This window comes from Arthrobacter cheniae, from assembly GCF_003602275.1.
GTDB lineage: Bacteria > Actinomycetota > Actinomycetes > Actinomycetales > Micrococcaceae > Arthrobacter_D > Arthrobacter_D cheniae.
On record NZ_QZVT01000001.1, the window covers coordinates 396,149 to 453,819 of the forward strand.

The following is a 57,671-nucleotide window of genomic DNA, read 5'->3' on the forward strand; positions in this document are numbered from 1 at the left end:
GGTCCTCATCCTCGACGAGGCGACGTCGTCCCTCGACATCCCGAGCGAGCGCCTCGTGCAGGAGGGCCTGCAGAAGCTCCTCGGCAACCGTACGGCGCTGATCATCGCGCATCGCCTGTCCACCGTCGCGATCGCCGACCGCGTCCTCGTGGTGCATGACGGGCGCATCGTCGAGGATGGCACCCCCTCCGAGCTCATCGGCGGCTCGGGGCGATTCGCGACGCTGCACGCGGCGTGGAAGGACTCACTCGTCTGACGACCTCCGGTGCCGGCGCGCCCGGTTTTCCTCGCCGCTGATCCTCGGCTATTCTGGGACAGTTGCTGTTCGGGAGGTTCGTCCTCCCGCGTGGGAGCACCGGGGTGTGGCGCAGCTTGGTAGCGCGCGTCGTTCGGGACGACGAGGTCGCAGGTTCAATTCCTGTCACCCCGACCGGATCAATACACAGGAAGCCCGCTGGGGACCAGCGGGCTTCCTGTGTATCCGGCTGGTTCAGCGGGCCGAGAGGGTCACGACCTCATAGCCGCGGGGATTCAGGGCGCCGAACTTCGCGTTGGCGAGGGCCAGCGTCTTGCCGAACAGGGCCACCGTCGTCGGGACGTCGAACCGCGGGCTCTTGATGACGTCCTCCACCTGACCGCTCGCAAGGTCGTTCGACAGGTCGATGCGGCTGACCTGGTTCTTCCTGTTCTGGACGGCGTACACGGTGTCGCCCTTGGCAAGGATGCCGTCGACGTTGGGCAGTGCGGCGGTTGCGATGACAGCGCTCACTCCGGAGTCCGGGTCAACGGTGTAGAGGGATTCCTTGACGGAGTGCGCCACGATCAGTGTCCTTCCGCCGTCGACCGACGTGATGCCGTTGAGGTTGAAACCGGTTTCCACCAGGGCCGCCGGGCCGGACAGCGGAATCGTCTGCACCTCACCGAGCTCCCCGTGCCGGCCGACCGGGATGAAGTAGAGCTCGGCGCGGCGGGAGTTGGTGAAGTATGCCCCGTCCTTCGTGAGTGTGACGTCGTTGATGAAGGCCTCTGCCGTCGTCAACCGGACGTCGGCGACGGGGGCGCCGGTGCGGGTGTCGTACACGTAGGCCTGACCCTTGGCACCGCCTGAGACGAACAGCAGATCGTTCTTCACATCGGCTTTCAACCCGACAACGACCCTGCCGTCCGGTGCGTCGATGAAGGGTTCCGCAGTGCCCTTCCGGATATCGCCACGGTAGATGTCGCCGTCGCCGAGGTCTCCCGCGTAGAACGTTGATCCCCTGCCTGCGGCGATACCCTCAGCTCCCGACGCACCGGGGAGCGGGATGGACGCTCCCGGGTGCTTCTGAGCTGCGGCCGACGCCGCCTGGACCGATGACGGCGGTGCTGCGACGGCTCCTGTGGCCGGCAGCAGGAGCCCGCCGGTCGCGACGATCGCAACCGCCGCGCGTGTCAGCGCCATACGGCGCGCAGACGTTGAATGGCTGGTGCTGCGGGAGGTGGTAGTCACTGTGCTCCTCGTTGGTTCGAGCGCGGCCCTGCCCGGGGCTCCGCACGGCGCTGTAGCGGATGGGTTGCTGAGAAGGCGATGGAACCGCTGATCATCGTGAACTGCGGCTGCAGCCGTGGTACCGACCGGCCTAGGCAGGTTTGTACGATAACGCTCCGGTCACGAGCTTTGTCCCCCGTAGCCGAGGGGCGGACGCACCGGTAGCTCGGGCCACCACGCCGCCGGCGGGTCAGGCGTCAGGCGAACGCGCGACCCGTCAGCCGCTCGTACGCCTCGACGTAGCGTGCGCGTGTGCGCTCGACGACGTCGTCGGGCAGCGCGGGAGGCTCCGACGAGCGGTCCCAGCCCGTGGCGTCGGACGTCAGCCAGTCGCGGACGAACTGCTTGTCGAACGACGACTGCGCCTGCCCGGGCGCGTAGAGGGCCGCATCCCAGAAACGCGAGGAATCCGGCGTCAGCACCTCGTCCCCGAGCGTGATGCGCCCCGTGGCAGGGTCGAGCCCGAACTCCACCTTCGTGTCCGCGAGGATGATGCCCCTCTCGCGCGCGATCGCCTCGGCCCTCGCGTAGATGTCGAGCGTGAGCGTGCGGAGCTCGGCCGCGGCGTCGTCACCCACGGTCATGACGACGGCGTCATAGGTGATGTTCTCGTCGTGCTCGCCCACCTCGGCCTTCGCGGAGGGAGTGAAGAGCGCGGGATGCAGGCGCGAGCCGTCCACGAGGCCCTCGGGCAACGGCAACGAGCACACGGTCCGCGACGCCCGGTACTCGATCAGCCCACTTCCCGTGAGGTAGCCGCGCGCGATGCACTCGATGGGATACATGATGAGCTTGCGGCAGATCATGGCCCGGCCCTCCACGGCGGCGGGGACACCGCCTGCCGCATCGGCGGCGATCACATGGTTCGGGATACCGCCGAGCTGCTCGAACCACCAGAGGCTGAGCTGCGTCAGCACGCGGCCCTTGTCGGGGATCTCGGTGGCGAGGACGTGGTCGTATGCGCTGATGCGGTCGCTGGCGACCACGAGGACGACGTCGTCGGGCCCGTCCTCAGGCTCGTACAGGTCGCGTACCTTGCCGGAGTAGACGTGCCGCCAGCCCGGGAGGTCGACGTGCGGGGGCACGAAGCCGCTCATGTCGTAGCCGCCGCGGGTCCGGAGACGGTGACTTCGGCGCGGGATGCCTTGAGCGCGATGTCCGTCCGGAACTGCCCGCCCTGGAGCTCGATCAGGGAGAGGCCCTCATAGGCGGTGGAGCGCGCGTCCTCCAGGGAGTCCCCGAGCCCGACGACGGCCAGCACGCGGCCGCCGGCGCTGACCACCTTGCCGTCGCGCAGCGCGGTTCCCGCATGCAGCACGGTGGCGCCGTCGACCTTGCCTGCCTTCTTCAGGCCCCGGATGCGTCGTCCGGTAACGGGAGTGTCGGGATAGTTCTCGGATGCGAGCACGACGGCGACGGCCGTCTGCGGCGACCAGTTCAGCTGATCGATCTGGTCGAGGGTGCCCTTGGCGGCCGCGAGCAGCACGCCGCCGAGGGGCGTCGCCAGCCGGGCGAGCACGGCCTGGGTCTCGGGGTCGCCGAAGCGGGCGTTGAACTCGATGACGCGCATGCCGCGGGAGGTGAGGGCGAGCCCCACGTAGAGGACGCCGGCGAACGGCGTGCCGCGGTGGGCCATCTCGTCGATCACGGGCTGGGCAACGCGTGAGATGACCTCCTCGACGAGGGTCGCCGGGACCCACTCGAGCGGTGAGTAGGCGCCCATGCCTCCGGTGTTCGGACCCTGGTCGCCGTCGTGGATGCGCTTGAAGTCCTGGGCCGGCGCGAGCGGGACGACGGTCCGCCCGTCGGAGAGGACGAAGAGGGACACCTCGGGTCCGTCGAGGTATTCCTCGATCACCACCGTGCCCCCCGCCGCGAAACAGGCGGACGCATGGGCTCGGGCTTCGTCGAGGTCGTCGGTGACCACGACTCCCTTGCCCGCGGCGAGGCCGTCGTCCTTCACCACATAGGGGGCGCCGAAGGTGCAGAGCGCCTCACCGGCCTCTTCGTCGGTCGCGGCGACGCGCGCCATCGCCGTCGGTACGCCGGCAGCAGCCATGACCTGTTTCGCGAAGGCCTTGGAGGCCTCGAGCTGCGCCGCTGCCCTGGTAGGGCCGAAGACGGGGATGCCCTCGTCAAGGAGCGCATCCGCGATCCCCGCGGCGAGCGGCGCCTCGGGACCGATGACCACGAGGCCGACGCCGAGGTGTCGGGCGAGGCCTGTCACTGCGGCCGGATCGCTGGCATCGATGTCGTGGGTCGGCACGTCCTCGGCGATACCGGCGTTGCCGGGTGCTGCGTGCACCTCCCGGACGAAGGGGTCGGCCAGCAACGCCCGGACGATGGCATGTTCGCGGCCTCCGGGGCCCAGCACTAGAACCTTCACAGTAGGACAGCGTACTGGAGGTGCCCGGGCCCACACAGTGTGCGGCGCCTGTTACGGAGGCCGGTACCCATACTGCCCCGCTGCCTCTCCGAATACTTCGCATGAGCAACTCCACCAAGCCCCGCCGCGGCCTCCCCCTCCTTGCCGCGCTCGCAGGCATCATCGCTGCGGGCATGGTGCTCGGTGTCGCCGAGCTCGTCGGCGCTTTCTTCCGTGCCAGCGCCACACCCGTCATCGCTATGGGATCCACCTTCATCGACTTCACCCCGCCCTGGATGAAGGACTTCGCGATCGCGACGTTCGGGACGAACGACAAGCTTGCCCTGCTGATCGGGATGGGTGTCACCATCACCCTCCTGGCTGCGATCCTCGGCCTCGTCGCCTTTCGGAGGTGGGTGCTGGGCGCCGCCGGAGTGCTCCTCATGGGTGCGATCATCGTGGCCTGCGTCCTGACGCGCGCCGGAGCCTCCCTCCCCGATGCCATCCCCACGGTCGTCGGCACGACTGCAGGCCTGCTCGCCCTCCGCTGGCTCGTCGCTCGCCTGCGCCACGCCGCCATCGCTCCCGCCACCTCCACACCCGCCACCGCAGCCAAGAACCCGGGCTCGGACCGCACTCGTCCCGGCGTGACCGTCGTCGAGTCGGGCGAGGGGACACTCGGGAACGACGACGACGTCGCGGGCCCGGTTGCCGCAACCACCTCGAGGACACCCGGCAGCACCTCGCGCCGCGGGTTCTTCGCCGCCGCCGGTGTCACCGCCGTCGTCGCCGCCGCGGCTGCCGGTGGTGGGCGCCTGCTGTCGGGAGCACGCAACAACATCGCCGCCGTGCGCGACAGCCTGGAGTTCCCCGCACCGTCGAGCCCGGCTCCCGCGCTCCCTGCCGGTGTGCAGTCCCCCGTTCCGGGCGTGACACCCTTCGTCACCCCGAACGGGGACTTCTACCGGATCGACACGGCGCTCAGCGTCCCCCAGCTCACGACCGACGACTGGGTGCTCCGCGTCCACGGGATGGTGGAGGAGGAGTTCGAACTTACCTTCCAGGACCTCCTCGACGCCGACCTGATCGAGCGCCACATCACCCTGACGTGCGTTTCGAATCCCGTGGGCGGTTACCTGGCCGGCAACGCCAAGTGGCTCGGATACCCCCTCCGCGAGGTCCTCGCCCGGGCGAAACCCCTCGAAGGCGCCGACATGGTCCTGTCGACGAGCTCGGACGGCTTCAGCGCCTCCACTCCCCTGCCCGTGCTGCAGGACGACCGCGACGCCATCCTGGCAGTCGCCATGAACGGCGAGCCCCTTCCCGTCGAGCACGGCTTCCCCGTCCGGATGGTGGTGCCGGGCCTGTTCGGCTACGTCTCGGCGACCAAGTGGGTCGTCGACCTGGAGGTGACGCGGTTCGCCGACAGGACGGCCTACTGGACCGATCGCGGCTGGTCCGAGATGGGCCCCATCAAGACGATGGCCCGCGTCGAGGTACCGCAGTCCTTCGCCTCGCTGGACGCCGGTGCGGTGATGATCGGTGGTGTCGCCTGGTCCCAGCAGCGGGGCATCACCAAGGTCGAGGTTTCCGTGGACAGCGGCGACTGGGAGCCCGTGACCCTCGCGGCCGAGGCCTCGGTGGACACCTGGCGGCAGTGGTCGCACGAGCTCACCCTGGACGCCGGTCTGCACACCGTACGGGCGCGGGCCACGGACGCGGTCGATGGCGTCCAGACCGACGAGCGTGCTGAGACCGTCCCCAACGGCGCGTCGGGCTGGCAGTCCGTGCAGTTCACGGTCAAGTAGCCGGCGGACCGACCCCTGAACCAGGAGCGGCGCGCTCCACACGACCTGCGCCCATCGGATGACCGTCCACTCCGGTGGGCGCAGCCGTGCAGGCCGGGCCCTGAACCCACAGCGATCACACGGAGAGGATAGGGAATACTGGAATCATGCCCTCCACCTTCACTACGGCTGACGCCGTGGACTTCGCCGTCCTCGAACGCAACGGCTTCATCGAGTCCCGCCACGTCGGTGCCGCCGTCGTCCTCGCAGCGGACGGCTCGGTCGTGACCGAGCTCGGGGACATCACGAGCCCGATCTTCCCCCGCTCCACCTTGAAGCCGTTCCAGGCGCTGGCCAGCATGAAGGCCGGCGTGCCGTTGCGCGGACCGCAGGTGGCCCTTGCGGCCGCCAGCCACGTCGCCAGCAAGGAGCACATGGACGTGGTGCGGACCATGCTCGATGCCGCCGGCGTCACCGAGGAGCACCTCCAGTGCCCCGAGGACTGGCCGCAGGACGAGGAAGCCCGCAACGACCTCGTCCGGGAGGGCAAAGGCAAGCAGCGCATCGCCTTCAACTGCTCGGGCAAGCATGCGGCCTTCCTGTGGGCCTGCACCGAGAACGGGTGGGACACCTCGACCTACCTCGAACCCTCCCATCCGCTCCAGCGCTCGGTGGCCTCGGTCATCGAGGAGTACACGGAGGAGCCGGTGTCGGCCTGGGGCATCGATGGCTGCGGTGCTCCCGTCGCCGCCGTCTCGCTGACGGGACTCGCACGGGGCATCGGCAAGGTGACCAGGGCGCCGTCGGACAAGCACGCCGATGCCCGCGCGGCGACCATCGCGACCGCGATGCTCGACTATCCATGGGCCGTGCACGGCAACGGGATGGAGAACTCGGTGGTCATGGAGGACCTCGGGGTCGTCGCCAAGAGCGGCGCGGAGGGCGTGCTCGTCCTGGGCGCCCGGACAGGGGCGTCGCTGGCCCTGAAGGTCCTCGACGGCAACTCCCGCGCGGCCACCCTCGTCGGCCTCACGCTCTTCGCCGCGTCCGGAGCGATCGACGCCGAGAAGGTGGGCGCCGTCCTCGAGAAGGTCGTCCAGCCGGTCTTCGGTGGAGGCCGTCCGGTCGGCAGCCTGCGCCTCGCCGCCCCGGTCATGGCCCTGCTCGACTAGGGACGGCAGGACCATGGCACGACGACGCATCACGCCGGAGGACGGCCGGCGGGCACTGACGTCGGTTGCCGCCGGGTCGGCCGGCCGGCCGGACCTCGCGATGGCGGTGCGCTTCACCCTCGAGGAACTCGCCGAGCTGGCGCCCGGCAACAGCGTCGAGGTGCGCGTGCCACCCTTCGGCGTGACGCAGTGCGTCGAGGGCCCGCGCCATACCCGCGGCACTCCCCCGAACGTCGTCGAAATGGATGCGTCCACGTGGCTGGCCCTCGTCGAGGGAAGGACGACGTGGCCGGATGCCGTCGCCGCAGGCAAGGTCGCTGCGTCCGGACAGCGGGCCGACCTGAGCGCCTGGCTGCCTCTCTTCGGACCTCGGGGATGAGTACCGACCGACCGTCCGCGGCGGGAACGACCGGAGCCGGCACTGCAGGGCGCGCCTCCACGGCAGCCGGCCACCGCTCGTCCGGCCATCGGGCGGACCGGCTCCGAACCCTCCGCGAGCGCTCCGTCGCAGCCCTGCACCGCCAGCCCCTCGGAGCCTGGCTCACCGGCCTCGCCGCGACGCTCATCTACTCGGTCTTCTCGGTGACCCAGTGGAACACCCTGGAGTCACCGTCGTGGGACCTCGGGATCTTCACGCAGCTCGCGAAGGCATACGCGGGCTTCGGCACACCGATCGTCCCGATCAAGGGGGAGGGCTTCAACCTCCTGGGGGACCACTTCCATCCCCTCCTCGTGCTGCTGGGACCTGCCTACGCGCTGGCGCCGTCGGGCCTCACCATCCTCATGGTGCAGAACCTCCTCTTCGGGCTGTCGGTGGTGGTGATCGCCCGAACCGGCATGCGCCTGGTCTCACCGGTGATGGGGATCGCCGTGGGGGTCGCGTATGCCCTGTCCTGGGGGCTGCAGTCCGCCGTCGCGGCGCAGTTCCACGAGATCGCCTTCGCCGTCCCGCTCCTCGCCCTGAGCCTGGAAGCCCTGCTGCGGCGGCGCATGCTGCCCGCCGTCGTCTGGGGCGGGCTGCTGGTCTTCGTGAAGGAGGACCTCGGGCTCACGGTCATGGCCCTCGGACTGGTCATCGCCTGGCGGCTCCGGACCGCGGCGGGGCTGTGGCTGTCCCTGTGGGGGGCACTCTGGCTGATCGCCTCGGTCCGCCTGATCCTGCCCGCCCTCAACGCCACCGGCCAGTACGACTACTCGGACCGGATCGACCTGGGCTCGATGATCGCCGACCCCGGAGGCGCCGTCGTCGACCTCGTCTCCGGCACCGCGAAGCACGAGACACTCCTGCTGCTCCTGGTCTCCGGCGGCTTCCTGTTCCTCCGGTCCTCGCTCACCCTCGTCCTCCTGCCGACGCTGCTCTGGCGGTTCGCCTCGGGCCAGGAGGGCTATTGGGGTCCCGAATGGCACTACAGTGCGGTCCTCATGCCCGTCCTGTTCCTCGCCCTGCTCGACGGCGTGCTCTCGCTCCGCAGGAGCCGCCGCAGCTGGGTCCGCGCCGTCGCCCTGATGGGGGTCCCGGCCGCCGTCGCAGCCTCCTTGGTGCTGCTGCCCAGCCAGAAGTTCGCCGTCCTCGCCGAGCCGGAAACCTACCGGCAGTCGGAGCGCTGGGACGCGGCGCACCGCATGATGAGCCTCATCCCCCAGGCGTCGACGGTCGAAACCGGCGTGGTGCTCATGGCGTACCTGGTCCCCGAGACCCGGGTCTACTGGCTGGGCAACCTCAACCCGCCGCCGGACTACCTCATCGTCGACGCCGATGACTGGAGCTGGGGGCCGGTCAGGCCGGGGAACGCCGAGGCCCACGCCGAGCAGCGCTACCCGGGGTCCGACTACACCCTGGTGTTCAGCGAAGCGGGCTACCAGCTCGTCCAGCGGGAACGCTGATGCCCGGTAGCCTTAAAGCATGACCTCCGAGCAGCCCACGCCGAGCAGCACCCCCGAGCAGCCCGATACGCGCGGCGCCGTGCCGGCGGACGGGCAGCCCGGGCCTGCCGACCGCGTGGCACCGCCGGTCGGACAGCCGTCGGAGCGCGCCGCCGCGGCCCGAGTCGATCCTTCCGCCTACCGTGAAGTGACCGTGCGCAGGGCTCCGAAGTTCGTGCCGTTCATGGCGGTCGGTGCGATCGTCGGCTTCCTGGCCGCGCTCGTCGTCGCCTACACCGGTCCGGTTGATCCCACCCTTACGCGTGAATCCGTACTGGGCTTCTTCACCGTCGCCTTCGCGCTGCCGGGGCTGCTTCTGGCAGCCCTGCTGGTCCTCGTCTTCGACCGCCGCAGCATCAAGAAGGCCGAGCGTGCCCGGGCGGAGCGCACGTTCGACGACGACGCCGCCTGACCCGGCAGGGCTCGGCAGCGCTCCGCAGGGCCGTACGCAACCGACTCTTCGCTCGGGTGGCGTTGCGTGCCGTGAGAGAATGGCCGAATGGTGCGCGGCGACGGACAACTTTCCCACGATCTTCTTCCCGGCGAAAAAGGACCACAGGATGCCTGCGGTGTTTTCGGCGTCTGGGCGCCCGGTGAGGAGGTGGCGAAGCTCGCCTACTACGGCCTGTACGCGCTGCAGCACCGCGGCCAGGAATCGGCGGGCATCGCGACCAGCGACGGCCGCCGGATCAACGTCTACAAGGACATGGGCCTCGTCTCCCAGGTCTTCGACGAGTCCACCCTCAATACCCTGACCGGGCACATCGCCGTCGGGCATTGCCGGTACTCGACCACCGGGTCCTCGCACTGGGCCAACGCGCAGCCCACCCTCGGCGCCACCGCCGCCGGCACCGTGGCCCTCGCCCACAACGGCAACCTCACGAACTCCGCCGAGCTCTACCAGATGGTCCTCGCGCGCCACGGCAAGCCTCGGGCCGGTGAACTCGCCCAGGGCAACACCACCGACACCGCACTGGTGACCGCACTCCTCGCCGGCAACGACGGCCGCTCGCTCGAGGACACGGCGATGGAACTCCTGCCGAGCATCCGCGGTGCCTTCTGCTTCGTCTTCATGGATGAAGGAACCCTGTACGCCGCCCGCGACGCCTACGGTGTCCGTCCTCTCGTCCTCGGTCGCCTCGAGCGCGGGTGGGTGGTCGCTTCCGAGCAGGCAGCCCTCGCGACCGTCGGTGCGAGCTACATCCGCGAGATCGAGCCCGGCGAGTTCATCGCCATCGACGAGGACGGCGTGCGCAGCAGCCGCTTCGCGACGCCGACCGCCGCCGGCTGCGTCTTCGAGTACGTGTACCTCGCCCGGCCCGACGCCGCGATCGCGGGCCGATCGGTCTACGAGTCCCGTGTCGAGATGGGACGCCAGCTGGCCCGGGAGAACTCGGCGGAGGCGGACATCGTGATCCCCGTCCCGGAGTCGGGTACACCCGCCGCCGTGGGGTTCGCCGAGGAATCGGGCATCCCCTTCGCTCACGGGTTCGTGAAGAACGCCTACGTGGGCCGGACCTTCATCCAGCCCAGCCAGACCCTGCGACAGCTCGGCATCCGGCTGAAGCTCAATGCCCTGGAATCCGTCATCCGCGGCAAGCGCATCATCGTCGTCGACGATTCGATCGTCCGCGGCAACACGCAGCGCGCCGTCGTCCGGATGCTCCGGGAGGCGGGGGCAGCTTCGGTGCACGTGAAGATCTCGTCGCCGCCCGTGCGCTGGCCCTGCTTCTACGGCATCGACTTCGCCTCCCGCGCCGAACTCATCGCCAACGGCGCCGCGATCCACGAGATCAGTGCGTCGATCGGAGCCGACAGCCTCGCGTACATTTCCGAGGACGGCATGATCGACGCCACGCAGCAGCCCCGCGAGCGCCTGTGCACGGCGTGCTTCACCGGCACCTACCCCATCGAACTGCCCGATGACGACCGTCTCGGCAAGAACCTGCTGGAACGCCTCGACCCGGCCGACAAGTCCGGTGCCACGGGATGCGATCCCGGGCCGGATGCCGAATTCGAAGCGGTCCTGACCGATGAAGACAAGAAAGAGCGGGTATGAGCGCGTCCAACCCCACCACGTATGCCAGCGCCGGAGTGGACGTCGAAGCGGGTGACCGGGCCGTCGAGCTGATGAAGGACGCCGTGCGCGCGACGCACGGCGAGCAGGTCGTCGGCGGGGTAGGCGGTTTCGCCGGTCTCTTCGACGTCTCCCGCCTCCTGACCTACACGCGGCCCCTCCTGGCCACGTCGACGGACGGCGTCGGCACGAAGGTCGCCATCGCGCAGGCCATGGACATCCACGACACCATCGGGTTCGACCTCGTGGGCATGGTGGTCGACGACATCGTGGTGGTGGGCGCGGAGCCGCTCTTCATGACCGACTACATCGCGTGCGGCAAGGTGGTCCCCGAGCGGATCGCCGATATCGTCCGCGGCATCGCGGCCGGTTGCTCCGCCGCCGGCACCGCCCTCGTGGGTGGGGAGACCGCAGAACATCCGGGACTGCTCGGCGAGCACGAGTACGACGTCGCGGGTGCGGCGACCGGCGTGGTCGAGGCCGACCGCGTGCTCGGCCCCGAGCGCGTGCGCGAGGGCGACGTCGTCATCGGCATGGCCTCCTCGGGGCTGCACTCCAATGGCTACTCCCTGGTGCGCCGGGTGATCAACCAGGCGGGCTGGGCGCTCGACCGGCAGGTCTCGGAACTCGGACGGACACTGGGCGAGGAACTCCTCGAGCCCACGCGCATCTATGCCGCGGACTGCCTCGCACTGACCCGCAACGACGCCGCACAGGTGCACGGCTTCAGTCACGTCACCGGTGGTGGGCTGGCGGCGAACCTCGCCCGCGTGCTGCCCCGCGGGCTCGAAGCCTCGGTGGACCGTTCCACCTGGGAGCTGCCGCCGATCTTCACGCTCGTCTCCCAGCTCGGCAACGTGCCGCTGCCGGACCTCGAGCGCACCCTCAACCTGGGCGTCGGCATGGTCGCGATCGTCGGGGCGTCGGGCGCGGATGCCGCGCTCGCCCAGCTGAACGCCGCCGGACTGCCGTCCTGGGTCATGGGGAGCGTGCGCGCCGCGAGCGGCGGGAGTGTCGACGGGCCCGATTACATCCAGGGCGCCAAGGGCGTCGACGGCGGGTCGGTAAGGCTGCTCGGCACCTACGCCTGACCTACCCCCCCCCGGTCTCCGCGGAGTCACCCGGACCTGGCTCGGCGCGCGGTTCTGCCCACTGATCGGGTCACTACAGTGGGCAGGAACAACTCCTGCCCACTGATCGGGTACCTACAGTGGGCAGGTTCGAACATTCCCACCGAACGACGTCGATCAGTGGGAGGAAGCGCACCGCCGACGAGCATCGGACGACACGACGAAGCCCCTGCCCTCCAGGAGGACAGGGGCTTCGTCGTGCAGCGGGACCCGTCAGGGCTTCCCGTGCAGTGTGCGTGTGACGACGACGTCGAACGAACTGGTCCGGACGTTGCCCGCCTCGTCCGCAGCCGTGCAGGTGACCGTCGTGACACCGATTCTGAAACGGGTGCCCGGAGCGGGCACGCAGTTCAGCGGGACGGCGCCGTCGAGGGTGTCGATGGCGGACGGCAGGGTGTACGCCACCTTGGCGCCGCTGGCACCGTTGGAGACGGCCTGGATGTCCGACTGGTCGGCGATCCGCGGCGGCAGCACGTCGGCCGGACGGGCCGGGAGCCGTGACGGATCGACGATGCCCCAGTAGGCCGGAGTGACCTGCAGGTCGTCGTCGAAGGGCAGCGGCTGCTCCCATGGGCGGGCCATCGGCCACGTCCGCAGCCAGGTGCGCGCGTTGCTGATGCCCCAGAACGTCACCGAATCGACGGACTCGTTGTGCTCGCGGAGCATCGAGAACAGGTCCCGGTAGTAGTAGCCCACCTCGGCTGCCGCATCCTCGTCGTTCTCGAAGGCGGGACTGTAGGGGTCCACCGGCGCGCCACTGACATCGGCACCCTGGTTCTCCGTCGAGGCGTTGACGTCGAGTTCCGTGATGGCCTGCAGGAGCTCGGGGTTCAGCGCCTCCACGGCCTTGATGGAGTCCTCGAGCCACTGCACGGGCCGGGCGACGTCGACGTGGGCCTGGTGCCCGACGCCGTCGATCGGTACGTTTCGGGCCTCGAGTCCGCGGATCAGGTCGAGGTAGTCCGCGCGCTTCTCGGGCATCTCGGTGTTGTAGTCGTTGATAAACAGCGCGGCGTCGGGGAAGTAGCGGTCCGCCAGGCGGAAGGCCTCGTCCACGAAGCCCTCACCCAGGACCTGGAACCAGCGGCTGTCCCGCATGTCGTGCGGGTTCGCCGTGTCTCCGTCCGCGATGACCTCGTTCACGACGTCCCAGGCCCAGATGGGGCTGTCGCCCTCGGGATAGCGCGCATCGATGTGATCCGCGATGCCCTTGATATGGGCTTCCATGCGGGCTTTCAGCAGCGCCTGGTCGGCAGGGCTGTTCGTCAGGTCCCGGGTGCCGTCCTTGAAGAACCAGGCAGGCGTCTGCGAGTGCCAGGCGAGGACGTGTCCGTACACCTCGACGCCGTTCGCGTCCGCGAAATCCAGGAGCTGGTCGAGCTGGGTGAAGGCGAACTGACCCTCGACCGGCTGCACGCTCTCGGGCTTGCCGGCGTTCTCCGGGGTGAAGGCGTTGAAATGCTTCCGGATGAGGTCCGCCGCTGTTCCCGTGGTTTCGCGTGCATCGATGGCGACACCGACGTGCTCGATGCCGTCGGCGCCGAGGACGTCCTTCAGCCCCGGGACGTCCGTCTGGATCGGCTTCTCCGCGAAGGGAGCGAGGCTGAAGTCGTCGAGGACGAAGTCGACGCCGACGGGGCCCTCCACGTAGACCTGAGCCTTGTCCGCCGCGCCGCCGAGCGTGTAGGTGCCCTTCAGCTGCGTCCAGCCGTCGGCGGTGACGGTCGCGCCTGCACCGGCCACGCCGTCGTAGGCGCTCCCTCCGCCGTTGTCACGCTGCACGGACACCTTGAGGGAGGCCGGCTGCTGTCCCGGTGCGAGCTTCGCCCAGACCGACACCTCCACCGCTACTCCCACGGGTAGTCCCGCGGTGACGTCGAGGGCCGCGCCGTGCCAGGGCTGGGTGCGGTTGGTGACGAGCAGGCTCCCGGTCCCGGTGCGTGCGTCGCTTCCGGCGGTGACCTGCACGCCGTCGCCCCGCGCCGTCCAGCCGTCCGTGCCCGACTCGAAGCTGCTCGTGATCCCGGTTGTCTCCCCGGCGCTCGCTCCACCACTCGGCAGCGCGAAGGTCCAGCCTTCGGCCAGCTTCTCACCGACGACGGTCGTCACGGCCCGAACCGTGTTCGACCGGTCACCGCCGCCGTCGTGTGCGAGCACCACGGCTCCGGGGGTGAAGGCTTTGCGGAGATTCTCCGTGAGCGTGGCCTCGCTGAGGTCGTTGCCGTCCCAGTCGAAGATGACGTTCCCGAGACCGAGCGGCTGCATTCCGAGCGCTGCGGCCACCTCGCCCGTGGCACCCCAGCTGCCGTTGGGTGCCCGGAAGTAGGGCACCGCCAGCGCAGGGTCGCCCCCGGCCGCGCGGATGATGCGGAGGTTCTCCTTCAGATCGGACTCGACCTGCGCCTGTGTCCATGAGCCCATGTCCGCGTAGGACGTCCCGTGGTTGCACAGGGTGTGCCCTTCGGCGACGATGCGCCGTAGCAGTTCGGCTCCGCCGTCGGCCTGCACGTTCTGGCCGATGATGCAGAAGGTCGCGGTGATGCCCTTGTCCCGCAGGAGGTCGAGGATCGCGGTGGTCTCGCCGGGGTTGGGGCCGTCGTCGAAGGTGAGGGCGACGACGTTCCCGGTGCCGCGGGCCGTCGCGACGGGTGTGGTGGTCGGGTTGACGGCACCGCCGGGCACGAAAGCCGGGTCCGGGGTGGGCTGCCAGGTTCCGCCATCGCCCGGTTCGGCGGTGCCGGTGATCACGACGTCATCCACGAGGTAGTCGTAGGGCGCCCCGAGATCCCCTGTTCCCAGGTAGGCGCGCAGGGTGGCGGGATCCGCACCGGCAGGAGCGTTGAAGGTCCCGCTCACCGTGGTCCATGCATCGGCGGACACCGTCGTGTTTCCCACCCAGCTGTACGCGGGTTCGACGACGAAGCGGGCCGACGTCGTCGTTCCGGCGGCGGCGGACAGCTTCACCTGCGCCGAGAAGGAGTACGTGCCACCGGCCTGCAGGAGGTTGGCCGGCGTCTTCACGCCGTCGTAGTCGTTCGCCCTGCCCTTGATCAGCAGTGCTTTGTCACCGTCGGCGTCGACCACGGACAGGGCAGCCCCGCCGTTCTGGGTCAGCGGACCGAAGTCACCGTCCTCGAAGTCCTCGCTCAGGAGCACTGCCGGCTCCTCGGCGTTCGCCGCCGGCAGCGCCAGGGCACCGGCTCCGGCCACCAGGCCGAAGGCCGTGGCGCCCGCAATCAGACAACGTCGTCTCATCATTCTCCTTGTTATGTCGCCCCGCTCCCAGTCAGGGGCGAGGCGGCGGCCGCGGGCATTCCGCGGCCGCCGGGGGGGTGCTGCTCTTCGTGTTTCATGACGTGCTTCGTCTCGAACAACCGATTCCGCTACGGTCCGGGCGGGCCCCCTGCCCGCCCGGACCAGCGGGCCGGCCGGCTAGCGGTTGCCGCGTCCCGAGGATGCCTGCTCGAGGGTGTCCTGCAGCGCGTAGTAGGCGGGCTTGCGCGTGAAGTCGTTCCACATGACCGTCGCCTCGCCCTCGCCGCTGAAGAAGACGGGCACCCAGGAGTACTTGTCGGTGAAGCCCCAGATGGTGAAGGAGTTGCACTCCTCGACCGAGACGCAGGCCTCGAGGGCCCGCTGGTAGTAGCTCGCCTGCGTCGCGAGCTGCGCGTCGGTGGGCGTTGTCCCCGCCGCGACATCCATGCGCACGTCGATCTCGGTGATCGCCGTCTCGAGGCCGAGGGCGTCGAAGCGCTGCAGGTTGGCCTGGAGATCGCCCGGGAACCCGTAGCGCGTGCTGAGGTGCCCCTGGATGGCGAAGCCGTCCACCGGGACGCCCTGTGCCTGCAGCTTCGGAATCAGGTCGAGGTAGGCATTGCTCTTCGCGTTTATGCCCTCCACGCCGTAGTCGTTGAAGAACAGCTTGGCCTTCGGATCCGCTTCGTGCGCCCAACGGAACGCGTCGGCGATGATCTCGGGGCCGAGTTCACGAATCCAGATGTTGTCCGTCGTCCGCAGCGTCCCGTCTTCGTTGAAGATCTCGTTGGCCACGTCCCACTGCTGGATCTTCCCCGCGTAGCGGCCGACCACGGTCTGGATGTGGTCCTTCAGGATGGCGCGCAGCTCGTCCTTCGAGAAGTTGCCCTCCTCGAGCCAGGCCGGATTCTGGCTGTGCCAGAACAGGGTGTGGCCGCGGACCACCTGCTTGTTCTCCTGGGCGAACTGCACGATGGCGTCCATCTCCGCGAAGCGGTAGGTGTTGTGCTCCGGGTGGACGAACTCCCACTTCGACTGGTTCTCGGGGGAGACGGAGCTGAACTCGGCCGCGAGGCGCTGCCGGTACTCCTGGTCGAAGGTGAACGGGGCCGGGTAGGGCTGCGTCTCGTGGTGGCCGCCTCCCGCGACGGCCGTACCGATCTTCAGGTCCTGCGGTGCCACCCAGCGGAGGGTGTCCTTCTTCTCGACCGCCTGCGAGCGGGACGGCTGATCGGGGGCTGCGAGTGCCGGGGCTGCCATGGGGAGGATCATGGCCGACGCGAGGACTGTTGCGGCGATGGATGAACGAACCTGCATGAGCTCTCCTTTGAGGTGCTGAGGTGCGGTGACCGATACTTCGGTCTCTGATTTCCGGAAGTTTCCGGAAATACCCTTGCTGTAGGTGAGGAACATTGCACCCGAGAGGTCAAGGGTGAAATGTATTTCGCTTCCGGGGGTGCGCAATTGCAGCGTCGGTGTTCCCGAGGAGGATGAGTGCAGGACAATGCCCAACCAGTGGTGACCATCTCCGCCATCGCCTCTGCGGCGGGCGTCTCCGTCCCCACCGTGTCCCGTGTCCTCAACGGCCGGTCCGACGTCGCCCCCGCCACGCGCGAGCGCGTCGAGACGTTGCTCCGCGAGTACGGCTACCGGCGCCGCGGCACCACCACCCCCACTCCGTCTGGCCTCGTCGACCTCGTGTTCAACGATCTCGACAGCCCCTGGGCTGTCGAGATCATCCGTGGCGTCGAGGAATCGCTCAACGGCGACGGCCTGTCCGTGGTCGTCTCGGCGATCCACCGGCGCGGAGGCGCCGATTCGACACGCAAGTGGCTCGACATCCTGGCGGCCCGGGCGAGTGACGGGGCCATCCTCGTCACCACCGACCTCGACTCGTTCCTGCATGCGGAACTCCAGCGCCTCAACCTCCCTGTCGTGGTGATCGACCCTGCAGGAGTGCCCGACCTCGAGGTACCCACCATCGGTGCCACCAACTGGACGGGTGCCGTGACGGCCACCGAGCACCTCCTCGGACAGAACCACCGTCGCATCGGCTTCGTCGCCGGACGGCCGGGACTGTGGTGCAGCAGGGCTCGGCTGGACGGCTACCGCGCAGGGCTCGATGCCGCCGGCGTGGCCTTCGACCCCGCCCTGGTCATCAGCGGCGACTTCGACTACCACTCGGGTTTCTCGGCCGGGACCGAGCTCCTCACCCTCACGGAACCCCCCACCGCCATCTTCGCCGCGAGCGACCAGATGGCCCTCGGGGTCTACGAGGCCGCGCGTCAGCAGGGGCTGCGCATCCCGGACGACCTCAGCGTGATCGGGTTCGACGACCTGCCCGAGGCCTCCTGGGCGTCGCCGCCCCTGACCACCGTCCGGCAGCCGCTGTCGGAGATGGGGACGCTTGCCGCCCGTACCCTCGTGCGACTGATCCGGGGCGAGCCGGTCGAGAGCCCACGCATCGAGTTGTCCACCCGGCTGATCCCCCGGGCCAGCGTCCGCCCACGGCCCGCCTGACCGGACAGCACCGGAACGACGCCACCGGACGCAAGCACATGGTTCCCCTTGACTCTCCCCGCGCGGAACGAATATGTTTGTAACGGCAACATATTAGTCACACACACTTCCTGGAGCACTCAATGGCGATCGAGCCCACTCGCGATGACAAATTTTCCTTCGGACTCTGGACGGTGGGCTGGGAAGCCCAGGACCAGTTCGGTTCCGCTACCCGCGCCCCCCTCGACGCAGTCGAGGCCGTCGAACGCCTGAGCGACCTCGGCGCGTACGGCATCACCTTCCACGACGACGATCTCTTCCCCTTCGGTTCCACCGCCGATGAGCGCCGGGCGCAGATCGACCGGCTGAAGGGCGCCCTCGACTCCACCGGCCTGATCGTGCCCATGGTGACGACGAACCTCTTCAGCCACCCCGTCTTCAAGGACGGCGGTTTCACGAGCAACGACCGCGGCGTCCGCCGCTTCGCCCTGCGCAAGGTCCTCGACAACATCGACCTCGCAGCCGAGCTCGGCGCCAAGACGTTCGTCATGTGGGGCGGGCGCGAAGGCAGCGAGTACGACGCCGCCAAGGACATCCGCGGAGCCCTCGAACGCTACCGCGAAGCCGTCAACCTGCTCGGCGACTACGTCACCGACAAGGGCTACGACATCCGCTTCGCGATCGAACCCAAGCCCAACGAACCGCGCGGCGACATCCTGCTGCCCACGCTCGGACACGCGATGGCGTTCATCGAGACGCTCGAGCGCCCTGAACTGGTTGGCATCAACCCGGAGACGGGCCACGAGCAGATGGCCGGCCTCAACTTCACACACGGAATTGCCCAGGCCCTCTACCAGGGCAAGCTGTTCCACATCGACCTCAACGGTCAGCGCAGCATCAAGTTCGACCAGGACCTCGTGTTCGGTCATGGCGACCTGCAGAACGCCTTCTCCCTCGTGGACCTGCTGGAGAACGGTGGCCCCACGGGTGGGCCGTCCTACGACGGACCGCGTCACTTCGACTACAAGCCGAGCCGCACCGAGGACATGGACGGAGTCTGGGATTCTGCCGCCGCGAACATGCAGACCTACCTGCTGCTCAAGGAACGCGCCGCAGCTTTCCGCGCCGATCCCGAGGTGCAGGCGGCACTCACCGCGTCCCGCGTGTCCGAGATCAACGAGCCCACGCTCAACGAGGGTGAGGGCTACGAGGTGCTGCGCGCCGACCGCTCCTCCTACGAGGACTTCGACACCGATGCCTACTTCAACGGCAAGGGCTTCGGCTTCGTGAAGTTGCAGCAGCTCTTCATCGAGCACCTGCTCGGGGCCCGCTGACCCATGGCGCTCGTCACGGGCGTCGACTCCTCGACGCAGAGCTGCAAGGTCGTCGTCGTCGACTCCCTGACCGGCGCCGACATCCGCAGCGGCCGTGCCCTCCACCCGGAGGGCACGGAGGTGGACCCGGAGTCGTGGTGGCAGGCCCTGCTCGCCGCGCTGGTGGCCGGGAACGGGCTCGGGAACGATGTCGATGCCCTCTCCATCGCGGGCCAGCAGCACGGCATGGTGCTGCTGGGTCGTGACGGCCGGGTCCTCCGCGACGCGCTGCTATGGAACGACACCCGTTCCGCAGGTGCTGCCCGGGACCTCATCGCTGAGCTGGGCGTCGATGAACTCGTCGCCCGCACAGGACTGGCGCCCGTCGCATCCTTCACCAGCACCAAGGTGCGGTGGGTGCGCGATGCCGAGCCCGACCTCGTTCCGCGGATCGCCGCTGTGGCGCTCCCCCATGACTTGCTGACGTGGCGCCTCCGCGGCTTCGGACCCGAGGGCGAGGCGCCCCTGGGTCCGGTCCTCGAGGAGCTCGTGACCGACCGCTCGGATGTGAGCGGCACCGGCTACTGGAACCCCGCCACGGGTGCGTACGATCTCGAGCTGTTCGAGCAGCTCCTCGGTCGGCCTGCCCGTGAAGGTGGAAGCCATGGTGGGAACGGCCCGGACGCGGTGGTGCTTCCCCGCGTCCTCGGAGCAGACGAATCCGCCGGCGTCGTGCACCCGTCGTACACGGCATCGGGCGGCCGCCGCGTCGTGCTTGGAGCGGGAGCCGGCGACAACGCCGGCGCCGCCCTCGGGCTGGGCGCGGTGGAGGGCGACGTCGTCGTGTCCCTCGGCACCAGCGGCACCGTCTTCGCGGTCACCGCGGACGCAGTGGCGGATGCGAGCGGGACGGTTGCGGGCTTCGCCGACGCCGGCGGACTGTTCCTCCCGCTCGTTGCGACCCTCAACGCGGCACGTGTGCTGTCCTCGGTGTCAGGGATCCTCGGCGTCGATCACGATGGCTTCGCCGCACTGGCGCTGGCTGCGGCTCCGGGCGCGGGCGGCGTGGTCCTGCTGCCGTACTTCGAGGGCGAGCGCACACCCAACCTCCCCACGGCGAAGGCGAGCTTCCACAACCTCAGCATCGCCTCGAGCACCCGGGAGAACATTGCCCGGGCCTCGATCGAGGGGATGCTGTGCGGACTGGCGGATGCACTGGACGCCGTGCGTGCAACGGGCGTGACACCGCGCCGGCTGCTCCTGATCGGCGGAGCCGCACAGAACGCTGCCGTGCAGCAGGTGGCGGCTCAGGTCTTCGATCTGCCCGTGAGCATCCCGGCTCCGGGAGAGTACGTGGCCCGCGGTGCCGCAGTGCAGGCCGCCTGGGTCCTGACGGGGTCGAGGCCTTCGTGGACGGTCGACACCGTGGAGGACCGCCCTTCCGATCACCGGCCGGTCATCCGGGAACAGTATCGGACAGCGGTGGCGTCCCTGACGTTCTAGCCGCTCTCCGGACATGCCGAGAGGCACCGCCCATCCGGGCGGTGCCTCTCGCGTTGTGCGGGGTCCGTGCTAGACCAGGCCGGCCTGGTGGTCGATGCCCACCTGGTCCACCTTGCGGTGGAAGCGCATCCCGGCCTTGCCTCCGAGGATGGCCCCGATCAGCGGGATCAGGATTGCGATGGCGAGCCCGATCAGGCCGCTGGTGGTCAGTGCACTGCCGTCCACGGGGATGCTCGGCGCACCGTTCAGGTTGGAGAGCACGTTGAACTGGTCGCCCGCAACAGCTGCGAGGATGGCCAGGACGATCGCGATGATGATGCCCCAGAGCCAGACCGCGAGGCCCTGCTTGACGCCGTCGAACCGTGCCATCCGGCCGGCGACGTAGCCGCCGCAGTAGTAGGCGACGAACAGGATGATCGCGAGCACGATCCCGCTGATGATCCCGATGGTCTGGGCGTTCTCCTGGGCCTGACTGGCAGCGTCATTCGCAGTGCTCGAGTTCGCTGCTCCGACTCCGACGCCGATTGCCGCGGCGAGCGCACTGAGGATGACCGTGAGGCCGATCGCGGTCAGCCAGCCGAAGAACGCCGAGCCGAACTTGATGCCGCCGAACTGCTCCTTCTCCGCAGCGACGACGTCGTTGCGCCTGCTCTTCGGGGTACTCGCGCCCGATGTGTTGTCTGCTGATGCCATGATGCTCGTGCTCCCTGGTAGGTGTGGATGATCCGGTTCCCGCAACAGTGCTGCTGGACAACATGATCAGTCTGCTTACTACCCTGAACGCTGCCTGCACGCGGATGCAAGCTGCTTAGGGCGCCCGCCATCCATGATGCGAGGTCCTGTTGGACAGGAACACCTTCGATTTCCGCGCGGTGGTGCGGATCCATGACCTCTGAGCAGGAATTCGAGAGGGGCGACACTGCGGCTGAAGAAGCCGACGACTTTCGTGACCTCTTTGTTCGTTGCCTCGAGGGCCTGCTGAGGGTATGGGGCGCGGAACCATCGTCCCGTCACCCGGCCCGGCGGTCGTCGTCGTGGCGTCGTCGTGGCCGACCGCAGGAGTACCTGTCCCTGCGCGCACAAAGGCCGCGACCCGCGACCGCCGAAGCGGAAGCGGGCCGTGGCCTTGACGAAACGTGCCGCCGCTGTCAGAGCGGTGTGACCTGCACATCGCAGTGCAGGCGCCGGGTGTGGTCGACGGGCCGGACAGCCCCGGTCAGCGTGAGCGGGACAACCGCGCGGATGTCACTGCTCGAGGCACCCAGCCGCAACTCGAGCGCACCGGGTTCGACGATCCGCACCCGGTCCCGGCCGGTGAAGGCCGTGACGTCGGCCGGGACCGTGAACGCGATCCTCGCCGAGGATCCCGCGGCGAGGGGGACCCGTGCGTAGCCGATCAGCCGCTGGACCGGTCGCACGACGGACGCCACCGGATCGTGCAGGTACAGCTGCACCACCTCGACCCCATCGCGCTCGCCCGTATTCGTGACCGTGACATGTACGCCGGCCTCACCGTCGGTCGGGGCGGAGTCCGCAGCCGATCCCGCATCATCCCAGCTGAAGCTGGTGTAGCTGAGGCCGTGACCGAAGGCGAACGCCGCCGTCGGATCGATGTTCGACACTCCACTGGACTGCGCGAGGGGCGCAGCGAGGTAGGTGGACGGCTGCGCGCCGGGCGACCGGGGAATGCTGACCGGAAGGCGCCCGGCCGGATTGATCCGTCCGCTGAGCACCCCGGCGACGGCGGCGGCCCCCTCCTCGCCCGGGAAGAAGCCCTGGACGATGGCGGCCGCGCGGGTCACGGCAGACCCGAGCGCGTACGGCCGCCCGGTCAGCAGCACGACGACGACGGGCTTCCCCGTCGCCAGCAGGGTGTCGAGGAGCTGCTGCTGCACCCCCGGCAGTTCCAGCGACTCCGCGTCGCACCCCTCGCCGCTCGTTCCACGGCCGAACAGCCCGGCCCGGTCACCGAGGACCGCGACGACGACGTCGGACCCGTTCGCGACGGCGAGAGCCTCGTCGAAGCCGGTGGTCGCGGTGCCGTCGATGGTGCAGCCCGTGGCGATCGTGATGTCGCTGTCGGGGAACTCCTGCTCGAGTGCTTCCGCGACCGTGGGAATTGCCAGGCCGAGCTCGACCTCGGGGTGCTGCTCGCCCACGTGCGCGGGGAACGAGTAGCAGCCGAGGAAAGCGCGGTGCGTGGCGGCGTTCGGTCCGATCAGGCCGATGCGGGGAGCGGCGGTGAGGGGAAGGATGCCGCTGTTGCCGACCAGGACGATCGACTGCTCGGCGAGCTCCGCGGCGATCGCCCGGTTGCCCGGCGTGTCGAGATCGACGATCGGAGCTCCCCCGCCCGCCAGGGCCGGCGGGACGGGCGACCAGTCCGGATCGAGCAGGCCGAGGTCCAGCTTCTGCCGCAGCACCCGGCGGAGCGCCTGGTCCACCACGTCCTCGGACAGCCGGCCGTCGTCGATCTCCGCGACGAGGTGCTCGCCGAACGTGTGGATGGTGGGCAGTTCGACGTCGACCCCTGCGGTGAGCGCCGCGGCAGCGGCCTCCCCGAGGGTCGCCGCGACCCGGTGGAGTTCCTTGAGGAAGGCGATGCCGAAGTAGTCGGCCACGACCGTGCCCTGGAAGCCCCAGGTGTCGCGGAGCAGCGTCGTGAGGAGGGATCCGTCGGCCGCCGTCGGGACGCCGTCGATGTCCGTGTAGGCGTGCATGACCGAACGGACGCCCGACTCGCGGACGGCCATCTCGAACGGCGGGAGAAGCACGTCGGCGCGCTCCCGCTCGCCGATCGACACGGGGGCGAGGTTACGGCCCGCCTTCGACGCCGAGTAGCCGACGAAGTGCTTGAGCGTCGCCACGATCCCGGCGCGCTCGAGCCCCTGCACGTAGGCCGTCGCGACGGTCCCGATGAGGTACGGGTCCTCGCCGATGGTCTCCTCGACCCTGCCCCAGCGGGCGTCGCGGACGACGTCGAGCACGGGGGCGAGCCCTTGGTGCACGCCCACGGAGCGGAGGTCCGCGCCGATGGCCGAGGACATGGTCCGCACCAGGTCCGGGTTGAAGGTGGCACCCCAGGCGAGGGGTACCGGATACGCCGTCGCCTTCCAGGCCGCGAAGCCTGCGAGGCACTCCTCGTGGACGAGCGCGGGGATGCCGAAACGGTTCGCCGCCGTGATGCGCTCCTGCGTGCGCTGCAGGGACAGGGCGCCGAGTCCGGGTTCCACCGGCGCCGTCCCGAAGGGGCGCGTCAACTGGCCCAGGCCGTGCGGCAGGAGTTCGTCGAGGTCCACCGCCTCGTTCATCTCGTGCTGGTGCGGGGCCACCTCGCCGCCCTCGGTGTTGGCGCCGACCCAGACGCCGACGAGCTGCGCGACCTTCTCGCGCAGGGTCATCATTCCGACCAGGGCGTCCACCCGGTCCTCGGGGGTGGCGGCGGGATCGCGCCAGCGGGCGTCATTCAGAGTTGTCTCAGTCATGGTCACTTTCCGCCAGCGCCCATGAGGCCCTGGACAAGCGCGCGGCGCGCGAACAGGTAGACGAGCAGGACGGGCACCATCGAGAGCGTCACCGCGGCCAGCAGCCCCGGGATGTTGATGCCGTACTGGGTCTGGAAGTTGAACAGGCCGAGGGTCACCACGCGGGTGCTCTCGGACTGGGTCAGGATCAGGGGGAACAGGAAGCCGTTCCAGGCCTGCAGCGCCGAGAAGACGGCGATCGTGGAGATGCCTCCCTTGGACAGCGGCAGCACCAGCCGGAAGAAGGCCCGCGCAGGACTCGCGCCGTCCATCGCCATCGCCTCGTACAGCTCGCCTGTGATGTCCCGCATGGTGCCACTGAGGATCAGCGTGCAGATGGGCAGCGCGAACGCCGCGGTGGGGAGGATGATTCCGAGCAGGTTGTCGTAGAGCCCTACCGCGTTGATCAGGTAGAACACCGGGACGATCACGGCCTGCGCGGGGATCGCGAGGCCCAGGAGGAAGAAGCGGAACACGAACGACGCCCCCCTGCTTCGGCTGCGCACGATCGCGTAGCTCAGCGGCGGGACGAGCAGGAGGACGATCGCGACGACGCCGACCGTCACCACGACGGTGTTGAGGAAGTACCGGCCGAAACCGCTCGTGATCGCGTCAGCGTAGTTCTGCAGCGTGAAGCTCGAGGGGAAGGACAGCGGACCGTTGTCGCCGAACTCCTCTCTCGTCTGGAACGTGCCCGAGATCATCACGTACAGCGGGATGGCGACGATCAGCAGCCAGACGAACGAGCCGATGCCGGCGGCGTAATTGGGACGGGTCTTCATCAGAGGCCTTCCAGCGAGCTGTTCATCTTGTCGTAGCCGGACACCTTGACCACCACGAGGGAGATCAGGGTCGCGACGACGACGAGCACCAGGGCGATCGCGCTGCCTACACCGAAGTCGAAGCTCTGGAACGCCTCCTGGTACATGTAGAAGGCGGTGATCGTGGTGTCGGTACCGGGTCCGCCGTTGGTCAGGATCAGTACCGTCTCGAAGGTCGTCAACCCGCCGACCACCATCAGGATGATCGAGGTGATGGCCGTGTTGCGCAGTTGCGGCAGGGTGATGGCGAAGAACTGGCGCATCGTCCCCGCTCCGTCGATCGCCGCCGCCTGGTACAGCACGGTCGGAATACCCTTCGCGGCACCCTGGTAGATCAGGGTGTGGAACGGCGTGAACTGCCACATCCCCACGAAGATGAGCACGCCGATCGCGCCGGACTGCGTGCCGAGCAGGTTGCCGTCGCCGAAGAGCCAGGAGAGCTGGCCCGGTATCCCGAAGTTGGGATCCAGCAGCGCCCGCCAGAGGACGGAGATCGCCGCCGAGGACAGCAACAGCGGGATGAAGTAGATGGCACTGAGGATTGCGCGGTTGCGCTGGTTGCCGGCGGCCCACACCCCGAGCAGGATGCTCAGCGGCGTCTGGGTCACGACGCCGAGGACGATGAACAGCAGGCTGAGCCAGAGGCTTTTCAGCATCACCGGATCGGCGATCAGCGTCTCCCAGTTCTCGAACCCGACGAATTCCGGGTCACCGAGCCCGCTCCACGAGGTGAAGGACAGGACGGCGACCGCGGCGAGCGGCACGAGGGCGAAGAGGGCGAAGAAGATGGTGGCGGGCAGGGCCCAGGCGAAACCGGGGCGTCCCACGGACGAGGCGCCCGAGCGGGCCGGGCGGCTCGTGGTGGAGCCGCCCGGCGCTGCCTGCCTGCGCGTAGCAAGCGTTGTCATGGTGATGTCCTAGAGGCTCTGCATGGCCTTGATGAAGCCGTCTTCATCGATCTGGCCGCTGAAGAACTGCGCCACGGCGGTATGGATGGTCACCGTCGCCTCGGGAGGGTAGGCCTGGTCCCAGGAGAGCTGGAAGTGGGGCGCTTCCTTCACGAGGTCGAACTGGTACTTGGCGTACTCCGGGTTGGAGGCCTCGCCGAGGAATTCCTCGGTGTTGGTGGTGGTGGGCAGGTTGCCGATGGCGATCTGCTCCTGCACGAACTCGTCGGAGTACATCAACTTCAGGAACTCGGCTGCCTCCTCGGGGTACCGGGTGTCCTTGTGGATCGAGTAGAAGTTGTTGGTGTTGCCCGCGAGGTTGTCGGGATCGCCCTCTCCGCCTTCGATCGCCGGGAACTCGCTGTAACCGAGCACGTTCTCGGCGAACTCGGGGTTGGCATCCAGATGCGTCGCGTACGCCCATGAGCCCATGAGCTCGAAGCCGGCCCGGCCGCTGGAGAGCAGGGTGGGAGACCCGCCGTCGGTGAACTTCACGGAGTCGAAGTTGGTGCCGAAGGCACCTGCGTCGATCAGTTCCCGCAGCTTGCCGAGCGCCTCGCGGCTCTCCTCGGAGTCCCACACCTCGGTGTCGCCGTCGAGCGCGGCCTGGAAGAGGCCCTCACCCGCGACGCGGTCGAAGACGTACTGGAACCACATCTGGGTGGGCCACTGGTCTGCGCCGCCGAGTGCGATGGGCGTGACGCCGGCCGCCTTCAGCTTCTCGACGTCCTCCAGCAGTTCGTCCCAGGTGGCGGGGGGTGCATCGATGCCGGCCTGCTGCAACACCTCGGAGTTGTTGAAGAGCATCACGGGCTGCGTGCCACGCATCGGGATACCGTAGCTCTTGTCGTCGACCACGGCCGTCTCGAAGACGGACGGCAGGAAGGCTTCCTTCAGCTGGGGGTCCTCCTCGATGAGGTCGTCTAGGGGCATCAGCAGATCCGCCTCGACGAAATTCGCGATGCTTCCTCCGCCCCAGTTGAAGAAGATGTCCGGAGCCGAGTCGGTGTCGATGATGGTCTGCAGCTTGGTCTGGTAGTCCGCGCCGGGGATCGTGTCGAGCACGATCTTGACGTCGGAGGTCTCATTGAACGTGTCGACCATGGCCTGCTCGACCTTGTTGCTGGCATCTCCGTAGACCGCCAGGTGAAGCTCGTTCTCGGGCCGACCGGACGCGTCGCCGCCTCCGCCGCCGCATCCCGCAAGGGTGAAGCCCAGCATCATGACCGCGGTGCCCGCAAGGCTGCGGGACATCCAGGTTCGGTTGTTCATCGTTGAACGCCTCTCGAAAGTTTCGACGATTCCGTCGAAAGTTATGTGATGCGCTGAGTCTACGTAGCAGTTGCCGGGATGCGCAAGGCCAGATGTGCAGCCGGTCACATTTCGCGGTCAATGGCTTCGCGGGCGCCGCGCGCCGCAGGGGTAGGCTGTGGGGCATGTCGATTCCGGCGGAAGAACCGCGCGTCACACTCGCCCAGCTCGCAACGGTGGCCGGCGTTTCCCTTTCCACGGTCTCCAAGGTGCTCAACGGGCGGACCGACGTGTCGCCGAAAACACGGGCGAAAGTTGAGGAGCTCCTCGAGGAGCACGGCTACAGGCGGCGGAAGGTCTCGGTAGCCAGGGCGGGACTCGTCGAACTCGTGTTCCACGAGCTCGAGAGCGCCTGGGCGCTCGAACTCATCCGCGGCGTGGAGAACGTGGCACGCGAGCACGGCCTGAGCGTGGTGCTGACCGAGACCGGTACGCGCCATGCCCCCGGCTCAGAATGGATCGAGGGCGTCATGGCGCGCCGCCCCGCCGGCGTCGTCCTCGTCTTCTCCGACCTGCCACAGGACTTCCGGAACAAACTCGACTCGCGGTCGATCCCCTTCGTCATCATCGATCCTGCAGGGGACCCGTCCCCCGACGTCCCCTCCGTGGGCTCCGCCAACTGGTCGGGCGGCATGATGGCCACGCGCCACCTCATCGACCTCGGCCATACACGCATCGCCGCGATCAGCGGTCCGGAGGACATGATGTGCTCCCTCGCCAGGATCGACGGCTACCGATCGGCCATGGGCATGGCGTCCCTGCCCATCCCTCCCGGCTTCATCCGGTACGGGAACTTCCATGTCGACGGCGGACGCGACCACGCCTTCTCGTTGCTCCGCAGTCCCCACCCCCCGACGGCGATCTTCGCCGGCAGCGACCTCCAGGCCCTGGGCGTGCTCGACGCCGCCCGGCAGATCGGACTCCGCGTACCCGATGAGCTCTCGATCGTCGGCTACGACGATCTGCAGTTGGCGCAATGGTCCAGCCCGGCCCTGACGACGGTCCACCAGCCGCTCATCCAGATGGCGGAGGAAGCAACGCGGATGGTCCTGCGCCTGCGCGACGGCGAGCGTCCCAACAATCTGCGGCTCGACCTCGCGACCAGCCTCGTGGTGCGCCAGAGCACGGCGGCTCCGTCCGGCGGCAGCGCTCGGACCACGAGCGCAGCGCAGCAGCGGGCCTGAGAGAAGCACCCTCCGCCGCTGGTTACGATGGGAGCCAGGCCAGGTGCGCAGAAGGCTCCTGCAGGACGAAGGAGAACCAGGGCTGTGCGGTCACTACCCGGCGTGGCGAACGGCACCGAGGGCCTTCGCGCACAGAACCTGTCCCAGATCCTGACGATGGTGCACCGGTACGGCCCGTTGTCCCGATCGGAACTGACACGGCGCACGGGCTTCAACCGTTCGACGGTCGGCGCCCTCGTCCTCACACTCACGGAGCGGAACCTGGTCCGTGAGACGGAGCCCGCCGCCGGTGGCCGGGTCGGTCGGCCGAGCCCGATCGTGCAGGTGAATCCCGGTGTGGCCGTGCTCGCCGTCAATCCAGACATCGATGCGCTGACGGTCGGCGTCGTCGGCCTGGGCGGCCGCGTGCACGCACGGGTGCGCCGCGAGACCCGGGGTATCCCGACGCTCGACGACGCCGTTCAGCTCACCCTCGACATCGTGTCCGACTTGCAGCCCCTCCTCGCCGGCCTCGACAGCCTGCTCGGCGTCGGCATCGCGCTTCCCGGGCTGGTCAATGCCGGTACCGGCCGCGTCCTGGTCGCACCCCACCTCGGGTGGCAGGACGCCGACCTCACGGGGCCTTTCGGCGCCGCGCTGGGACTCCCTGCCGTCGCCGCGAACGACGCCTCCCTCGGATCCCTTGCGGAGAGCATCTTCGGGGCCGCACTCGGGGTGGCCGACGCCCTCTACCTCAACGGCAGCGCGAGCGGCATCGGTGGAGGAATCGTGACCGGAGGCGCCCAGCTGGTGGGCAGCCGCGGGTACGGGGGCGAGCTGGGGCACACACTCGTTCGTCCCGGCGGATCACCGTGCCACTGTGGCCGATCAGGCTGTCTCGACGCGGAAGTCCGGCTGGAGCGGCTGCTGGGCGCAGCCGGGCTCGACGGCGGCGGTATCGAAGCGCTGGAGATCGTGCTGTCCGACGGGCCCGTGGAGGCCGTCCGCCTCGAGGCGGAGCGCCAGGTGGAACTCCTGGCCGTAGCTCTCGTGGACTTCGTGAACATCTTCGACCCGGAGCTGATCCTTCTCGGCGGCTTCCTGGGTTCTCTCGTCGGTTTCGCGGGCCAGAGCCTCGGGGATGCCGTGAACGAGGCATCCCTCGCCGGCAGGGTCCACGTGCGCCGGGCCGCGCTCGGACCCGAGCTGCTGCTGGTCGGTGCAGCCGAGCTGGCCTTCCGGCCCTTGCTCGCCTCGCCCGCCTGAGGGCACACCAAACGGCGCATCGCCCTGTCGGGCTGATGCGCCGTGTGTGTTCACAGGAGAACGGCAGACCCTGGGTCAGCCGATGCGGCGTGAGCCGCTCCCCCCACTGTCGTCGTCGATCTCGTCGGCGTACTTGTCCGCATACTCCGAGTAGTCAGGTTCAACTGGCTCGATAGCTTCGGTACGTCGGCTCGAAGCACGACTACCCGGGCCTGTGAGCTCTCGCTGCAGTGCCGAATAATCAGTGGCCGGGCTGAAGTACTTCATATCCCGGGCCTGCTTGGTAGCTTTTGCCTTTTGACGGCCGCGCCCCATGGCGTGACCCCCTTTGTGCGTCGATCCGGAGGTGGTCACTGGGGCACAAAGGCCCAAGGCTGCAGCGAGGCCCCGGATTATTCGGTCAATTTGTCGTAACTATAGGTTACATGCTTTCAGGGCCACCCGAATGCCGGTTGTCCCTGGCGCTCCGGAGCCGGACGCAGGGGGCCGGGGACGCACTGGCCCGAGACGCCGTGGAACCCGATGACGGTCGATCTTGGATAGAGTCAAAACCGCGTCGGAGCCTCCCGACTGCGAGTAAGAGGACTACAAGGAGACAGCGGCCCACAATGAGCGATGAGGAGCAGGCAGCGCGGCGTCCGGGCCACGAGCCAGGGCCCGGGCCGGAGCCGACGCAAGGCGCCGAGGAGCACCAGCCCGTCGGAGGCCCCTACGCCTTCGCGCCGCAGGGCGGCGAACCCGGTCTGGGGGATCCTGGGCTGTACCCGGGTACCGATCCAGGGTCCGTGGGACCGGCACGACCGACGGACCCTGCGGAATCGGGCAGCACCTCGCCGTCGGCGCTCGACCAGAGCGGTGGTGCGGCAGCCCGCGGCGGATGGATCCCGATACCTCCGGACCCGGGCGAGGAACCGGCAGAGCATCCCAAGCGTGACCGCGCCCGGTCCACGGGCACCCGCCTCCCGCTGCTGCTGATCATCGGCGGCGCGATCATCCTTCTCGGGCTCCTCATCTGGCTGCTCGTCTCCCTCTTCGGCGGAGCGGATGATGAAGCGCGCGTGGACCCGTCGTCGCTCGCGGCCGGTGAGTGCCTCGCTGACTTTGCGGGCATCACCGAGGATGCCGTCCTGGTGGACTGCACGGAGGCCCACAATGCGCAGCTCGTGGCGAGCGAGGACTATCCCGATGACGCCCAATTCCCTGGTCGCGACCAGCTGGGGATCCGCGCCGAGGCCGCCTGTGCCGCAGCCTCCGCGGACATCAACCCGGACGTCGTCACCCAGGAACTGCAGGTGACGCTGCTCCGCGCCACCCCCACCGCCGAGACCTGGGCAGATGGCGACCGGACGGTGGACTGCTTCGCCGTCGTCGAGAATGGCGACACGCTCACGCAGAGCCTGCTCAACCCCTGACGGGTCGGGCCCCGGATGCGCGAGAGGGAGGAAGCGCAAGGCCCCTCCCCCTCGTGCGTCAGGCTAGCGGGCCGCGTGCACCAGCAGGCCGCCCGTGTCCGGTCCGGCGTCGCCGAGCGCATCCGTGGCCACCTCCCGGCGGTCCACCACGACGGTGTCCCCGTCGACGATCTCACCGGCGAGGATGCCGCGCGCGAGCCGGTCGCCGATCTCCCGCTGGACGAGCCTGCGCAGCGGGCGGGCGCCGTACGCCGGGTCGAACCCGGTGAGGGCGAGCCACTCGCCGGCTGCCGCACTGACGTCGAGGGTCAGCCGGCGGTCGTGCAACCGGTCACCCAGCGCCCGGACCTGCAGGTCGACGATCCGCGAGAGCTCGTCGAGGCCCAGCGGATCGAAGATCACGACGTCGTCCAGCCGGTTGAGGAACTCCGGCCGGAAGTTCGCGTTCACCGCGGACATGACGGCCGAGCGCTTTGTGGCCTCGTCGAGCGACGGGTCCACGAGGAACTGGGAGCCGAGGTTCGAGGTCAGCACGAGGATGACGTTCCGGAAGTCGACCGTCCGGCCCTGGCCGTCCGTCAGGCGACCGTCGTCGAGCACCTGCAGGAGCAGGTCGAAGACCTCGGGATGCGCCTTCTCCACCTCGTCGAGCAGCACCACGCTGTAGGGCCTGCGCCGCACGGCCTCCGTGAGCTGGCCGCCCTCCTCGTAGCCCACGTAGCCCGGAGGAGCACCGACGAGGCGCGCCACGGAGTGCTTCTCGGAGTACTCGGACATGTCGATCCGGATCATCGCGCGCTCGTCGTCGAACAGGAAGTCAGCGAGCGCCTTCGCCAGTTCCGTCTTGCCCACACCCGTGGGGCCTAGGAACAGGAACGAGCCGGTGGGCCGGTTGGGATCGGACACCCCTGCCCGGGCGCGGCGGACGGCGTCGGACACTGCGGCCACCGCCTTCTGCTGACCGATGAGCCGGGCACCGATGGCTTGTTCCATGGCGAGGAGTTTCTCGCTCTCGCCCTGGAGCATGCGGCCGGCCGGGATTCCGGTCCAGGCAGAGATCACTTCGGCGATGTCATTCGCCGTGACCTCCTCCGCGACCATGAGCTCCGGCGTGCTGGCCGTCTGCTCCTCTGCGGCCTGCGCCTCGCGGAGCTCGCGCTCCACCTGCGGGATCTCCCCGTAGAGGATGCGGGACGCCGTCTCGAGGTCGCCCTCGCGCTGGGCGCGGTCGGCGTGCGAACGCAGGTCGTCGAGCGACGCCTTCAGGTCACCGACGCGGTTCAGGCCCGCCTTCTCGGCCTCCCACCTCGCGTTCAGCGCATCGAGTTCCTCCTGCCGGTCCGCCATCTCCGCACGCAGCGCCTGCAACCGTTCGGCGGACGCCTCGTCCTTCTCACGGGAGAGAGCCATCTCCTCCATGTGCATGCGCTCGAGGGACCGGCGCAGCTCGTCGATCTCCACCGGTGCCGAGTCGATCTCCATCCGCAGGCGCGAGGCGGCTTCATCGACGAGGTCGATGGCCTTGTCCGGGAGCTGGCGGCCCGGGATGTACCGATGGGACAGCGCGGCTGCCGCGACGAGCGCAGAGTCCGCGATGGACACCTTGTGGTGCGCTTCGTAGCGCTGCTTGAGCCCGCGCAGGATGCCGATCGTGTCCGGCACGGACGGCTCCCCCACGTAGACCTGCTGGAACCTGCGCTCCAGCGCCGGGTCCTTCTCCACGTTCTCGCGGTACTCGTCGAGCGTGGTGGCACCGATCAGGCGCAGCTCTCCGCGGGCGAGCATCGGCTTGAGCATGTTGCCGGCGTCCATGGACCCCTCGGACGCACCCGCTCCGACCACGGTGTGGAGTTCGTCGATGAAGGTGACCACCTGGCCGTTCGACGAGCGAATCTCCTCGAGGACGGCCTTGAGCCGCTCCTCGAACTCCCCGCGGTACTTCGCGCCGGCGATCATCGAGGCGAGGTCGAGGCTGATGAGCCTCTTGCCGCGCAGCGACTCGGGCACGTCGCCCGCCACCATGCGCTGGGCCAGCCCTTCGACCACCGCGGTCTTGCCGACGCCGGGCTCACCGATGAGCACCGGGTTGTTCTTGGTGCGGCGGCTGAGCACCTGCACCACGCGGCGGATCTCGGCGTCGCGTCCGATCACGGGATCGAGCTTGCCGCTGCGGGCCACCTCGGTAAGGTCGACGCCGAACTTCTCGAGTGCCTGGAAGGTGTTCTCCGGGTCGGGTGTGGTCACGCGTCGCTCGCCCCGCACACCAGGCAGCGCGGAGGCCAGCGCCTCGCGTGTGAGCCCGACGGAACGAAGGATGTTGCCCGCTGCCCCGCCATCGGCGGCCAGGCCCAGCAGGAGGTGCTCGGTGGACACGAACTGGTCACCCAGGGTCTCGGCCTCCTGCTGGGCGGCGCTGATCAGCTGCAGGGCGCCGCGGGAGAACTGGGGTTGTGCCACGGAAGAACCCGACGACGACGGCAGGGCCTTGATCGCCGAGCTCGCCTGCACGCTCACCGTGTCCGGATCGACTCCCGCTGCCCTAAGGAGTGCGACGGCGATGCCCTCCCGCTGATCCATGAGCGCCTTGAGGAAGTGCGCCGTATCGATCTGGGCGTTGCCCGCCGTGGAGGCGTTCATTGCAGCAGCTGACAGCACCTCACGGCTCTTGGTGGTGAAGTTGGTATCCACGCGCGGTTCCTTTCCGTTCTGCCGAGGGGTTCCGGCAGTCACATTGAGTGTACTCGACTCAACTTTGCGGACGGAACAAAAATTCCCCGCCCTTCGCGCACGGAACACGGTGATGATGCACGGTGGACAGGGCCGTCAGGCGACCTTGGCGCTGGTGAATTCCGTCATCGCGTCGAGCAGCCACTTCACGGTGTAGTCGCCGAAAGAGGCACGAGGCATGATCCGATACTCGTTGTCGCCGACCTGCCACAGCAGCACCTGCACCGGACCGAGTGTGGTGGAGACAGCTTTCCCGGGGCCGAACGCACGAGGGTGCAGATCCACATGGCATCCCTTCTCCAGCACCGCCCGCGCAGAGGGGCCGGACAACTCCAGTGTGGTCCGGTTCGCCGACAGGTCGACGACCTGGCCGAAGGACCCGGCACGGGCGAGCTCACGGCTCATCCGTACGGTCAGCGGGTGGGTTGCCAGGCTGATCAGGGCTCCGGGCTCCCGGTCCTGCCGGTCGGTGAGTTCCTCGGGGATGACGGTTTCGTCGGAGCTCACGAGCAGGAACTCGTCGGGCCCGAGCCACAGGACCGCGACGGCGTCCGCGCTGCCGGTCACTACTCCGCACCTATCGGGCCACGGCACGCCTGCGACGCACTTCTGGGTGCGGTTCTGGAGGGCGACTGCGAGAAGGCGAGCTCGATCATGCTGCGGCACGTCCAGGAGTTCGAGGCGCAGATCCGGACCGTCCTGTGACCATCGCGGCGGCATTCCCGGGGCCGGGTACGACAGTCATTTCGGGGCCTGTGATCTCTGGGAGTATGAACTATGGCTTCGAACAATGAACGCGACGTCGGCGTCGATGTGGAGACAGGCCAGCAGGGTGGCGTGCAATCGGTGGACCGGGCACTCACGGTCCTGGAGATCCTGGCGCGGGATGGCCATGCCGGGGTGAGCGACATCGCCGAGGAGATGGGCATCCACAAGTCCACGGTCTCCCGGCTCCTGGGTTCGCTCGTGAGCCGGGAGATGGTTCATCAGAACAGCGAGCGCGGCAAGTACCAGCTGGGTTTCGGCATCCTGAGACTGGCGAGCTCGATTCCCGGCCGATTGGGGCTGGTTCGAGAGGCGCGTCCAGTGCTGGAGAGCCTGGCCGAGGAATTCAAGGAGACCGTCAATCTCGCCGTCCTGCGCTCGGGCTACGCCGTCAATCTGGATCAGGCCATGGGGCCATCGACCCTGGCGACGTTCGACTGGGTGGGTAGTCTGACACCGCTCCACGCCACGTCCAGTGGAAAAGTGCTGCTGGCGGCGCTGTCCGCGGAGGAGCGGGATCGGGTGCTGGGGGGAATCGGGATGCCTGCTCGGACTCCGCGAACCATCACCGACAGGAACGCGCTGGAAGCCGAGCTGCTGGAGGTCGCCCGCAGCGGCTATGGGATCGTCCGGGAGGAGTTCGAGATCGGGCTGAACGCGGCCGCGGTTCCGATCTTCAACCATCTGGGCACCGTGATCGGTGCAGTCAGTATCTCGGGCCCTGCGTTCCGCTTCGATCCCGAGGAGGCGTCTGTGCTCCTCGAGGGATTGAAGCAAGCCGGGCTGCGTATCAGCGCGAAGATGGGTTATGCCGGGCCCGAACGCATGGCCGGTGGTTGAGCCTCCCGCAAGCAGGAGGTTCGACCACCGGGTTCATCACGGGGCTGCGTTCAGGAGCTCGGGGTGACGTCCCCTACCTTGCCCGACACCCAGTCATGGAAGGCGGCGATGTGGTGTTCGCTGGGCACCAGGACACCGCCCTTGGCATAGACTTTCGAGCTCATGGCCGGCTGACAGCGCTCGCAGGCGTCGAAGTCCTGCTGGTTGACACGGTGGAACAGCTCCACGGACGCGCTGACGTCCTTGCCGCTTTCCACGACACTGGGCACGTACAGCCAGTCACACTCCACCACGGTGCGGTCCGCGGCCAGGGGGAACATGCGGTGGATGATCACATGGTCCGGGACCAGGTTCACGAAGACCGTCGGTTTGATGGTGATGGCGTAGTAACGGCGGTCCTGGTCCTCATCGATCCCCGGAATGCGGTCCAGTCCTTCGGAGCCGTCCACCGTGAAGCCCTTGATGTCGTCGCCGAAGTCGGCGCCGTGTCCCACGAAGTACTGCGCTGCGAGTCCATCGGCGAACTCCGGCAGCACCTCCGTCAGCTCCGGGTGGATGGTGGCGCAGTGGTAGCACTCCATGAAGTTCTCGATGATGAGCTTCCAGTTCGCCTTCACCTCGTAGCGGACCCGCCGGCCCAGACTGAGGTTGGCGACGTCGTATCCTTCGATCGCTTTTACATCGCCGAGCCGCTCCTCGATGGCGCCCATGACGTCCAGCTCGAACGACGGCGGCTCATCGGCCAGGCAGACCCATACATAACCGAGGTATTCACGGATGTGCACCTTCACCAGACCGTATTCGTCCCGGTCGATGTCCGGCATCTTGGTCAGATTGGGCGCCGCGATGAGCCTGCCGTCGAAGTCGTAGGTCCAGGCGTGGTACGGGCACTGGAACGACCGGGCAGCCACCCCCTGTTCCTCCATGCGGAGTTTCACGCCGCGGTGCCGGCATACGTTGTAGAAGGCGCGGATCCCACCTTTCCGGGTGCGGCTGATCAGGACGCTCTCGCGCCCGATCTGGACTGTCCGCCAGGCGCCCGGCCTGTCCAGATCGGCGGAACGGACGGCACAGAACCACATCTGTTCGAAAATCCGTTCCTGCTCCGCCCGGAAGATCCCCTCGTCCACGTAGGTGTACCCCGGAAGGGTCGGGATCAGGCTCGGGGTAGTCAGTTCAACGGACAACTCGTTCTCCTCACGAACAGATACGAACAGCGGGATGGGGGCGGAACCGGTCAGGACAGGAAGAGTGCAGGTGCGCGGCGTCGGTCACACCAGCGCGGGAGCATCCGTGTGAGCCGCTACCCGGTTCTCCCATGCCGGCAGCGGGGCGGTCAGGGGCGAAGCCGGCCGGGCAGGAGTTACCTGCGCCCGAACCGGGAGGCTTCGACGCCATCGGCCGAACAGCCGCGGCTGGTTCAGGGCCAGGACTGCAACCGGCGCATCCGCCCGGTAGTAGACGGCGAGGCAACTGTGGGCGTCCATCTCGCCGGCCTCGATCTCCAGCCGGTCGTAACCCGTGGAGTCGCCGGCGAATTGGAGCTTGACCCCGTACTGATCGGACCAGAAATAGTGTGGTTTGACCGGCTTCGGTTGCGCTTCGGGGTCCAGGAGCGTTTCGACGGCAAGGGCTGCGCGCTCGAAGGCCCCGGTCCAATGCTCCATGCGGTGGTGGCAACCGGTTGCGGGGTCGAACCAGGCGGCACAATCACCCACCGCCACGATTCCGGGAACGCTGGTGCGCCCCTCGGAGTCACACAGAACCCCGCCGGCCAGGTCCACGCCTGAGCCTGCCAGCCATTCGACGTTCGGTTCGGCGCCGATGCCGACGACCACGACGTCGGTTGCGATGTAACGTCCATCCTTCAGGTGGATGCCGGTGACGCCGCCTTCCTGGCCGTCGAAGGCTTCGATCACCGCGGAGGAGATCAGCTCCACACCGTTCGCTGCATGGAGGCCGCCGACCAGGGCGCCCATCTGCGCACCGAGCTGGACGCTGAACGGAACGGGCTTGGTATCGATGATGGTCACCTGCATACCCCGCGAGGCGGCCGCCGCGGCAACTTCAGCACCGATGAAACCGGCACCGATGACTGCCATCCTGTTTCCGGACACCAGGGCGGAAGCCAGGTTCTCCGCATCGGTAAGGGTTCGAAGTGTGTGGACATTGCCGGAGCCGACGAGGGCGGGCAGCGTGCGGGCCCTCGCACCCGTGGCGATGACGATGCCGTCCGCCTGGACGGTGCGTCCGTCGTCGAGCGCGATGGTTCGTGACGATACATCCAGGAACACTGCTGCGGACCCCAGCATCCACTCGGCCCTCAGCTCCTCCGAGTCCGACTCCAGCAGGATGTCCTCGGCCTGGACCCTGCCGAGGAGGAAGTCCTTGGACAGCGGGGGCCGGTCGTAGGGCCGATGGGGCTCGTCCCCGATCAGAACAAGCCGACCGGAGAAGCCCTGGGCGCGCGCTGCCCGGGCCGCGGACAGGCCGGCCAGGGAAGCTCCTACGATTGCCAGCGTCTCCATCTACCAACATCCTTCGATCGCATTTTGCGCAACACTGATCGCTATATGCAACAGCGTCCTTGGATCGGATAACAGTGTCAAGAGTGAAGTGGCGGTCGGAACGGGATGGAGGACACATCGGCAGGAGGCGGTCTTGACAGGGCACGAGGACTGGCCCAGCCTGTTGCATATAGCGATCACGGTTGTTCACTACGGAACAGCGCCGTATGGAGTGGCTCGACGCGATTCGCCCGCAGTAGGCCATGGAGAAGAGGTTCCGCGTGCACAAGGCTTGTCCACTCAGCGAACTTGCACCAGGGGAAGCGCTCCGATTGGACACGACGCCCCCTATCGCCGTCTTCCACACGGAGGAGGGCGAACTTTTCGCCCTGGACGACACCTGCACCCATCAGGACGCGTCCCTCGCTGACGGCTGGGTCGAGGACTGCTGGGTCGAGTGTCCCCTTCACGCCTCGAGGTTCGACCTCCGCACCGGAGCCGTCGACGCCCCGCCTGCCAAGCTGCCGATCCGATCCCACGCCGTCACCGTGATCGATGGCGACATCATGATCACGGAATCGAAGGATGCACCCAACCTTCCCCCGGGTCTCACGATGGCCTCGACACCGACGCCAGCACCCAGGAGCACGTCGTGACCATCCTGGTCGAGGGCCGACCAGCGGGCAGCACGACTGCCACGGCCGGCGCCGCGACGGCAACCAGGACCAGACGCGCCGAATTCGTCCTCACACTGTCCTGCCCCGAGCAACCCGGCATCGTCCGGGCCGTGACGGCATTCCTGGCGGACCTCGATTTCGACATCGTGGAACACCAACAGTTCGACGACCACGTGAGCGGGAATCTCTACCTACGCACCGCCTTCACCGCCGGAGCGCCGGACGCCTCGCCGACACCTCATACGGCGGAGCTCCTCACGGCTGCGTTCGCTCCCCTCGCCGAGGACTTCGGGATGGGATTCGCCATCGAAGTCGCCAGCTAGTTGTTCGAGCAGGGTGTTCACGTCAGTGCGGTCGTGAGGGCTCAACGTTTTTAGGTGCGCGAAGCGCTCAAACCACTGCCGCGCGTACTGACGTGCCGTGGGGTGTGACGGAAGCTGTCGTCGTCAGAGTGGTCTTGGAGACGCCTTCACGCTGCTTGTCCGGCAGTGCCATCGTGCTGCCACGCCTAATTTGCTTCGGAAGTCAGTATGTCGCCGTCATAACGCAGGGTTATCGGCGATCGAACAACGGGAGTAGCAGTAGCTGCGGAATCCCCCGATGCAGGCGGAATTATGGCGTTTCCGTGAAAAGAGTCTGGGGAAATCTGCTTGCATGTTGAAGTCTGGGCGCAGGGTTCGAAGTTTTGGACGGGATTCTTGTTCCAAGGTGCTCCCCCACAACTCAACTGGCTTGGTTTTGAGGTCGCAGTGGCGACCCGAACATCGGCGGTACCACATGAACCGCCAAGAGCTAGCAATGGCCTGTCAGGAGACGGGCCTTTATAAGGGGTTTTGCATCCCGCCTAAACACATGTCCAACAAGCATCTCTCCGCCGGCGGACACCGGCGGAGGGATGCCAAGGGATCTCTTCACAATCTATGCACTGGGCCGCGCGGCTCTGGTCCGGTCTGAGTCCGACACCATTGAAGTAACTGCTGAGGCGCCGGTTCGGGCGGAGCTTGGCGACGATTGACCGGTGATGCCCGCAGCGTGCTCGGCCAAGATTCCTGTCCGGTGTCGGATCCGCAGACGATAGAGCAGTGCCCCGCCGATGGTCACGGCGGCCACGAACATGACGCCGCCCCATTGCAGGTACCACGCGAAGGGCGGGACCGAGTTGTAGATCTCCGTTCGCGGCCAGATCAGGTTCAGGGTCATGGCCCCGCCCCAGAGCACCGCGAGGATGTTCACGGGGAGGCCCCACTTGCCCAGACTAAATCCTGCTTCAGATTCACCGTTGTCCGTCCCTGTGTCGGGAAGCGGCCACACCTTTTTGAAACGCCGCCGCAGCAGCGGCACTGTGACCAGCAGGTAGGACAGGTAGATCAGGACAATGCTGATGCTGGAGAGGATTGTGAAGATCGCCGGCTGGGAGACGTTAACGATCAGCGGAATGATGGCGATGATTCCGATGACGATGGCCGCGACGGTGGGCGTCTTCCGTTGTGGGTGCACCTTGCTGAGCTGGCGGCTGAAGGGCAGGTTGTTGTCTCGGGCCATAGCGAACATCATGCGGATGGCGGCAGCGTGGACAGCGAGCGCGCAGACACTGATGGCCACGACGATGCACACCAGGAAGGCCTTTCCGAACGGACCGCCCAGTACGGATAGCACGATGTACTGCAGGCCGCCATCGGCAGATCCCAGCTTGGGATCGTTCAGGTCCGGCGCGGCCAGGAGCCCACCGAGGAGGATCAGGCCGCCTAGCACGAAGGACGCCGTGATTGCTCGGAGGATAGCTTTGGGGGCGGTCTTCTTGGGGTTCTTCGTTTCCTCACCGAGGGAACTGGCGGTGTCGAATCCGTACATCACGTAGCCGGAGGCCATGGCGCCGATCAGGAATACCCCGAAAAAGCCGAGGTCATGGTTCTCGCCGAAGCCTGCGGTGTCGAAAAGGACCCCCGGCCCGCGCACTACGTGCCATCCGAGGGCCAGGATGAGGAGCGCGGCAGCGGTGAGCTCTATGAAGACGCCGATGCTGTTGATCTTGGTCATCAGCCTCACGCCGAAGGCGTTGATGAGGGTGGAGATGGTGATCAGGACAGTAGCCAGCAGGACGCCGTTGATCGCGAAATCAAGCGCGCCGGTACCGTCCCCGACGATCTGGAACCCTGACCAGATCTGCGGCAGAGTGAGCTGCAGCGCCAGAGCGACGGCTCCCAGTGCCATGGTCGAGGAGATCAACAGCAGCCAACCCGCGAGCCAGGACCAGGTTCCGGAGGTTAGCTGTTTGGCCCAGTTGTAGACCGAACCGGCCACCGGGTAGCGGCCCGCCAATTCGGCGAAGCACAGCGCCACCATCAGCTGGCCTGCGAAAACGAGCGGCCAGGACCACGCGTAGGCCGGGCCGGCCATGGAATAACCGAAGTAGAACAGTTGGAAAACACCGGTGAGGATGGAGATGTAGCTGACGCCGGCGGCGAAACTGGCGAACTTGCCGATACTCCGATCCAGCGTTTGGGCGTAGCCGAACTCGTGCATGCCGCTCGTATCAATACTCTTGCTGCGTTCCACTATCTGAACTCCTAGATTGGAAAAGCACGATGGTGATGAACCGCGGTCGCCATTGGACGCAGGTGAACTCGACGGCTACCACCAAGTTCTGGTCCCCGCCGTTACGCCTCTGTTTTTGCCTGGGCCCTGTGCCTGCGCCGGTTTCTCAGGGAAAGGGATTCAACCAGCCTCTGGGTGCGACGTCCTGGCGGATGTAACAGCCTCGTGGTACTCGTCAGGCTGTATGCGACGTTCGGGCCGCACCGGTTGAGCGGCCCGGATCGTCGTCCGCGATCACCCTGGCCCGGTGTATCCGACGACCCCCGGCGCCTTCAGCAATGCCTGCCCGATTATGTGGTCGACCTGGTCCCAGGGGTAGCGGGAACAAAAACCGCCGAACCCGCTTTTGTGCGGGCTGGGTTCGGTGTGACCTGACTCATACGATGCAGACTAGTTCGCATTGAACAGGTGTTCAAGGCCTTCGTGTAACGGTCGTGCGAACAGATGTTCAAGTTCTTAAGGAGCGACCCGCTCGTGTGCAGGCGCCTCTGGTGGAAGGAGGATGAGCCCCTTCCATCAGAAACGCTTGATGTGAGCTGAACCGCTATCGATGCCCGCAGGTCAGGCGGGAGCGACGGCGAAGTGCGTCTCCGCAGTTCTTGCGCCGGCTCGGGAAGCTCGAATGAGGTCTGCGCATCGCTCTCCGATCATCATGACGGTGATGTTGGGGTTCACCGTTATGTGCTCGGGCATGACCGAGGCATCGGCCACGCGCAGGCCGCTAACCCCCTTGACCCGCATCTCGGGGTCGAGCGGTGACGAATCGTCGTTCACCGGGCCCATGCGGACCGTGCCGACGGGGTGGTAGACGGTGTTGTGCGTCTTGCGGATGTAATCCTGCAGTTCATCGTCGGTCTGGGCCTCAATGCCGGGAGAGAGCTCACGGCCGGTCCAAGGGGCCATGGCAGGTTGGGCGGCGATCTCCCGGGCCTTGCGAATACCGGCGACCATGACGCGCATGTCGTGGCCCCCCGCATCGGTGAAGTACCGCGGGTCGACGACGGGCTTGTCGCGGAAATCCCGGCTGCGCAGCCGGACGGTGCCGCGGGAGCGGGCATGCGTGACGTTCGGGGTGAGGCTGAAGCCGTTCTCCGTGGTGGGGTAGCCGTACCGCAGGGTGTTGAGATCGAACGGGACCGAACCGTAGTGCATCATTAGGTCCGGGCGGTCCAGGCCGTCCTCCGTAGAGGTGAAGATGCCGATCTCCCACCACTGCGTAGAGGTCTGCACCATCGGCTGCCTGGCTTCGAACTGCACGACCCCCTCGGGGTGGTCCTGCAGATTCTCGCCCACGCCGGGCGAATTAACCAGGACCTCGATGCCGTGCCCGGCGAGATGGGCGGCGGGACCGACACCGGAAAGCATGAGCAGCTTGGGCGAGTCGATGGCGCCGGTCGAGAGGACGACCTCGAGACGCGCGGAGAGCAGATGGGTCCGGCCGAATGCGGAGTCGACGATCTCGACTCCGGTACAGCGTTTGTCCGCATCGAACACCAGTCGGCGTGCGCGCAGTCCTGTCAGCAGTGTGAAGTTCTCGCGCTCGATGATCGGGTGGATGTAGGAGACTGAGCTGGAGGAACGGGTGCCATCCGCCCGGCGGTTGATCTGGAAGAAGTTGGCGCCGTTGATCACGGTAGTGCCGGTGTTGAACTTCACGCGCGGAATGCCGACCTGTTCACAGGCGTCGAGGAGCGCGACGCCGGTGGGATCTGCTGGAGGCACGTTCATCAAATGCACGGGGCCCGAGTCACCGTGGTGCGGCGCGTCCGCACCGGCGTCCTCGTTGGTTTCCAGCCGCTGGTATAGCGGCCACGCGGACCCAGCATTCCAGCCGGTGGCGCCGTGCTTGGACTCCCACTCGTCCAAGTCCTCACGCGGGGCCCAGAAAGCGATGCAGGAGTTATGGCTGGAGCAGCCACCCATGATCTTGGCACGGGCGTGGCGCATGAAGGAGTTGCCATTCTCCTGCGGTTCGATCGGGTAGTCCCAGTCGTAGCCGGATTCCAGCAGCTCCATCCAGCGGTCGAGCTGCAGGACCTCGGGTACGCCGCGGTCATCTGGGCCGGCTTCCACCAGCGCGACGGACACGGCCGGGTCCTCGCTCAGCCGGGCAGCGACTGCAGCTCCGGCGGATCCACCGCCGACGATGATGTAGTCGAACTCGCGGTCGTCGAGGTTCTCGATGGTGTCGATATGCATCTAGTTCTCCTTACCGTGGTCGGCGAACCAGCCGGTCACTTGCGGGGTGATGTTCTGGTAGATGTGCTTGGCTTCCTGATACTCGGCGAGGCCGGTCGGCCCGAGCTCGCGGCCAACGCCGGACTGGCCGAAGCCGCCCCATTCGGCCTGTGGCAGGTAGGGGTGGTAGTCGTTGATCCAGACCGTGCCGTGCCGCAGCCGGTTGGCGACGCGCTGCGCCTTCCCGGCGTCCTGCGTCCAGACCGCCCCGGCCAGTCCGTAGATGGTGTCGTTGGCGGTTGCCACCGCCTCCTCTTCGGTGCGAAAGGTCTCGACGGTCACCACCGGGCCGAAGGCTTCGTCGACGACGACGGACATTCCCCTCTGCACGCGGTCTAGGATGGTCGGCTGATAGTAGAACCCGGCGTCGTACTTCTCCCCTTCGGGTGCCGCACCGCCGCACCGCAGCCGTGCACCCTCCTCCACCCCACGCTGGACGTAGGTGGATACCTTCTCGCGGTGGGCCGCGGAGATCAGGGGTCCGGTTTCCGCAGCCTCGTCGAACGGGCCACCGATGCGGATGTCCTGCGCGCGGCGGACCAGTTCGTCGACGAAGCGCTCGGCGATCGATTCCTCCACCACCAGCCGCGCTCCGGCGGAACAGACCTGACCGGAGTGCACGAATGCCCCGTTCAGTGCGTTGTCCACGGCGGAGTCAAAGTCCGCGTCGGCGAACACCACGTTGGGGTTCTTGCCGCCGAGCTCCAGGGCCACCTTCTTCACGGTACCGGCGGCAGCAGCGGCAATACGCTTGCCGGTCTCCAGACCCCCGGTGAAGGAGACCAGGTCGACGTCGGGGTGTTCCGAGAGGGGCGCGCCCGCCTCGGCGCCGGGGCCCGTCACGAGGTTGGCGACGCCGTCCGGCAGGCCCAGGTCCTGCAGCAGCTGCATGGTCAGGATGGCGGTGGACGGGCTCAGCTCGGAGGGCTTGAGGACGAAGGTACAACCGGCGGCCAGCGCCGGGGCGATCTTCCAGGCGGCTTGAAGCAGGGGGTAGTTCCAGGGCGTGATCAGGCCGCAGACACCCACTGGCTCGTGAACGATCCTGCTGATGACGACGGGGTTCCCTGCATCGACCACGCGACCCGACTGCTGGCCCGCGAGCCTTCCAAAGTATTCGAAACACGCGGCGATATCGTCCATGTCGATCCGGCTCTCGATGATCCTCTTGCCGGTGTCCAGTGATTCGGCGCGGGCGAACTTCTCGCGGCGGTTCCGCAGTTCCGCGGCGACCCTGAGGAGGAAGGCGCCGCGCTCGGGCGCCGGCACCGAGTACCAAACACCGGAGTCGAAGGCTGTCCGGGCCGCAGCGATGGCGCGCTCGGCATCCTCCCGGCCGGCCTCGGACACGGTGGCGACCAGTTCGCCGTCGGCCGGATTGCGGATCTGCCGCACCGCGCCGGACGCGGCCGGCTCCCATGAGCCGTCGATGAACAAAGTGGCTGCGGTATCGGTCAATGTGTCTCCTTGAGTAGTACGGCTTCGGTGATGCAGCGACGGCCCCGCTTGGAGTTCATGGCGACGGGTGGGCCCGCACCACCGGCGCGCCCGGTCCGTGAGTCCCGGCGCAGGAAGGTGTCCGGATGAAGGGATGGTCCGGAGCGTTCAGACCCGCGCTATCGACCGCGCAGCCGACCGTGCAGCCGACCCTGCAGCCGGGACGGGGCGCCGAAGTCCTCGGACAGGCGTACCGGCCCGAGGTGTCGGTGGGGTCGACGTCCGTCGGACGGGAACCGGAGGACTGTGGCGTGAGTCATACGACGTACAGTAGTTCAGGTTGAACAACTGTTCAATAATTCTACTGAACGAATGTTCAATCTCGGCCATGAGGCCCCATCCGCCCGGTGCGAGGGTGGTCAGGATTCTCGCGGTCTGTCCGGGTCGTGCTCGTTCGCTCCTTGACCGGCGAAGGCGATGTGTTCGGTGCGGAGGATGCTTCTCTGGATGGCTGCCTTGTCGATGCCGAGGAGCGCCGTCAGCCACATGCCGTTCTGTATGACGACGATGTCATCTGCACGCTCCCTGCACTCGGCGCGGGTGAGCCCGGTGTTGGCATTGCCGATGAGCGTCGCGAGCGCGTCGAGATACCGGTCGAACGCCGTCGCATTGATCAGCGCGAAATCCTCGTGGGCCTGCGCGAGAGCCCACAGGTGGAGACGCAGGGACAGGTAAGGAGTGGTCAGGAGGTCGGCGCCCGCAACGCGTCGTAGGGCGTTGCGGAGTTGTTCGTCCGGCGGCGAGCCCGGGTCTGGCTCGACGAGCATCCGGTCGTGCTCATCGATCCGGTGCAGGATCGCCCGGATCAGGCTTGCCTTGTCCTCGTAGTAGTAATTCACGAGTCCCAGTGCCACATCGGCCTCACGCGCCACAGCGCGCATGCTGACACCTGAGATGCCATGTCGTGACAGTACGGTCAACGCCGCCTCGAGGATGCGGGACTGCCTGTCAACCTGTTCGCCTGGGTTCACGGTCCTTGTATCCACCCGGCCAGACTATGGCGAAACCCGGAAGGGTGCATCCCGAATGCACCTGGTTCCGCGGCTGCCGCCGGCATCAGCCGCCTTCCCTCTAGTTGATCGGCGCGGGTGGTCGTTGGTCGCTGAGTACGGCGAGGGTGTTGTCTGCTGCGAGCATCGCCATGGCGGTGCGGGTCTCGACGGTGGCGGATCCGAGGTGTGGGACGAGCGCAACGTTCTCGAGCTCGAGCAATCCAGGGTGCACGCGGGGCTCGTTCTCGTAGACGTCGAGTCCGGCGCCGGCGATCTGTCCGTCGCCCAGGGCAGAAGCGAGGGCTGCTTCATCGACGATGGGTCCGCGGGCGGTGTTGATGAGGTAGGCCGAATCCTTCATGATGGCGAGTTGTTCGGCGCCGATCAGGTGATGGGTGGCGGGCCCATAGGGGCAGTGCACGGAGACGATGTCGGAGACGCTCAGCAGCTCGTCGAGGTCGACGCGCCGGGCGCCCAGTTCTGCGGCGATCCCGGGATCGATCTCACTGCGCGACTGGTAGATGATCTCCATGCCGAAGGCTCTGGCCCGGCGCGCGGTGGCCTGGCCGATGCCACCCATGCCCACGATGCCGAGGGTCTTGCCGCGCAGGCTGCTACCGAGCAGGAAGAACATGCCCCACGTCCAGGGCCGGCCGGAGCGGACGAGTCGTTCGCCCTCGCCGAGCCGGCGGGTCGCCATGAGGATCAGGCCGAGCGCGATGTCGGCTGTAGCGTCCGTGAGTACGCCAGGGGTGTTGGTGGCCACGATGCCCCGTTCGGTGCAGGCCGCCACGTCGATGTTGTCGTAGCCGACGGCGACGTTCGCGACCACCTTGAGCTGCGGGCCGGCGGCGTCGAGCAGCTCGAAGTCGATGCGTTCGGTGAGCAGGCTCACCACGGCGTGGGCCCCGGCAACCCGGCGCAGGAGCTCCTCGCGGCCGATCGACTCCGGCCCCTGCCAGGCATCGACCTCGTGCTCGGCGCGAAGCTTCTCGACAGCGGCTTCGGGTATCCGTCCCGTGACGACGACCCGGCTCATGCCGTCTCGATCCACTTGCGCAGGAGGCCCAGGCCCTCGCGGATGTCGGCGACGTCGATGCCCGAGTAGGCGAGCCGGATGTACTGCCGCTCTTCGCCGGGCTGGCGGCGTCCGAAGTGCTCACGGGTGCAGAAGGAGACACCGGTCTCGCGCAGGGCTGCGGAGGCGAAATCACCGACTGCCGTGTATCCCATCCGCTGCATGGCCTCGGTGACGTCGGGGAAGAGGTAGAACGTCGACGTCGGCACGGCGACCTGCACGCCGGAGATGTCATTCACGAGTTCGCATGCGGCATCCCGTCGCTCGCGCAGGACGTCGAGCATCTGCTGTACGGGCTCCTGGGTGCCACGGAGTGCTTCGATGCCGGCCCATTGAACGTAGTGCGTCGTGCACGATTCATCGTTGGTGTTGAGGGTGCTGAGAATTCTGGCGATCTCGATCGGGGCGACGGCGCAGCCCAACCGGGATCCGGTCATGGCGAACTTCTTGCTGAACGTGTAGAGGATCACGGTGCGCTCCATCATGCCGGGAAGCGAGGCGATGGAGCTGGAGACACCTTCGTAGCGCGTCTCGAAGTACGCCTCATCGGAGAGTACCCAGAGGTCGTGCTCCTGGGCGAGCTGTGCGACAGCCTCCCGCTCGGCCGACGTCGACTCGGCCGAGATGGGGTTCTGCAGGTCGTTGTAGATGATCGCGACGGTATTCGGGGTGATCGATGCGCGCACCTGGTCGAGATCGATCGCGAAGCCCTCGCTCGTGGGCAGGTAGCGGTACGGCACCGCTGTCCCGCCGAGGTACTCGATCTGCGATTCGTAGATCGGGAAGCCGGGGTTGGGATAGAGCACTTCCTGGCCGGGGTTCATGACCGCCTGCAGGAATTTCGTGATCACGGGTTTGCCTCCCGTCATCACGACCACGTTGTCAGGGAGGAACTCGATACCTCGGCGGGCCCCGATGTCGTCCGCGAGTGCCTCGCGCAACTGCGGGATACCGGGGCCCGGGCAGTACCCCGTGTAGCCGTCGGCGATGGACCGGTTCATGGCTTCGATGATGTGCGGGGCCGTCGGGATGTTGATGTCGCCGAGATGGAAGGGGTACACGAGGTTCCCCTTCGCCTTCCAGGCGGCCGCTGCCTGGGCGACGCTGAAGGCGGTCTCGGTGCCCAGACGTTCGAGCCGGTTCGCAAGTTGCTGCATGCTGTTCCACTCCTCATCGAGATTGTGATCGATCTTCTTCGGCAATGATCGCTGCTGTGCGCATTGGGGCGGTCGGGCAGGGTTGACGGGTGCCTTTCCCGAACCGACAGCCATGACCTTTTTGGGGACGTGATTCCTGGTCCGTTTCCGGGCCTACGCGGTTACCAGCCGTTGTACTGCGCCGTGAAGTACAGGAGAACCGACATGATGGACAGGGCAGAGAGAGCGACGCAACAGTCTGTGACCTGTTGCCGTGCACGCGGTGTCCGGAAACGGGCTCCTGGAGGTGGTTCGGGGTATGCACCCCGACCGTCGAGCTTCCCATGTCCTGTCATTGCTGCTCAGCACTCCACGACGTTGACGGCCAGCCCACCCATGGCTGTCTCCTTGTACTTGGAGCTCATGTCCTTGCCTGTCTCCCGCATGGTGATGATGACCTCGTCGAGGGATACCCGGTGTATACCGTCTCCCCAGAGCGCCATCTTGGCGGCATTGATCGCCTTCGCCGCGGCAATGGCATTCCGCTCGATGCAGGGCACCTGAACCAGACCACCGATGGGATCGCAGGTCAGTCCGAGATTGTGCTCCATCGCGATTTCGGCCGCGTTCTCGACCTGCGATGGGCTTCCGCCCATCACTTCGGCCAAGCCGGCAGCAGCCATGGACGATGCAGAGCCCACCTCGCCCTGGCATCCCATTTCCGCGCCCGAGATCGAGGCCTGTTCCTTGTAAAGGACTCCGACGGCACCAGCCGTCAGGAGGAACTTGACCACCACGTCATCGCGATCCTGCTGGTCGGCATCCCGCATGCCGGGCGCGAAATGCAGGGCGTAGTACAGCACGGCGGGGATGATGCCCGCAGCTCCATTGGTTGGTGCGGTGACTACCCTGCCCCCGGATGCGTTCTCCTCGTTGACGGCGAGGGCGATGAGGTTGACCCATTCCTGCCAGTACTTGGGGTCATGGTCCTTGTCCTCCTTGAGCAGGCGATCATGCCAGTCGGGGGCGCGCCGACGGACCTTGAGTCCGCCGGGTAGCAGCCCTTCGCGCGTGAGGCTGACCTCCGCACAGCTTTCCATGACCGAGTAGATGTGGAGTAGGCCCTTCCGGATCTCCTCCTCCGTGCGGCTGTCCTTTTCGTTGGTCAGCATCACGTCGCTGATACCGAGAGAGGTTCGACGGCAGTGTTCCAGCAATTCCGCAGCGGTGCGGAACGGTAGCGGAAGCACCTTCTTCGACGTGTCGAGTTCCTGTTGGGCGGCGTCCTCCTCACCCTCCCGCACGATGAAACCTCCGCCGACCGAGAAGAAAGTAGCCGCATGGAGGACCTGCTCGGCCGAACCGTAGACGGTGAACGTCATGCCGTTGGTGTGCCGCGGCAGGATCGTCAGCGGGCGCAGGACCATATCCCTGACCCCGTAGGGCAAGGACACGCCCTGACCGAGCTCCAGAATGCCGGTGCCGGCGATGGCTGCCAGCCGCTTCTCCACCTCCTCGGGCTGGATCAGCTCCGGATGGAAACCTTCGAGACCGAGAAGGATCGCCGTCATGGTTCCGTGTCCGTGTCCTGTCGCGGCGAGGGACCCGTAGAGGTCGACCCGCAGTGATTCCACATCGGCAAGGATGCCGGCGGCCTTCAGCTCTTCGCTGAACACCGCGGCGGCCCGCATCGGTCCGACGGTGTGCGAGCTCGAGGGTCCTATCCCGATGGAGAAGAGGTCGAAAACTCCTACAGCCATGTTGTCGTTCCTTCGTTCTCGGTGGCCCGGCAGAACATCCTGTCGGAAGGGCGTCGGTCATCCCGCCGACGCGGGACTCGGAGGAATACAGCAGGCGGATCCAGGACGCTGAGCGCTGTCAGGGGACCTCTGGCGAGGCGTATTCACGCATCGCATCGAGGAGCCACCGGCCCAGGAAGTCCGCGAAGGAGGCGCGGGGGAAGAGCCGGTAGCTTTCCTCACCAGTCTTCTCGAGGACCACCGGAATGTTGCCCACCTCGGTGTTCAGGGCTGTTCCCGGAGGAAAGGCGCGGGGGTGCAGGTCCAGGGAGCAGCCCTTCTCCAGCACTGCTCGGGCGCGGGCGCCGGAAAGTTCGAAGGTGGTGCGGTTCGCGGACAGGTCCACCACCTGGCCCGGTGACTCGCCCAGGGCAGCGTGGAGGGAACCGATGAGGTCACCGCCGAGCGAATCGTGGGCCTCTTCGGGTGCGACCACCAGGAACTCGGACGGCCCGAGCCAGAGGACGCTGACGCCGTCGGCGCCGCCCACTCCACCGCAGCGGGTCGGCAGGCTGCCGGCCACGGCGGCGACCCGCGCGCCCTCCTCGGAGCGGGGGTCCACGCGGAGGCCCACCATGGTCTGGAACGGGCCCTCCTCGAGGATCACCGTCCCCTCGACGGACCCGGCCTCCATCGCGGCGGTCAGGTGGGAGGCAGGGCTGCGCCGGATGTCCCGGAGTCCATGAATGCCGTTGAGTGCTGCTGTGTTAGCCATCCTTGCGGGTCCCTTCGGGGTCGAAAAGCACGGTTTCGGCGACGACGACGTCGACCAGCTGGTCACCTGCGGCGGCCACCAGGGTCTCCCCGATACGGTTGCGGCCGTTCTTGATCAGTGCCAGGGCGAAGGTCCGGCCCAGGGCGGCACTGGAGTAGCTGGAGGTGACGAAGCCCTGCATCGGCACGGGACCGGCGGCCGGGTCGACGTCGATGCCGTGCTCCACCAGCTGGGTGCCTTCGGGGAGCCGGAAGGCACGATCCACGGGCAGCACGCTCACCAGGTGCTTGCGGTCCTCGCGCTGGGCATCGGCCCGGGCGAAGGATCGCTTGCCGATGAACTCCTTGGCCTTGGAGACCACCCATTCCATGCCTGCGTCCTGCGGGGTGACGGTGCCGTCGGTGTCCTGGCCGACGATCGGGTAGCCCTTCTCGGCACGGAGCACGTGCATGGTCTCGGTGCCGTAGGGGGTGATGTCGAATTCGGCGCCGGCGGCTGCCACGGCTTCCCAGGTGTTCAGCCCGTACCAGGCCGGCACGTTGATCTCGTAGGCCAGTTCGCCGGAGAAGGAGATCCGGCAGACCCGGGCCTGCACGCCGGAGGCGAGGGTGGTCTCTCGGAAGGTCATGAACGGGAAGGCTTCTGCCTCGAGCCCGCCATCCGCTGCGAGTTCCGGTGCGAGCTTGGCGATGACCGCTCGGGATCGAGGCCCGACGACGGCGATCGTGGTCCACTGCTCGGTGACCGAGGTGCAGTGCACGTCGAGGTCGGGCCATTCGGTTTGGAGCCATTCCTCCAGCCAGTCCAGCACCTTCGCGGCACCGCCGGTGGTGGTGGTCATGAAGTAGCGGTCGTCATCGAGACGCAGGGTCACGCCGTCATCGAAGATCATGCCGTCCGCCGTGCACATGACGCCGTAGCGGGCAGAGCCCGGGGCGAGCTTCTTGAAGGCGTTGGTGTAGATGCGGTTGAGGAATTCACCGGCGTCCCTGCCGCGGATCTCGATCTTTCCGAGGGTGGTGGCGTCCATGAAGCCGACGGAGTCGCGGACGGCAGCGCACTCGCGCAGCACGGCCGCGTCCATGTCCTCGCCGGCCTGCGGGTAGTACCAGGGGCGCTTCCACTGTCCCACGTCCTCGAACAGGGCCCCCCTGGCCTCGTGCCACGGGTGGATGGACGTCTTGCGGGCGGGGTCGAACAGTTCACCGCGCTGGCGTCCGGCGAGTGCTGCAAAGGCCACCGGGGTGAACGGCGCACGGTACGTGGTGGTCCCGATGTCACCGATGCCCCGCGACGCTTCACCGGCCGTGCGGAGTGCGGCGGCGATGACGCCGATCGCGTTGACGCCGGACGTCTTGCCCTGGTCGTTGGCGGTGCTGATGGAGGTGTAGCGCTTGATGTGTTCCACCGAGCGCATGCCCGCCCCGGTGGAGCGCAGGACGTCGGCCACGGACTGGTCGCGCTGGAAATCCACGAAGTGGGAGTGCCAGTCATCCGGCGTGCCGGTCTGACCCGGGACCAGCCACAGCTGGCGGGTCGGGGCGGACGCCTTCGGCTCGCCGGGAACGGACGGCTGCGTAGCCGACTCAAAGCCCACGGCCGTGGCGGCGGCTACGCCGGCGGAGATACCCTCGGCCAGGACATCCGCGAGGTCGAAACTACCGCGGCCGGAACCGATCGTCTGCTGGTTGGGGACCACCGTGCTCGGCACGAAAGCGGCCAGCTCGTCGTCCCAGCGCAGCTTGCCCTGCCGCTGCGAATGCAGGTGGACCAGCGGGCTCCAGCCACCGGAGACGGCCAGGAGGTCGCAGGCTATCTGCTCGGTCGGCGCGGTGAGTTCGCCGTCGTCGTTGATGCCGCGGACCGTGACGGTGTTCAGGCGACCGGTGCCGTCCGCAGAAGTGTCGACTACCGCGCTGCCGATCAGCACCCGTGTGCCGGCTGCGACGGCGGCAGCAGCCACATCGGTGAGCTGCGGACGGGCGTCCGCGACAGCTGCGATCTCGACACCGGCGGCGCGCAGGTCCGCGGCCAGAGCGTAGGCGCTGTCATTCGTGGTGCTGACGACGACGCGGTGTCCGGCGGCGACGGCGTAGCGGTTGAGGTAGCTGCGGACGGCGGAAGCCAGCATGATGCCCGGACGGTCGTTGTTCTCGAAGACCAGGGGGCGTTCGTGGGCGCCGGGGGCCAGCACCACCTGCGCGGCACGAATGTGCCAGATACGCTGGCGGGAGACGCCGGGTGCGGCGGGGCTCGACAGGTGGTCGGTGCGGTTCTGGACGGCGATGACGTAGTTGGCGTCGTAGGCGCCGAACGCGGTGGTCCGGTTGAGAACGGTGGATTCGGAGCCCGAAACGAGCTCGGCCTCGACGTCCGCCACCCATTCCAGGGCAGGCTTGCCTTCGATCGACTCGGCCAGCCCGGGGGCGGTCGACCCGGACAGCAGTGACCCTCCGAGCTCGGGCTGGTCATCCAGGAGCATGACGCGGGCGCCGCTGCGGACGGCTTCGCGGGCGGCGGCCAGGCCGGCAGGCCCGCCGCCGATGACCAGGACATCGGTGTGGACGTACTTCTTGTCGTACTCGGCGCGGTCGTCCTCCGGGTCCAGCCTGCCCAGTCCGTTGAGCAGCTCTGCCTTCAGGCCGTCCACCAGGGTGACGGTCGTGGCCGGGAGCATGGACTCGGCCACGTGGCCCGTGAACCGGGGTTCGATACGAACCAACGCGTTGGATTCCTCCACGCCGGCGGACATTATGCCGCGGGCGCGGTTCTCGTACAGCGAGTTGCCGACGGCGATGCGGCCGTTGGCGAGCAGGGCTGAGGCGAGGGTGTCGCCGGGGTGACCGGTGAACTCCTCGCCGTCCACGGTGAAACGCCAGGAGATGGTGCGGTCGATGCGCCCGCCGGCGGCGAGGCGGGCGTTGTGGGAAGTCACGTTGTTGCTCCTTCCGGGGCGGGAGTGCTGGCGGGGGTCGTGCTTGTACCGGAGATGTCCGGGGCCGTAGTCCCGGTGGTGGTGCTGTCCGGGGCGGTGCTGGCGGTGCCGGAGTCAGGTGCGGCGGCGGCTGCGTCCGGACGGGCCGTGCCCATCGGGTAGACGGCCTGGATCTCGTAGGTGACCGTGTCGCGGAGCATGTTGAACCACTGGCGGCAGCCGGTGCTGTGGAGCCAGCGTTCGGCGAAGGCACCCTTGGTGTTGTCGCGGTAGAACAGGAACTCGGCCCATTCGCGGTCGTTCAGCTCGTTCGGGTTCTCGGGGTAGGGCACGTGGGCCTGACCCCCGTAGTGGAATTCGGTCTCGTCCCGGGAGCCGCAGTTGGGGCATGAGATGAGGAGCATGTCCGGACTCTCTTCTAGTGGGCCACGGCGGCTGCGCCGTGTTCGTCGATGAGGGCGCCGGTCTCGAACCGCTCCAGCGCGAACGGCCTGTTCAGTTCGTGGGGGGTTCCTGTGGCGATGGTGTGGGCGAAGGTGAGCCCCGCCGCGGGGGTCCCCTTGAAGCCGCCGGTGCCCCAGCCGCAGTTGACGAACATGTTGTCCACCGGGGTAGTGCCGACGATGGGTGAGGCGTCGAGCGTGGTGTCCACGATCCCGCCCCAGGTCCGGAGTACGTGTGCCCGCGCGAAGATGGGGAACAGCTCGACGGCGGCGGCCATCTGGTGTTCGATCACGTGGAAGGAGCCGCGCTGGCCGTACCCGTTGTAGGAGTCGACGCCGGCGCCCATGACCAGTTCGCCCTTGTGGGCCTGGGAGACGTAGACGTGGACGTGGTTGGACATGACGACCGTGGGGTGGACTGGTTCGTGGAGTTCGGAGACCAGGGCCTGCAGGGGGTGGGACTGGATGGGGAGCCGGAATCCGGCCATCTCGGCCAGGACCGAGCTGTGGCCGGCAGCGCACAGCCCCACCTTCTCGGTGTGGATGGTCCCCTGGCTGGTCTTGACGCCCACGACGCGGTTCCCGTCCTTCAGGAAGCCGGTGACCTCGCAGTTCTGGATGATGTCCACGCCGAGCTCGTCGCATTTGCGGGCGAAGGCCCAGGCCACGTGGTCGTGCTTCGCTATGCCGGCGCGAGGCTGGTACGTGGCACCCATGACCGGGTACCGGATGTTGTCGCTGATGTTCAGGATGGGGCACAGTTCCTTGACCTGCTGGGGGTCGAGCCACTCGGCGTCTACGCCGTTGAGCTTGTTCGCTCCGACGCGGCGCATGCTCTCGCGGACATCGCCCAGGGTGTGCGCGAGGTTCATCACGCCGCGCTGGCTGAACAGGAAGTCGTACTCCAACTCCTCGGGCAGGATCTCCCAGAGCTTGAGGGCGTGCTCGTAGATGGCCGCGCTCTCGTCCCACAGGTAGTTGGAGCGGATGATCGTGGTGTTCCGGGCCATGTTGCCGCCCGCTAGCCAGCCCTTCTCCAGGACCGCGATGTTGGTCATGCCGTGGTTCTTGGCCAGGAAGTAGGCGGTGGCCAGGCCGTGCCCGCCGCCGCCGACGATCACGGCGTCGTAGCTCTTCTTGGGGGTCGGGTTGTGCCAGAGGAATTCCGGGTGCTCCGGAAGCAGATCGGCCATCATGCCACCTCGGTCGCGTCGGAGGAGAGGTTCGGGTAGAGGGGGAACTTCCCCGCCAGGATTTCGACCCGCTGCCGGAGTTCCGCCACGGTTTCGTCGCTGAACTCGCGCTTGAGTGCTGCGGCGATGATGTCCGCGACCTCGGTGAATTCCGTCTTCCCGAAGCCACGCGTGGCCAGCGCCGGCGTGCCGATCCGAAGACCGGAGGAGACCATCGGCGGACGCGGGTCGAAGGGCACGGCGTTGCGGTTGACCGTGATCCCGATTCGGTGCAGGCGGTCCTCGCCCTGCTGGCCGTCCAACTCCGAATTGCGCAGGTCCACCAGGACCAGGTGCACGTCGGTGCCACCGCTGACGACGGTCACGCCGGACTCTGCGACATCGGCGGACAGCATGCGTTCTGCGATGATGCGGGCTCCTTCGAGGGTGCGTTCCTGGCGGTCGCGGAACTCCGGCTCGGCAGCGAGCTTGAAGGCAACAGCCTTCGCGGCGATGACGTGCTCCAGCGGGCCACCCTGCTGTCCGGGGAACACCGCGGAGTTGACCTTCTTGGCGATACCGGCGTCGTTGGTCAGGATCACACCACCGCGCGGGCCACCAAGGGTCTTGTGGGTGGTGCTCGTGACGATGTGGGCGTGAGGCACGGGGTTGGGGTGGAGTCCTGCGGCCACCAGGCCTGCGAAGTGCGCCATGTCCACCATCAGGTAGGCGCCTACCAGGTCGGCGATGCGGCGGAACTCGGCGAAGTCCAACTGCCGGGAGTACGCGGACCAGCCGGCGACGATCAGCTTCGGCTTGTTCTCGACCGCCAGGCGCTCGACCTCGGCCATGTCGATCAGGAAATCGTCTTCACGCACTCCGTACGGGACGATGTTGTAGAGCTTGCCGGAGAAGTTGATGCGCATGCCGTGGGTGAGATGGCCGCCGTGCGCGAGATTCAGTCCGAGCAGCGTGTCCCCGGGCTGGATGAGGGCGAACATCGCCGCTGCATTGGCCTGGGCCCCCGAGTGGGGCTGCACGTTGGCGAATTCGGAGCCGAACAAGGACTTCAGGCGGTCGATGGCGAGCTGCTCGACCACGTCCACGTGTTCGCATCCGCCGTAGTAGCGCTTGCCCGGGTAGCCCTCGGCGTACTTGTTGGTCAGGACGGACCCCTGCGCCTCCATGACCGCGGTCGGCGCGAAGTTCTCGGAGGCGATCATCTCCAGGGTGCCCTGCTGGCGCAGCAGTTCCTGCTGAACAGCGGCATGCACTAGAGGATCGGTCTCTTCGAGCGAGCGGGTCAACACGTCGACCATCGTTTCTCCTAAGTCTGCTAGCTAATATCCCGTTGATATATTAGTTGAGTGATTCTAGTATTATATCTCCCGCGGGAGGTGTCAACAGGTGACTGCAGCTCCCCGGCGGAGCCAGGAGCAGACGCACAGTTCACGAGGACGTGGAACGCAGCATTACAGGGCAGGGCTCCATTCCTGCCCTGGAGAACGGCCCTAGGCGGCGAAGAGGGTCTCGCGCACAGCGTGCTCGAAGCCGCTGACGTGGAGACGCGCGAGCTCTCCGGCCCGGACTTCGTCCCCGTCGATGACGGCACGGAGCAGGTCCACATGCTCATGCACGTGGTGCGACAGGTCGGGAAGGCGATCCAGGACCATGCACCAGATCCGTGTCGCAAGGTTGTCGTAGCGGATCAGGACGTCTTCGAGGTGGGGATTGCCGGCGGCTGCGTAGATGCCCTGGTGCACACGGGCATCCAGGCGCAGCGTCTCCACGACGGACGCCGCACTTGCGTCGAAGGACTCGACAGCGTGCATGACAGCCCTCAACTGCTCTCTCACCGGCTGCGTCGCCACCCGCGCAGCCCGGGAGGCCGCAAGGGGCTCGAGCTGGGTACGGATCTCGGAGATGAACGCGAGATCGGTGACCTCCACCCAGGTCGCGAAGGTCCCCCTCCGCGGATAGGAGATCACCAGGCGATCCAGCTCCAACCGCTTCAGGGCTTCACGCACCGGCGTCCGGCCCACGCCGAGGTCCTTGGCGAGGTCGTCGTCATTGATCAGGTCGCCGGGCTTGATGTCCAGCATGAGCAGCCGGTCCCGGATGCGCTCGTAGGCCACCTCGGCCAGCGACCTCTTTGCCGCATCAGTGATTGCCAGAACTTCGTGAGCCATAGCGTGGACCCTTTCTCATTCGAGCCAACAGGCTGTTGACCTTCACTCCTGACCAGTATACGCTCACTGTCAGTTCTAATATATCAGTCTCATGTTGCGGCATATACCTAAAGGAGGGGACATGACCCTAGTGGCGACAGACCCATCGACCAGCACGCTGCCTCAGTCGGAGGTCCACCTGGAGGAACAGACGAGGAAGTTCGTACTCACCCTGTCGTGCGTTGAACGGGCGGGCATCGTCCAAGCCGTGACCACCTTCCTCTTCGAACGTGGCTTCAACATCGACGAGCACCAGCAGTTCGATGACGGCCTCCGACAGACACTCCATCTGCGCTCCGCCTTTTCCGGCTCGTCGGCCTACACCCCGGAG

47 protein-coding genes and 1 tRNA gene (2 of these 48 running past the window's edge) are annotated in these 57,671 nt (G+C 67.4%); 19 read left to right on the forward strand and 29 right to left on the reverse strand.

Features of this window, described 5'->3' with window-relative positions:
- Both D6T63_RS01935 and D6T63_RS01940 read left to right on the forward strand, forming a co-directional pair.
- Window positions 1–256 carry the 3' end of an ABC transporter ATP-binding protein gene (locus tag D6T63_RS01935; protein WP_120147321.1) on the forward strand. 1,643 nt of this gene lie to the left of the window's left edge, so the window shows 256 of its 1,899 coding nt (coding positions 1,644–1,899); its start codon lies beyond the left edge, outside the window; the stop codon is at window positions 254–256.
- A gap of 100 nt (window positions 257–356) precedes the next feature.
- Window positions 357–430 (forward strand) — tRNA-Pro (locus D6T63_RS01940).
- 60 nt (window positions 431–490) lie between these two features.
- On the opposite strand, the gene D6T63_RS01945 is transcribed toward D6T63_RS01940, so the two are convergent.
- The 3 genes from D6T63_RS01945 to purD all read right to left on the reverse strand — a co-directional run bounded on the left by D6T63_RS01945 (window position 491) and on the right by purD (window position 3,914).
- Window positions 491–1,489: an SMP-30/gluconolactonase/LRE family protein gene (locus tag D6T63_RS01945; protein ID WP_235830494.1), complete on the reverse strand. Its 999-nt coding sequence runs from the start codon at window positions 1,487–1,489 to the stop codon at window positions 491–493.
- 236 nt (window positions 1,490–1,725) lie between these two features.
- Window positions 1,726–2,625 carry a phosphoribosylaminoimidazolesuccinocarboxamide synthase gene (locus tag D6T63_RS01950; RefSeq protein WP_120147323.1) on the reverse strand — a complete coding sequence of 300 codons (900 nt, stop codon included), beginning with the start codon at window positions 2,623–2,625 and terminating at the stop codon, window positions 1,726–1,728.
- Window positions 2,622–3,914, reverse strand: coding sequence for a phosphoribosylamine--glycine ligase (gene purD / locus D6T63_RS01955; protein WP_120147324.1), 1,293 nt, complete (start codon window positions 3,912–3,914; stop codon window positions 2,622–2,624). The genes D6T63_RS01950 and purD overlap by 4 nt, the downstream gene beginning before the upstream one ends.
- A gap of 101 nt (window positions 3,915–4,015) precedes the next feature.
- On the opposite strand from purD, the gene D6T63_RS01960 reads away from it, so the two are divergent.
- The 7 genes from D6T63_RS01960 (at window position 4,016) to purM (ending at window position 11,943) form a co-directional block, all read left to right on the forward strand.
- Window positions 4,016–5,701, forward strand: coding sequence for a molybdopterin-dependent oxidoreductase (locus D6T63_RS01960; protein ID WP_120147325.1), 1,686 nt, complete (start codon window positions 4,016–4,018; stop codon window positions 5,699–5,701).
- A gap of 146 nt (window positions 5,702–5,847) precedes the next feature.
- Complete coding sequence (locus D6T63_RS01965) at window positions 5,848–6,852, forward strand: asparaginase (protein ID WP_120147326.1); 1,005 nt, start codon at window positions 5,848–5,850, stop codon at window positions 6,850–6,852.
- 13 nt (window positions 6,853–6,865) lie between these two features.
- Window positions 6,866–7,231, forward strand: a complete 366-nt coding sequence (locus tag D6T63_RS01970) for a sterol carrier family protein (protein ID WP_120147327.1) — start codon at window positions 6,866–6,868, stop codon at window positions 7,229–7,231.
- Entirely contained in the window at window positions 7,228–8,736 is a 1,509-nt protein-coding gene (locus D6T63_RS01975) for a DUF2079 domain-containing protein (protein ID WP_120147328.1), read from the forward strand. The genes D6T63_RS01970 and D6T63_RS01975 overlap by 4 nt, the downstream gene beginning before the upstream one ends.
- Window positions 8,737–8,755: 19 nt before the next feature.
- The gene (locus D6T63_RS19665; protein ID WP_235830495.1) at window positions 8,756–9,187 is read left to right on the forward strand and encodes a hypothetical protein; all 432 of its coding nucleotides are present in this window, start codon (window positions 8,756–8,758) and stop codon (window positions 9,185–9,187) included.
- 87 nt (window positions 9,188–9,274) lie between these two features.
- Complete coding sequence (gene purF, locus D6T63_RS01985; RefSeq protein ID WP_120147329.1) at window positions 9,275–10,834, forward strand: amidophosphoribosyltransferase; 1,560 nt, start codon at window positions 9,275–9,277, stop codon at window positions 10,832–10,834.
- A complete protein-coding gene (purM, locus tag D6T63_RS01990) occupies window positions 10,831–11,943 on the forward strand; it encodes a phosphoribosylformylglycinamidine cyclo-ligase (RefSeq protein ID WP_120147330.1) in 1,113 nt (370 codons plus the stop codon). The genes purF and purM overlap by 4 nt, the downstream gene beginning before the upstream one ends.
- A 252-nt stretch (window positions 11,944–12,195) precedes the next feature.
- Here purM and D6T63_RS01995 read toward each other — a convergent pair whose 3' ends face one another.
- Window positions 12,196–15,237 (reverse strand): endo-1,4-beta-xylanase, encoded by a 3,042-nt coding sequence (locus D6T63_RS01995; protein WP_182976841.1) that lies wholly within the window; start codon window positions 15,235–15,237, stop codon window positions 12,196–12,198.
- A gap of 177 nt (window positions 15,238–15,414) precedes the next feature.
- The gene (locus tag D6T63_RS02000; RefSeq protein ID WP_120147580.1) at window positions 15,415–16,554 is read right to left on the reverse strand and encodes an endo-1,4-beta-xylanase; all 1,140 of its coding nucleotides are present in this window, start codon (window positions 16,552–16,554) and stop codon (window positions 15,415–15,417) included.
- A 177-nt stretch (window positions 16,555–16,731) separates the two neighbouring features.
- Here D6T63_RS02000 and D6T63_RS02005 point away from each other — a divergent pair, with 177 nt between their 5' ends.
- From D6T63_RS02005 to D6T63_RS02015, 3 genes are all read left to right on the forward strand, one after another.
- A complete protein-coding gene (locus D6T63_RS02005; RefSeq protein ID WP_120147332.1) occupies window positions 16,732–17,757 on the forward strand; it encodes a LacI family DNA-binding transcriptional regulator in 1,026 nt (341 codons plus the stop codon).
- 122 nt (window positions 17,758–17,879) lie between these two features.
- Window positions 17,880–19,070 (forward strand): xylose isomerase, encoded by a 1,191-nt coding sequence (gene xylA / locus D6T63_RS02010; protein ID WP_120147333.1) that lies wholly within the window; start codon window positions 17,880–17,882, stop codon window positions 19,068–19,070.
- A gap of 3 nt (window positions 19,071–19,073) precedes the next feature.
- Window positions 19,074–20,552, forward strand: coding sequence for an FGGY family carbohydrate kinase (locus D6T63_RS02015; RefSeq protein WP_120147334.1), 1,479 nt, complete (start codon window positions 19,074–19,076; stop codon window positions 20,550–20,552).
- 69 nt (window positions 20,553–20,621) lie between these two features.
- On the opposite strand, the gene D6T63_RS02020 is transcribed toward D6T63_RS02015, so the two are convergent.
- From D6T63_RS02020 to D6T63_RS02040, 5 genes are all read right to left on the reverse strand, one after another.
- On the reverse strand, window positions 20,622–21,245 hold the full coding sequence (locus D6T63_RS02020; RefSeq protein ID WP_120147335.1) for a hypothetical protein: 624 nt from the start codon (window positions 21,243–21,245) through the stop codon (window positions 20,622–20,624).
- 455 nt (window positions 21,246–21,700) lie between these two features.
- A complete protein-coding gene (locus tag D6T63_RS02025) occupies window positions 21,701–24,037 on the reverse strand; it encodes a beta-xylosidase/alpha-l-arabinosidase (protein ID WP_120147336.1) in 2,337 nt (778 codons plus the stop codon).
- A gap of 2 nt (window positions 24,038–24,039) precedes the next feature.
- Window positions 24,040–24,858: a carbohydrate ABC transporter permease gene (locus tag D6T63_RS02030; protein ID WP_120147337.1), complete on the reverse strand. Its 819-nt coding sequence runs from the start codon at window positions 24,856–24,858 to the stop codon at window positions 24,040–24,042.
- Window positions 24,858–25,805 carry a carbohydrate ABC transporter permease gene (locus D6T63_RS02035; protein ID WP_120147338.1) on the reverse strand — a complete coding sequence of 316 codons (948 nt, stop codon included), beginning with the start codon at window positions 25,803–25,805 and terminating at the stop codon, window positions 24,858–24,860. Before D6T63_RS02035 ends, D6T63_RS02030 begins: the two co-directional genes overlap by 1 nt.
- A gap of 9 nt (window positions 25,806–25,814) precedes the next feature.
- Window positions 25,815–27,116: an extracellular solute-binding protein gene (locus D6T63_RS02040; protein ID WP_120147339.1), complete on the reverse strand. Its 1,302-nt coding sequence runs from the start codon at window positions 27,114–27,116 to the stop codon at window positions 25,815–25,817.
- Between the two features lie 164 nt (window positions 27,117–27,280).
- Here D6T63_RS02040 and D6T63_RS02045 point away from each other — a divergent pair, with 164 nt between their 5' ends.
- Both D6T63_RS02045 and D6T63_RS02050 read left to right on the forward strand, forming a co-directional pair.
- Window positions 27,281–28,339: a LacI family DNA-binding transcriptional regulator gene (locus D6T63_RS02045; RefSeq protein ID WP_120147340.1), complete on the forward strand. Its 1,059-nt coding sequence runs from the start codon at window positions 27,281–27,283 to the stop codon at window positions 28,337–28,339.
- Window positions 28,340–28,423: 84 nt separating this feature from the next.
- Window positions 28,424–29,584, forward strand: a complete 1,161-nt coding sequence (locus D6T63_RS02050) for an ROK family transcriptional regulator (RefSeq protein WP_235830496.1) — start codon at window positions 28,424–28,426, stop codon at window positions 29,582–29,584.
- A 75-nt stretch (window positions 29,585–29,659) separates the two neighbouring features.
- On the opposite strand, the gene D6T63_RS02055 is transcribed toward D6T63_RS02050, so the two are convergent.
- Window positions 29,660–29,899 carry a DUF3073 domain-containing protein gene (locus D6T63_RS02055; RefSeq protein ID WP_120147342.1) on the reverse strand — a complete coding sequence of 80 codons (240 nt, stop codon included), beginning with the start codon at window positions 29,897–29,899 and terminating at the stop codon, window positions 29,660–29,662.
- Between the two features lie 293 nt (window positions 29,900–30,192).
- On the opposite strand from D6T63_RS02055, the gene D6T63_RS02060 reads away from it, so the two are divergent.
- Window positions 30,193–30,996 (forward strand): septum formation family protein, encoded by an 804-nt coding sequence (locus D6T63_RS02060; RefSeq protein ID WP_182976842.1) that lies wholly within the window; start codon window positions 30,193–30,195, stop codon window positions 30,994–30,996.
- 63 nt (window positions 30,997–31,059) lie between these two features.
- Here the strand turns inward: D6T63_RS02060 and clpB are convergent, their stop codons facing one another.
- Both clpB and D6T63_RS02070 read right to left on the reverse strand, forming a co-directional pair.
- Window positions 31,060–33,684, reverse strand: coding sequence for an ATP-dependent chaperone ClpB (clpB, locus tag D6T63_RS02065; RefSeq protein WP_120147344.1), 2,625 nt, complete (start codon window positions 33,682–33,684; stop codon window positions 31,060–31,062).
- A 135-nt stretch (window positions 33,685–33,819) separates the two neighbouring features.
- Window positions 33,820–34,290 (reverse strand): sarcosine oxidase subunit gamma, encoded by a 471-nt coding sequence (locus D6T63_RS02070; RefSeq protein ID WP_328588643.1) that lies wholly within the window; start codon window positions 34,288–34,290, stop codon window positions 33,820–33,822.
- 210 nt (window positions 34,291–34,500) lie between these two features.
- Here D6T63_RS02070 and D6T63_RS02075 point away from each other — a divergent pair, with 210 nt between their 5' ends.
- Window positions 34,501–35,328 (forward strand): IclR family transcriptional regulator, encoded by an 828-nt coding sequence (locus D6T63_RS02075; protein WP_120147346.1) that lies wholly within the window; start codon window positions 34,501–34,503, stop codon window positions 35,326–35,328.
- Window positions 35,329–35,378: 50 nt separating this feature from the next.
- On the opposite strand, the gene D6T63_RS02080 is transcribed toward D6T63_RS02075, so the two are convergent.
- Both D6T63_RS02080 and D6T63_RS02085 read right to left on the reverse strand, forming a co-directional pair.
- Window positions 35,379–36,515: an aromatic ring-hydroxylating oxygenase subunit alpha gene (locus D6T63_RS02080; RefSeq protein WP_120147347.1), complete on the reverse strand. Its 1,137-nt coding sequence runs from the start codon at window positions 36,513–36,515 to the stop codon at window positions 35,379–35,381.
- An 84-nt stretch (window positions 36,516–36,599) separates the two neighbouring features.
- Window positions 36,600–37,856, reverse strand: a complete 1,257-nt coding sequence (locus D6T63_RS02085) for an NAD(P)/FAD-dependent oxidoreductase (protein ID WP_120147348.1) — start codon at window positions 37,854–37,856, stop codon at window positions 36,600–36,602.
- Between the two features lie 260 nt (window positions 37,857–38,116).
- Between D6T63_RS02085 and D6T63_RS02090 the strand changes: the two genes are divergently transcribed.
- Together D6T63_RS02090 and D6T63_RS19115 are read left to right on the forward strand one after the other, a co-directional pair.
- The gene (locus D6T63_RS02090; protein ID WP_120147581.1) at window positions 38,117–38,491 is read left to right on the forward strand and encodes a bifunctional 3-phenylpropionate/cinnamic acid dioxygenase ferredoxin subunit; all 375 of its coding nucleotides are present in this window, start codon (window positions 38,117–38,119) and stop codon (window positions 38,489–38,491) included.
- Window positions 38,488–38,835, forward strand: a complete 348-nt coding sequence (locus D6T63_RS19115; RefSeq protein ID WP_182976843.1) for an ACT domain-containing protein — start codon at window positions 38,488–38,490, stop codon at window positions 38,833–38,835. Before D6T63_RS02090 ends, D6T63_RS19115 begins: the two co-directional genes overlap by 4 nt.
- 595 nt (window positions 38,836–39,430) lie before the next feature.
- Here the strand turns inward: D6T63_RS19115 and D6T63_RS02100 are convergent.
- The 14 genes from D6T63_RS02100 to D6T63_RS02160 form a co-directional block, all read right to left on the reverse strand.
- Window positions 39,431–41,035 (reverse strand): APC family permease, encoded by a 1,605-nt coding sequence (locus D6T63_RS02100; RefSeq protein ID WP_120147582.1) that lies wholly within the window; start codon window positions 41,033–41,035, stop codon window positions 39,431–39,433.
- Between the two features lie 633 nt (window positions 41,036–41,668).
- Entirely contained in the window at window positions 41,669–43,306 is a 1,638-nt protein-coding gene (locus D6T63_RS02105) for a GMC family oxidoreductase (protein WP_120147349.1), read from the reverse strand.
- Complete coding sequence (locus D6T63_RS02110; protein WP_182976844.1) at window positions 43,307–44,803, reverse strand: aldehyde dehydrogenase family protein; 1,497 nt, start codon at window positions 44,801–44,803, stop codon at window positions 43,307–43,309. It abuts the gene before it with no gap.
- A gap of 158 nt (window positions 44,804–44,961) precedes the next feature.
- Entirely contained in the window at window positions 44,962–45,102 is a 141-nt protein-coding gene (locus tag D6T63_RS19120; protein WP_182976845.1) for a hypothetical protein, read from the reverse strand.
- A gap of 99 nt (window positions 45,103–45,201) precedes the next feature.
- A complete protein-coding gene (locus D6T63_RS02115) occupies window positions 45,202–45,828 on the reverse strand; it encodes a TetR/AcrR family transcriptional regulator (RefSeq protein ID WP_120147351.1) in 627 nt (208 codons plus the stop codon).
- An 85-nt stretch (window positions 45,829–45,913) separates the two neighbouring features.
- Window positions 45,914–46,873, reverse strand: coding sequence for a 2-hydroxyacid dehydrogenase (locus D6T63_RS02120; RefSeq protein ID WP_120147352.1), 960 nt, complete (start codon window positions 46,871–46,873; stop codon window positions 45,914–45,916).
- Window positions 46,870–48,069, reverse strand: a complete 1,200-nt coding sequence (locus D6T63_RS02125; protein WP_120147583.1) for a pyridoxal phosphate-dependent aminotransferase — start codon at window positions 48,067–48,069, stop codon at window positions 46,870–46,872. The genes D6T63_RS02120 and D6T63_RS02125 overlap by 4 nt, the downstream gene beginning before the upstream one ends.
- Window positions 48,070–48,410: 341 nt before the next feature.
- Window positions 48,411–49,808 (reverse strand): L-serine ammonia-lyase, encoded by a 1,398-nt coding sequence (locus D6T63_RS02130; protein WP_120147353.1) that lies wholly within the window; start codon window positions 49,806–49,808, stop codon window positions 48,411–48,413.
- 118 nt (window positions 49,809–49,926) lie between these two features.
- Window positions 49,927–50,562, reverse strand: a complete 636-nt coding sequence (locus D6T63_RS02135) for a sarcosine oxidase subunit gamma (protein ID WP_120147354.1) — start codon at window positions 50,560–50,562, stop codon at window positions 49,927–49,929.
- A complete protein-coding gene (locus tag D6T63_RS02140; RefSeq protein ID WP_120147355.1) occupies window positions 50,555–53,497 on the reverse strand; it encodes a sarcosine oxidase subunit alpha family protein in 2,943 nt (980 codons plus the stop codon). Before D6T63_RS02140 ends, D6T63_RS02135 begins: the two co-directional genes overlap by 8 nt.
- Entirely contained in the window at window positions 53,494–53,901 is a 408-nt protein-coding gene (locus D6T63_RS02145; RefSeq protein ID WP_120147356.1) for a sarcosine oxidase subunit delta, read from the reverse strand. The genes D6T63_RS02140 and D6T63_RS02145 overlap by 4 nt, the downstream gene beginning before the upstream one ends.
- A 14-nt stretch (window positions 53,902–53,915) precedes the next feature.
- Window positions 53,916–55,136 (reverse strand): sarcosine oxidase subunit beta family protein, encoded by a 1,221-nt coding sequence (locus tag D6T63_RS02150; protein ID WP_120147357.1) that lies wholly within the window; start codon window positions 55,134–55,136, stop codon window positions 53,916–53,918.
- On the reverse strand, window positions 55,133–56,431 hold the full coding sequence (gene glyA / locus D6T63_RS02155) for a serine hydroxymethyltransferase (RefSeq protein WP_120147358.1): 1,299 nt from the start codon (window positions 56,429–56,431) through the stop codon (window positions 55,133–55,135). The genes D6T63_RS02150 and glyA overlap by 4 nt, the downstream gene beginning before the upstream one ends.
- A gap of 192 nt (window positions 56,432–56,623) precedes the next feature.
- Entirely contained in the window at window positions 56,624–57,301 is a 678-nt protein-coding gene (locus D6T63_RS02160) for a GntR family transcriptional regulator (protein ID WP_120147359.1), read from the reverse strand.
- Window positions 57,302–57,422: 121 nt separating this feature from the next.
- Here D6T63_RS02160 and purU point away from each other — a divergent pair, with 121 nt between their 5' ends.
- On the forward strand, window positions 57,423–57,671 hold the 5' end (the start) of the coding sequence (gene purU, locus D6T63_RS02165; protein WP_120147360.1) for a formyltetrahydrofolate deformylase. Its footprint extends 666 nt past the window's final position; 249 of the gene's 915 nt are visible here — the first part of the coding sequence; the start codon lies at window positions 57,423–57,425; its stop codon lies beyond the right edge, outside the window.

Excerpts from the sequence above, each read along its gene's own strand:
- D6T63_RS01950 (WP_120147323.1), bottom strand. The coding sequence starts at position 2,625 with ATGAGCGGCTTCGTGCCCCCGCACGTCGACCTCCCGGGCTGGCGGCAC.
- D6T63_RS01960 (WP_120147325.1), top strand. The coding sequence starts at position 4,016 with ATGAGCAACTCCACCAAGCCCCGCCGCGGCCTCCCCCTCCTTGCCGCG.
- D6T63_RS01965 (WP_120147326.1), top strand. The coding sequence starts at position 5,848 with ATGCCCTCCACCTTCACTACGGCTGACGCCGTGGACTTCGCCGTCCTC.
- D6T63_RS01970 (WP_120147327.1), top strand. The coding sequence starts at position 6,866 with ATGGCACGACGACGCATCACGCCGGAGGACGGCCGGCGGGCACTGACG.
- D6T63_RS01975 (WP_120147328.1), top strand. The coding sequence starts at position 7,228 with ATGAGTACCGACCGACCGTCCGCGGCGGGAACGACCGGAGCCGGCACT.
- D6T63_RS19665 (WP_235830495.1), top strand. The coding sequence starts at position 8,756 with ATGACCTCCGAGCAGCCCACGCCGAGCAGCACCCCCGAGCAGCCCGAT.
- purF (WP_120147329.1), top strand. The coding sequence starts at position 9,275 with ATGGTGCGCGGCGACGGACAACTTTCCCACGATCTTCTTCCCGGCGAA.
- purM (WP_120147330.1), top strand. The coding sequence starts at position 10,831 with ATGAGCGCGTCCAACCCCACCACGTATGCCAGCGCCGGAGTGGACGTC.
- D6T63_RS01995 (WP_182976841.1), bottom strand. The coding sequence starts at position 15,237 with ATGAGACGACGTTGTCTGATTGCGGGCGCCACGGCCTTCGGCCTGGTG.
- D6T63_RS02000 (WP_120147580.1), bottom strand. The coding sequence starts at position 16,554 with ATGCAGGTTCGTTCATCCATCGCCGCAACAGTCCTCGCGTCGGCCATG.
- xylA (WP_120147333.1), top strand. The coding sequence starts at position 17,880 with ATGGCGATCGAGCCCACTCGCGATGACAAATTTTCCTTCGGACTCTGG.
- D6T63_RS02015 (WP_120147334.1), top strand. The coding sequence starts at position 19,074 with ATGGCGCTCGTCACGGGCGTCGACTCCTCGACGCAGAGCTGCAAGGTC.
- D6T63_RS02020 (WP_120147335.1), bottom strand. The coding sequence starts at position 21,245 with ATGGCATCAGCAGACAACACATCGGGCGCGAGTACCCCGAAGAGCAGG.
- D6T63_RS02025 (WP_120147336.1), bottom strand. The coding sequence starts at position 24,037 with ATGACTGAGACAACTCTGAATGACGCCCGCTGGCGCGATCCCGCCGCC.
- D6T63_RS02030 (WP_120147337.1), bottom strand. The coding sequence starts at position 24,858 with ATGAAGACCCGTCCCAATTACGCCGCCGGCATCGGCTCGTTCGTCTGG.
- D6T63_RS02035 (WP_120147338.1), bottom strand. The coding sequence starts at position 25,805 with ATGACAACGCTTGCTACGCGCAGGCAGGCAGCGCCGGGCGGCTCCACC.
- D6T63_RS02040 (WP_120147339.1), bottom strand. The coding sequence starts at position 27,116 with ATGAACAACCGAACCTGGATGTCCCGCAGCCTTGCGGGCACCGCGGTC.
- D6T63_RS02045 (WP_120147340.1), top strand. The coding sequence starts at position 27,281 with ATGTCGATTCCGGCGGAAGAACCGCGCGTCACACTCGCCCAGCTCGCA.
- D6T63_RS02055 (WP_120147342.1), bottom strand. The coding sequence starts at position 29,899 with ATGGGGCGCGGCCGTCAAAAGGCAAAAGCTACCAAGCAGGCCCGGGAT.
- D6T63_RS02060 (WP_182976842.1), top strand. The coding sequence starts at position 30,193 with ATGAGCGATGAGGAGCAGGCAGCGCGGCGTCCGGGCCACGAGCCAGGG.
- D6T63_RS02075 (WP_120147346.1), top strand. The coding sequence starts at position 34,501 with ATGGCTTCGAACAATGAACGCGACGTCGGCGTCGATGTGGAGACAGGC.
- D6T63_RS02085 (WP_120147348.1), bottom strand. The coding sequence starts at position 37,856 with ATGGAGACGCTGGCAATCGTAGGAGCTTCCCTGGCCGGCCTGTCCGCG.
- D6T63_RS02100 (WP_120147582.1), bottom strand. The coding sequence starts at position 41,035 with ATGCACGAGTTCGGCTACGCCCAAACGCTGGATCGGAGTATCGGCAAG.
- D6T63_RS02105 (WP_120147349.1), bottom strand. The coding sequence starts at position 43,306 with ATGCATATCGACACCATCGAGAACCTCGACGACCGCGAGTTCGACTAC.
- D6T63_RS19120 (WP_182976845.1), bottom strand. The coding sequence starts at position 45,102 with ATGACTCACGCCACAGTCCTCCGGTTCCCGTCCGACGGACGTCGACCC.
- D6T63_RS02120 (WP_120147352.1), bottom strand. The coding sequence starts at position 46,873 with ATGAGCCGGGTCGTCGTCACGGGACGGATACCCGAAGCCGCTGTCGAG.
- D6T63_RS02125 (WP_120147583.1), bottom strand. The coding sequence starts at position 48,069 with ATGCAGCAACTTGCGAACCGGCTCGAACGTCTGGGCACCGAGACCGCC.
- D6T63_RS02130 (WP_120147353.1), bottom strand. The coding sequence starts at position 49,808 with ATGGCTGTAGGAGTTTTCGACCTCTTCTCCATCGGGATAGGACCCTCG.
- D6T63_RS02135 (WP_120147354.1), bottom strand. The coding sequence starts at position 50,562 with ATGGCTAACACAGCAGCACTCAACGGCATTCATGGACTCCGGGACATC.
- D6T63_RS02145 (WP_120147356.1), bottom strand. The coding sequence starts at position 53,901 with ATGCTCCTCATCTCATGCCCCAACTGCGGCTCCCGGGACGAGACCGAA.
- D6T63_RS02150 (WP_120147357.1), bottom strand. The coding sequence starts at position 55,136 with ATGATGGCCGATCTGCTTCCGGAGCACCCGGAATTCCTCTGGCACAAC.
- glyA (WP_120147358.1), bottom strand. The coding sequence starts at position 56,431 with ATGGTCGACGTGTTGACCCGCTCGCTCGAAGAGACCGATCCTCTAGTG.
- D6T63_RS02160 (WP_120147359.1), bottom strand. The coding sequence starts at position 57,301 with ATGGCTCACGAAGTTCTGGCAATCACTGATGCGGCAAAGAGGTCGCTG.